The organism is Advenella kashmirensis W13003 (assembly GCF_000506985.1).
GTDB classification, from domain to species: Bacteria; Pseudomonadota; Gammaproteobacteria; order Burkholderiales; family Burkholderiaceae_B; genus Advenella; species Advenella kashmirensis_A.
This window is the reverse complement of record NZ_KI650980.1, coordinates 692059-749729: the sequence shown is the minus strand read 5'-3', so window position 1 is coordinate 749729 and position 57671 is coordinate 692059. Positions and strand designations below refer to the sequence as shown.

General features: G+C 54.6%; 58 protein-coding genes and 1 tRNA gene (2 of these 59 only partly in view). 34 read left to right on the top strand and 25 right to left on the bottom strand.

The window, feature by feature from the left end:
- Positions 1–24 carry the 5' portion of an ammonium transporter gene (locus W822_RS38220; RefSeq protein ID WP_024005985.1) on the bottom strand. Its footprint begins 1203 nt before the window's first position, so the window shows 24 of its 1227 coding nt (coding positions 1–24); its start codon is at positions 22–24; its stop codon lies beyond the left edge, outside the window.
- A gap of 41 nt (positions 25–65) precedes the next feature.
- Positions 66–404 (bottom strand): P-II family nitrogen regulator, encoded by a 339-nt coding sequence (gene glnK / locus W822_RS38215; protein ID WP_024005984.1) that lies wholly within the window; start codon positions 402–404, stop codon positions 66–68.
- 354 nt (positions 405–758) lie between these two features.
- Between glnK and W822_RS38205 the strand changes: the two genes are divergently transcribed.
- The 9 genes from W822_RS38205 (at position 759) to W822_RS38165 (ending at position 8853) form a co-directional block, all read left to right on the top strand.
- Positions 759–1412 (top strand): hypothetical protein, encoded by a 654-nt coding sequence (locus W822_RS38205; protein ID WP_155848158.1) that lies wholly within the window; start codon positions 759–761, stop codon positions 1410–1412.
- Between the two features lie 158 nt (positions 1413–1570).
- A complete protein-coding gene (locus W822_RS38200) occupies positions 1571–1855 on the top strand; it encodes an accessory factor UbiK family protein (RefSeq protein ID WP_024005981.1) in 285 nt (94 codons plus the stop codon).
- A 232-nt stretch (positions 1856–2087) separates the two neighbouring features.
- A complete protein-coding gene (locus tag W822_RS38195) occupies positions 2088–3605 on the top strand; it encodes a YifB family Mg chelatase-like AAA ATPase (RefSeq protein WP_024005980.1) in 1518 nt (505 codons plus the stop codon).
- A gap of 338 nt (positions 3606–3943) precedes the next feature.
- A complete protein-coding gene (gene rpmI / locus W822_RS38190) occupies positions 3944–4141 on the top strand; it encodes a 50S ribosomal protein L35 (RefSeq protein WP_024005979.1) in 198 nt (65 codons plus the stop codon).
- Positions 4142–4154: 13 nt separating this feature from the next.
- Positions 4155–4514, top strand: a complete 360-nt coding sequence (gene rplT / locus W822_RS38185; protein ID WP_024005978.1) for a 50S ribosomal protein L20 — start codon at positions 4155–4157, stop codon at positions 4512–4514.
- An 82-nt stretch (positions 4515–4596) separates the two neighbouring features.
- On the top strand, positions 4597–5619 hold the full coding sequence (pheS, locus tag W822_RS38180; RefSeq protein ID WP_024005977.1) for a phenylalanine--tRNA ligase subunit alpha: 1023 nt from the start codon (positions 4597–4599) through the stop codon (positions 5617–5619).
- A gap of 45 nt (positions 5620–5664) precedes the next feature.
- Positions 5665–8070 carry a phenylalanine--tRNA ligase subunit beta gene (gene pheT / locus W822_RS38175; RefSeq protein WP_024005976.1) on the top strand — a complete coding sequence of 802 codons (2406 nt, stop codon included), beginning with the start codon at positions 5665–5667 and terminating at the stop codon, positions 8068–8070.
- Between the two features lie 20 nt (positions 8071–8090).
- Entirely contained in the window at positions 8091–8423 is a 333-nt protein-coding gene (locus tag W822_RS38170) for an integration host factor subunit alpha (RefSeq protein ID WP_024005975.1), read from the top strand.
- Positions 8424–8463: 40 nt separating this feature from the next.
- On the top strand, positions 8464–8853 hold the full coding sequence (locus tag W822_RS38165; RefSeq protein ID WP_024005974.1) for a MerR family transcriptional regulator: 390 nt from the start codon (positions 8464–8466) through the stop codon (positions 8851–8853).
- Positions 8854–9036: 183 nt separating this feature from the next.
- Here the strand turns inward: W822_RS38165 and W822_RS38160 are convergent, their stop codons facing one another.
- The 6 genes from W822_RS38160 to W822_RS38145 form a co-directional block, all read right to left on the bottom strand.
- Positions 9037–10197 carry an alpha-hydroxy acid oxidase gene (locus W822_RS38160; protein WP_024005973.1) on the bottom strand — a complete coding sequence of 387 codons (1161 nt, stop codon included), beginning with the start codon at positions 10195–10197 and terminating at the stop codon, positions 9037–9039.
- Positions 10198–10303: 106 nt separating this feature from the next.
- Positions 10304–10747: a hypothetical protein gene (locus W822_RS0123765; RefSeq protein ID WP_051401763.1), complete on the bottom strand. Its 444-nt coding sequence runs from the start codon at positions 10745–10747 to the stop codon at positions 10304–10306.
- 343 nt (positions 10748–11090) lie between these two features.
- Positions 11091–11167: transfer RNA gene (locus tag W822_RS38155), tRNA-Pro, on the bottom strand.
- Positions 11168–11318: 151 nt separating this feature from the next.
- Positions 11319–11669 (bottom strand): GFA family protein, encoded by a 351-nt coding sequence (locus W822_RS38150; RefSeq protein WP_024005971.1) that lies wholly within the window; start codon positions 11667–11669, stop codon positions 11319–11321.
- Positions 11670–11742: 73 nt separating this feature from the next.
- Positions 11743–12159 (bottom strand): hypothetical protein, encoded by a 417-nt coding sequence (locus tag W822_RS0123760; protein ID WP_024005970.1) that lies wholly within the window; start codon positions 12157–12159, stop codon positions 11743–11745.
- 205 nt (positions 12160–12364) lie between these two features.
- Positions 12365–12952, bottom strand: coding sequence for a YceI family protein (locus W822_RS38145; protein WP_024005969.1), 588 nt, complete (start codon positions 12950–12952; stop codon positions 12365–12367).
- A gap of 253 nt (positions 12953–13205) precedes the next feature.
- Between W822_RS38145 and W822_RS38140 the strand changes: the two genes are divergently transcribed.
- Entirely contained in the window at positions 13206–14372 is a 1167-nt protein-coding gene (locus W822_RS38140; RefSeq protein ID WP_024005968.1) for a methyltransferase, read from the top strand.
- Here W822_RS38140 and W822_RS38135 read toward each other — a convergent pair.
- Positions 14353–14607, bottom strand: a complete 255-nt coding sequence (locus tag W822_RS38135; RefSeq protein WP_024005967.1) for a hypothetical protein — start codon at positions 14605–14607, stop codon at positions 14353–14355. The two genes, W822_RS38140 and W822_RS38135, sit on opposite strands and share 20 nt — an antisense overlap.
- A gap of 242 nt (positions 14608–14849) precedes the next feature.
- Between W822_RS38135 and W822_RS38130 the strand changes: the two genes are divergently transcribed.
- Positions 14850–15215 carry a hypothetical protein gene (locus W822_RS38130; protein WP_024005966.1) on the top strand — a complete coding sequence of 122 codons (366 nt, stop codon included), beginning with the start codon at positions 14850–14852 and terminating at the stop codon, positions 15213–15215.
- 306 nt (positions 15216–15521) lie between these two features.
- Entirely contained in the window at positions 15522–17969 is a 2448-nt protein-coding gene (locus tag W822_RS38125; protein WP_024005965.1) for a UvrD-helicase domain-containing protein, read from the top strand.
- Here W822_RS38125 and W822_RS46155 read toward each other — a convergent pair.
- Positions 17865–18215 carry a hypothetical protein gene (locus W822_RS46155; protein WP_081724403.1) on the bottom strand — a complete coding sequence of 117 codons (351 nt, stop codon included), beginning with the start codon at positions 18213–18215 and terminating at the stop codon, positions 17865–17867. The genes W822_RS38125 and W822_RS46155 overlap by 105 nt on opposite strands.
- 212 nt (positions 18216–18427) lie before the next feature.
- Between W822_RS46155 and dinB the strand changes: the two genes are divergently transcribed.
- Positions 18428–19492 carry a DNA polymerase IV gene (dinB, locus tag W822_RS38115; RefSeq protein ID WP_024005962.1) on the top strand — a complete coding sequence of 355 codons (1065 nt, stop codon included), beginning with the start codon at positions 18428–18430 and terminating at the stop codon, positions 19490–19492.
- A 97-nt stretch (positions 19493–19589) separates the two neighbouring features.
- On the opposite strand, the gene W822_RS38110 is transcribed toward dinB, so the two are convergent.
- Entirely contained in the window at positions 19590–20051 is a 462-nt protein-coding gene (locus W822_RS38110; RefSeq protein WP_024005961.1) for a GatB/YqeY domain-containing protein, read from the bottom strand.
- A gap of 63 nt (positions 20052–20114) precedes the next feature.
- Between W822_RS38110 and W822_RS38105 the strand changes: the two genes are divergently transcribed.
- A complete protein-coding gene (locus W822_RS38105; protein ID WP_024005960.1) occupies positions 20115–20825 on the top strand; it encodes an alpha/beta hydrolase family protein in 711 nt (236 codons plus the stop codon).
- Positions 20826–20874: 49 nt separating this feature from the next.
- Here the strand turns inward: W822_RS38105 and pbpG are convergent, their stop codons facing one another.
- A complete protein-coding gene (gene pbpG, locus W822_RS38100) occupies positions 20875–21786 on the bottom strand; it encodes a D-alanyl-D-alanine endopeptidase (protein WP_024005959.1) in 912 nt (303 codons plus the stop codon).
- Positions 21787–22163: 377 nt separating this feature from the next.
- Here pbpG and purL point away from each other — a divergent pair, with 377 nt between their 5' ends.
- Together purL and guaB are read left to right on the top strand one after the other, a co-directional pair.
- Positions 22164–26222, top strand: coding sequence for a phosphoribosylformylglycinamidine synthase (purL, locus tag W822_RS38095; RefSeq protein WP_253272303.1), 4059 nt, complete (start codon positions 22164–22166; stop codon positions 26220–26222).
- A 109-nt stretch (positions 26223–26331) separates the two neighbouring features.
- A complete protein-coding gene (gene guaB, locus W822_RS38090; protein WP_024005957.1) occupies positions 26332–27792 on the top strand; it encodes an IMP dehydrogenase in 1461 nt (486 codons plus the stop codon).
- Between the two features lie 98 nt (positions 27793–27890).
- Here the strand turns inward: guaB and W822_RS38085 are convergent, their stop codons facing one another.
- On the bottom strand, positions 27891–28748 hold the full coding sequence (locus W822_RS38085) for an alpha/beta hydrolase (protein ID WP_024005956.1): 858 nt from the start codon (positions 28746–28748) through the stop codon (positions 27891–27893).
- A gap of 90 nt (positions 28749–28838) precedes the next feature.
- Here W822_RS38085 and guaA point away from each other — a divergent pair, with 90 nt between their 5' ends.
- Positions 28839–30431, top strand: coding sequence for a glutamine-hydrolyzing GMP synthase (gene guaA / locus W822_RS38080; protein ID WP_024005955.1), 1593 nt, complete (start codon positions 28839–28841; stop codon positions 30429–30431).
- Positions 30432–30644: 213 nt separating this feature from the next.
- On the opposite strand, the gene dkgB is transcribed toward guaA, so the two are convergent.
- Positions 30645–31451, bottom strand: a complete 807-nt coding sequence (dkgB, locus tag W822_RS38075; protein WP_024005954.1) for a 2,5-didehydrogluconate reductase DkgB — start codon at positions 31449–31451, stop codon at positions 30645–30647.
- 10 nt (positions 31452–31461) lie between these two features.
- Entirely contained in the window at positions 31462–31668 is a 207-nt protein-coding gene (locus tag W822_RS38070) for a hypothetical protein (RefSeq protein ID WP_024005953.1), read from the bottom strand.
- A gap of 123 nt (positions 31669–31791) precedes the next feature.
- Here W822_RS38070 and W822_RS38065 point away from each other — a divergent pair, with 123 nt between their 5' ends.
- Positions 31792–32694, top strand: coding sequence for a LysR substrate-binding domain-containing protein (locus W822_RS38065; protein ID WP_024005952.1), 903 nt, complete (start codon positions 31792–31794; stop codon positions 32692–32694).
- A gap of 160 nt (positions 32695–32854) precedes the next feature.
- Here W822_RS38065 and W822_RS38060 read toward each other — a convergent pair whose 3' ends face one another.
- Genes W822_RS38060 through W822_RS38045 form a run of 4 tightly spaced genes read right to left on the bottom strand, consistent with a single transcriptional unit; the run spans position 32855 to position 36596 of the window.
- Positions 32855–33364, bottom strand: a complete 510-nt coding sequence (locus W822_RS38060) for a MaoC family dehydratase (protein WP_024005951.1) — start codon at positions 33362–33364, stop codon at positions 32855–32857.
- A gap of 35 nt (positions 33365–33399) precedes the next feature.
- Entirely contained in the window at positions 33400–34320 is a 921-nt protein-coding gene (locus tag W822_RS38055) for an SDR family NAD(P)-dependent oxidoreductase (protein WP_024005950.1), read from the bottom strand.
- A 30-nt stretch (positions 34321–34350) separates the two neighbouring features.
- Positions 34351–35607 (bottom strand): CaiB/BaiF CoA transferase family protein, encoded by a 1257-nt coding sequence (locus W822_RS38050; RefSeq protein WP_024005949.1) that lies wholly within the window; start codon positions 35605–35607, stop codon positions 34351–34353.
- 11 nt (positions 35608–35618) lie between these two features.
- On the bottom strand, positions 35619–36596 hold the full coding sequence (locus tag W822_RS38045; RefSeq protein ID WP_024005948.1) for a Bug family tripartite tricarboxylate transporter substrate binding protein: 978 nt from the start codon (positions 36594–36596) through the stop codon (positions 35619–35621).
- A gap of 102 nt (positions 36597–36698) precedes the next feature.
- On the opposite strand from W822_RS38045, the gene W822_RS38040 reads away from it, so the two are divergent.
- The 5 genes from W822_RS38040 to W822_RS38015 all read left to right on the top strand — a co-directional run bounded on the left by W822_RS38040 (position 36699) and on the right by W822_RS38015 (position 41754).
- Positions 36699–37670 (top strand): LysR family transcriptional regulator, encoded by a 972-nt coding sequence (locus W822_RS38040; protein WP_024005947.1) that lies wholly within the window; start codon positions 36699–36701, stop codon positions 37668–37670.
- A 252-nt stretch (positions 37671–37922) separates the two neighbouring features.
- Positions 37923–38399: a tRNA adenosine(34) deaminase TadA gene (tadA, locus tag W822_RS38030; RefSeq protein WP_024005945.1), complete on the top strand. Its 477-nt coding sequence runs from the start codon at positions 37923–37925 to the stop codon at positions 38397–38399.
- Positions 38396–39439, top strand: coding sequence for an LD-carboxypeptidase (locus W822_RS38025; RefSeq protein WP_024005944.1), 1044 nt, complete (start codon positions 38396–38398; stop codon positions 39437–39439). The genes tadA and W822_RS38025 overlap by 4 nt, the downstream gene beginning before the upstream one ends.
- Positions 39440–39546: 107 nt before the next feature.
- Positions 39547–41148: an ABC-F family ATPase gene (locus W822_RS38020; RefSeq protein ID WP_024005943.1), complete on the top strand. Its 1602-nt coding sequence runs from the start codon at positions 39547–39549 to the stop codon at positions 41146–41148.
- Positions 41149–41169: 21 nt separating this feature from the next.
- Entirely contained in the window at positions 41170–41754 is a 585-nt protein-coding gene (locus W822_RS38015; RefSeq protein ID WP_024005942.1) for an IMPACT family protein, read from the top strand.
- 75 nt (positions 41755–41829) lie between these two features.
- On the opposite strand, the gene trxA is transcribed toward W822_RS38015, so the two are convergent.
- Both trxA and W822_RS38005 read right to left on the bottom strand, forming a co-directional pair.
- Positions 41830–42213, bottom strand: coding sequence for a thioredoxin (gene trxA, locus W822_RS38010; RefSeq protein WP_024005941.1), 384 nt, complete (start codon positions 42211–42213; stop codon positions 41830–41832).
- Positions 42214–42478: 265 nt separating this feature from the next.
- Entirely contained in the window at positions 42479–43768 is a 1290-nt protein-coding gene (locus W822_RS38005; protein ID WP_024005940.1) for an NCS2 family permease, read from the bottom strand.
- Between the two features lie 228 nt (positions 43769–43996).
- On the opposite strand from W822_RS38005, the gene tsaD reads away from it, so the two are divergent.
- A complete protein-coding gene (tsaD, locus tag W822_RS38000) occupies positions 43997–45031 on the top strand; it encodes a tRNA (adenosine(37)-N6)-threonylcarbamoyltransferase complex transferase subunit TsaD (protein ID WP_024005939.1) in 1035 nt (344 codons plus the stop codon).
- Between the two features lie 17 nt (positions 45032–45048).
- Here tsaD and plsY read toward each other — a convergent pair whose 3' ends face one another.
- Positions 45049–45684: a glycerol-3-phosphate 1-O-acyltransferase PlsY gene (gene plsY, locus W822_RS37995; RefSeq protein ID WP_024005938.1), complete on the bottom strand. Its 636-nt coding sequence runs from the start codon at positions 45682–45684 to the stop codon at positions 45049–45051.
- Positions 45685–45806: 122 nt separating this feature from the next.
- Here plsY and surE point away from each other — a divergent pair, with 122 nt between their 5' ends.
- The 6 genes from surE (at position 45807) to rlmD (ending at position 51579) form a co-directional block, all read left to right on the top strand.
- A complete protein-coding gene (surE, locus tag W822_RS37990; RefSeq protein ID WP_031243019.1) occupies positions 45807–46562 on the top strand; it encodes a 5'/3'-nucleotidase SurE in 756 nt (251 codons plus the stop codon).
- Between the two features lie 157 nt (positions 46563–46719).
- Positions 46720–47400 (top strand): protein-L-isoaspartate(D-aspartate) O-methyltransferase, encoded by a 681-nt coding sequence (locus W822_RS37985; protein WP_031243018.1) that lies wholly within the window; start codon positions 46720–46722, stop codon positions 47398–47400.
- A 76-nt stretch (positions 47401–47476) separates the two neighbouring features.
- Entirely contained in the window at positions 47477–48235 is a 759-nt protein-coding gene (locus W822_RS37980) for a peptidoglycan DD-metalloendopeptidase family protein (RefSeq protein ID WP_301280278.1), read from the top strand.
- Positions 48236–48274: 39 nt separating this feature from the next.
- Positions 48275–49048 carry a 3'-5' exonuclease gene (locus W822_RS37975; RefSeq protein WP_024005934.1) on the top strand — a complete coding sequence of 258 codons (774 nt, stop codon included), beginning with the start codon at positions 48275–48277 and terminating at the stop codon, positions 49046–49048.
- A 184-nt stretch (positions 49049–49232) separates the two neighbouring features.
- Positions 49233–49967 carry a Spy/CpxP family protein refolding chaperone gene (locus W822_RS37970; protein ID WP_024005933.1) on the top strand — a complete coding sequence of 245 codons (735 nt, stop codon included), beginning with the start codon at positions 49233–49235 and terminating at the stop codon, positions 49965–49967.
- A 244-nt stretch (positions 49968–50211) separates the two neighbouring features.
- Positions 50212–51579, top strand: coding sequence for a 23S rRNA (uracil(1939)-C(5))-methyltransferase RlmD (gene rlmD, locus W822_RS37965; RefSeq protein ID WP_024005932.1), 1368 nt, complete (start codon positions 50212–50214; stop codon positions 51577–51579).
- A gap of 138 nt (positions 51580–51717) precedes the next feature.
- Here the strand turns inward: rlmD and argH are convergent, their stop codons facing one another.
- Positions 51718–53130 carry an argininosuccinate lyase gene (gene argH / locus W822_RS37960; protein WP_024005931.1) on the bottom strand — a complete coding sequence of 471 codons (1413 nt, stop codon included), beginning with the start codon at positions 53128–53130 and terminating at the stop codon, positions 51718–51720.
- 112 nt (positions 53131–53242) lie between these two features.
- On the opposite strand from argH, the gene W822_RS37955 reads away from it, so the two are divergent.
- Together W822_RS37955 and W822_RS37950 are read left to right on the top strand one after the other, a co-directional pair.
- Entirely contained in the window at positions 53243–54904 is a 1662-nt protein-coding gene (locus tag W822_RS37955; RefSeq protein WP_031243013.1) for an NAD+ synthase, read from the top strand.
- Positions 54905–54979: 75 nt separating this feature from the next.
- Positions 54980–55318, top strand: a complete 339-nt coding sequence (locus tag W822_RS37950; protein ID WP_024005929.1) for a P-II family nitrogen regulator — start codon at positions 54980–54982, stop codon at positions 55316–55318.
- A 24-nt stretch (positions 55319–55342) separates the two neighbouring features.
- Here W822_RS37950 and W822_RS37945 read toward each other — a convergent pair whose 3' ends face one another.
- A complete protein-coding gene (locus W822_RS37945; protein WP_024005928.1) occupies positions 55343–55912 on the bottom strand; it encodes a chorismate--pyruvate lyase family protein in 570 nt (189 codons plus the stop codon).
- A gap of 125 nt (positions 55913–56037) precedes the next feature.
- On the opposite strand from W822_RS37945, the gene W822_RS37940 reads away from it, so the two are divergent.
- On the top strand, positions 56038–56763 hold the full coding sequence (locus W822_RS37940) for a pseudouridine synthase (RefSeq protein ID WP_024005927.1): 726 nt from the start codon (positions 56038–56040) through the stop codon (positions 56761–56763).
- An 85-nt stretch (positions 56764–56848) separates the two neighbouring features.
- The gene (locus tag W822_RS37935) at positions 56849–57412 is read left to right on the top strand and encodes a SecDF P1 head subdomain-containing protein (RefSeq protein ID WP_024005926.1); all 564 of its coding nucleotides are present in this window, start codon (positions 56849–56851) and stop codon (positions 57410–57412) included.
- Between the two features lie 99 nt (positions 57413–57511).
- Here W822_RS37935 and xth read toward each other — a convergent pair whose 3' ends face one another.
- Positions 57512–57671, bottom strand: partial view of an exodeoxyribonuclease III gene (gene xth, locus W822_RS37930; protein ID WP_024005925.1) — the final stretch only. Its footprint extends 623 nt past the window's final position; 160 of the gene's 783 nt are visible here — the last part of the coding sequence; its start codon lies beyond the right edge, outside the window — the gene reads right to left on this strand; it ends in the stop codon at positions 57512–57514.

Sequence of the window (57671 nt, the reverse complement as noted above, 5' to 3'; positions counted from 1 at the left end):
CCAGACTAAATCGGCGCTTTGCATTTTAAGTTTCCTTTCAAATATCGTAAGAGGGAGCGACGGGCTTACAGCGCCGCGTTGCCGGTTTCGCCTGTGCGAATGCGGATAACATGTTCAAGGTCGGTCACAAAAATCTTGCCATCGCCGATTTTGCCTGTGGTGCCGCACTGGCAGATGGTTTCGATCGCTTGTTCAACCTGATCGTCAGCCACAGCCGTTTCCAGCTTGATCTTTGGCAGAAAATCCACCACATACTCTGCACCGCGATACAGTTCGGTGTGGCCTTTCTGGCGTCCGAATCCTTTGACTTCGGTAATGGTCAGGCCCTGGATTCCGATGTCGGCAAGACCTGCCCGCACCTCGTCCAGCTTGAATGGTTTGATAATCGCAGTGATCAGTTTCACAATGTTCTCCCTGAAATAACATGTCGTTGGCAACGGACCGGTAGTCCATGGCGTTGTCAAAGCAATTGTCGTGCCAGTTTTTTTGGCTTAATGACGGGTCGTCACGCACGCGGATGACGCAGAAACTGCTGATCTGCTTCAATCTCGTGCTTTATTTTGGTGCACTGGAAAGTGTCGTGTTTGAAAATACGGTACCGTGCGCTGTAACGGTGCCGCTCTTCATTGACTGAGTGCATGACTTGTAACAGAGCGGAATGCCTGCATAGCGATTCAGATCGCATTCAGCTGCTATTCGTAACAAAATTACAGTAGAATCTGTGGACACATTTCATTTTTACTTTGAGAGGTATTGCCTTGAAGAACGTATCCAAACTCAGTTTAGTAGCCATGTTGTCCGCCGCTGCCTTTATTGCAGGTTGCGATAACAGTTCAGATACTGCTGACACCACGACACCGGCAGCAACCGAGCCGGCTGCGACCGAAACGCCAGCAACGCCTTCAACCGAGCCAAGTGCGGCCGATCAGGCCAAAGAAGCGGCAGATAAAGCCGCCGAGGAAGCCAAGACGGCTGCCGATTCTGCTGCGCAAGCTGCCAAAGAATCAGCCAATAACGCGGCCGATGCGACTCAGGATGCAGCAGAGAAAGCCAAAGAGGCGGCAGGCAATGCCATGGATTCTGCCAAGGAAGCGGCAAGCAACGCCATGGAATCGGCCAAGCAGGCTGGCTCTGATGCCGCTGCTGCTGCCAAGGAGCATGCACAATCCGCCATGGACTCCGCCAAAGAAGCAGCTGAATCAGCCAAACAGGCCGCATCCGATGCCATGCAATCAGCAAAAGAGAAAGCCTCCGAGGCAACGGAATCTCTGAAGCAGAGCACCACTGAAAGTAGCGGTGGCGCCGCGAGCACGCCGGACAGCTCGACTGCACCGGCCAGCGACTCATCGGCCGGCGCTCCTGCCGATGGAACCTCAACGGCGCCGGCATCAGGCGAGACCACGCCTCAGTAAATTGCCTGTCAACAACCCGCCAGCAAGGCGGGTTGTTTGTCTGGGCGGGGCGCTACGCTGCGCGATGGCAGCGCTGCCGATCCGGCAGCGTGATATGTGTACAATACGCAGTATGGGGTACGGCAATGGTGCCCGTCTTCACTACAGGAATGAGCATGATGAAATCCAATCAGTTATTTGAAGATTTTCAAAAGAATATTCAGGAATTGATTAAAAACAGCCCCGCAGCCGATATTGAAAAGAATGTGAAGGCATTCATGGCACAGGGATTTTCCCGTCTGGATCTGGTGACGCGCGAAGAGTTTGATGTGCAAGTGGCGCTGTCGGCCAAACTGCGTGAACGCCTGTTTGAACTGGAAGGGCGTGTCAGGGCACTCGAAGCGCAGGCAGGTATCACGACAACAGATTCTGAAAAAGCCCCCATCGGCCCCATCGTCGATTAATCAGGCAGATTAAGCCGGGCGGTTGGTGCGCCAGCCTGAGCGGGAACAATAATAATTACGTACCTGCTTGATGTCGATGTACTTCTGCCTAGGTGTTGATCTACTTCTGCCTGGTGGTTGACGCGTTTCTGTCTGGGCGTTGGCGTGCTTTGCACGATAGATAAAGTTCTCTACATTGCTCCCTGCGGGCGATTTATTTCGGCCAGAATGCATCTGTTTTCAGGAGAATCAGATGTCTTTAGCGGTATTGGCCAGTCGCGCGCTTTGCGGTATGCACGCGCCCGAGGTAAGGGTTGAGGTGCATCTGGCTCAGGGCCTGCCTTCATTTACGATCGTCGGGCTGCCGGACACTGGGGTGCGAGAGAGCAGGGAGCGGGTACGATCCGCCATTCTAAGCAGTGGTTACACCTTTCCGGCCGGCCGTCTGACGGCCAATCTGGCTCCTGCGGACCTTCCCAAGGAGTCGGGCCGGTTTGATCTGCCCATCGCCCTGGGGGTCTTGCTGGCCTCGGGCCAGTTGGTGCTGCCCGATAGCGCGGCGCGAAACAGCTTGCCCAAAATGGTGTTCGCCGGTGAACTGTCGCTGACCGGCGCGCTGGTTCCTGTGGCGGCGCCTTTGGTGATTGGGCTTGCCACGGCCCGTTCTGGTGCGCAGTTTACCCTTATACTGCCTCTTGAAAACGCGAAAATGGTGGCCAGTATTCCCGGCCTGACAGTGTTGGGGGCCAGAACCCTGCAGGAGGTGGTGGCGCATTTGACTGACACAGCGCCGTTAACACCGGTCACCGGAGCACCGGAGCTTGTCGACCCTGGCGTGTCGCCACTTTGTCTGTCCGATGTCCGTGGCCAGCCATTGGCCTGCCGGGCGCTGGAAGTGGCCGCCAGCGGGGGCCATGGCCTTCTGATGTCAGGCCCGCCGGGCGTGGGCAAAAGCATGCTGGCCCAACGGCTGCCTGGATTGTTGCCCCCGCTGGATGCGGATTCGGCTATCGAAGTGGCGGCCATACGCAGTTTGCGGGAGCGCTCGGTTTTGTTTTCCCGCCAGGTGCCCATGCGTGCGCCACACCATTCCACGTCGGCAGCAGCGCTGATTGGCGGCGGCAGCAATCCCCGTCCTGGTGAAATCAGCCTGGCACACCACGGGGTGTTGTTTTTGGATGAGCTGCCCGAATTTCAGCGGCGAGTGCTGGAGTCGCTGCGCGAGCCGATGGAGACCGGGGAAATCAGCATTGCACGTGCGCATCGTTCGGTGACCTACCCTTGTTGTTTCCAGTTGATTGCGGCCATGAATCCCTGTCCTTGTGGGTATCAGGGCAGCGAGCAGCGGCCGTGCCGCTGCACGCCGGATCAAATCGAACGCTATCAGGCCAGACTATCGGGACCGTTTCTGGACCGCATCGACATGGTCCTGCGTCTCACACCGCCAGGACTGGGCTGGGCCAAATCGGCACCAGCCGAGGCATCGCATCTCATTCGCCAGCGCGTCGTGCGCTGTCGCGAGCAGCAGCGGCGCCGCCAGGGCAGGCTTAACGCGCAATTGGGGTCAGCGCAGATGGCGACTTTCTGCGAACTCGATCAGGCCGCGCAGCACATGCTGGAGCGTGCGGACAGACATTGGGGGTGGTCTGTCAGAGCGGTCCATCGGATTTTGCGTGTGGCACGCACCATTGCCGATATGGCGGGGGCAGGCCAGATTCGCGCTGAAGATCTGAATGAAGCGATGGCGTTTCGGCAGGAACTGGGGCATTAGCCCGGCTAGTGTCCAGGGGTACACGAAGGCGAAATAGCACCGACCCCGGATGCAAATCCGTCGCCTGCCGGCCACATTTATTGCGAAATCCGGCGCGCGCCTGGGCAAACAGGGTATTTATTACTGACAATCCTGGAAAAATCATTGTATAATCAATGGTTTCCCGCATGCCGTAGGCGCGCTTTGAATACGTATTTGTGCAGAATGATTTGTGCAATATGGATTCCGACAGGAACAGGGCCGTTCGAGCGGAAGATGCAGGGGAAAAGGATACGGGTCAGCAAAGTCTTAATAAATGGTTATTAGGCACCTTTTATCCACATTTGCAGGTATCAGTTATGCCCAAAATGAAAACCAAGAAAAGTGCTTCCAAGCGCTTTATCGTACGCGGTAGTGGTTCTATCAAGCGTGGTCATGCTTTCAAACGTCACATTCTGACAAAGAAAACCACGAAAAACAAACGTCAACTGCGCGGCACAACAGCCGTTCATGATTCCAACGTGGCTTCCGTAAAAGCCATGATGCCTTTTGCTTGATAGGAGTTAAACTATGCCTCGCGTAAAACGCGGTGTTACCGCACGTGCTCGTCACAAAAAAGTTATCGCAGCAGCCAAGGGTTATCGTGGCCGCCGCGGCAATGTATTCCGTATTGCCAAACAGGCAGTCATGCGTGCTGGTCAGTATGCATATCGTGACCGCCGCAACAAGAAACGTACATTCCGTGCTCTCTGGATTACCCGTATCAATGCGGCAGTCCGTGAAAACGGCATGACATACAGTGTATTTATCGCCGGACTGAAAAAGGCCGCCATTGAACTGGACCGCAAGGTTCTGGCCGACATGGCTGTCAACGACAAGGCAGGTTTTGCTGCCGTTGTCAAACAGGCCAAATCTGCCCTGGGCGCCTGATCCACTGACGATTTAAATTTGTGCTGTACAACAAACGGGGCTCGTTTCGGGTCCCGTTTGTTATTTCAAGAATGGTAATTTCATGACGCAATCGCTGGACGATCTGATTCTTCAGGCCAAAGACAAATTCGCACTCGCGACCGATTCGGCTTCGCTTGAGAACGAAAAAGCAAAATTTCTTGGAAAAAACGGAGTCATTACCGGTTTTATGAAGGGGCTGGCGCAGTTACCGCCTGATCAGAAAAAAGCCGAAGGCGCCCGCATCAACCGGGCTAAGCAGGAAATCGAAACCCTGCTGAATGCGCGTCGTGAACAATTTGCCCGGGATGAGCTCAATCAGCGCCTAGCCGCGGAAACAATTGATGTCACCTTGCCCGGCCGGGGTCGCTCCATGGGTGGTGTTCATCCTGTCATCCAGTCGTGGCAGCGCATTGAGGACATTTTCCGCAGTATCGGTTTTGATGTCGCTGATGGCCCTGAGATCGAAAATGACTGGACCAATTTTACCGCCCTGAACAATCCCGAAAACCACCCAGCCCGCTCCATGCAGGATACGTTTTATGTGGATATGAACGATGCCGGCGGCTTGCCGTTTCTATTGCGTACGCATACCAGCCCCATGCAGGTACGCTATGCGCGCATGAACAAGCCACCCATTAAAGTCATCGCACCGGGGCGTACCTACCGGGTGGACAGCGACGCGACGCATTCACCCATGTTTCACCAGGTAGAAGGCTTGTGGATTGCCGAGGATATTTCCTTTGCCGATCTGAAAGGCGTTTATACCAATTTTCTGAAAGCATTCTTTGAAACGGACGACCTGAGCGTACGCTTTCGTCCTTCTTTTTTCCCCTTTACCGAGCCGTCTGCAGAAATCGACATGATGTTTACATCAGGGCCCAACCAGGGCCGCTGGCTGGAAATCTCAGGCTCCGGTCAGGTGCATCCGACTGTCGTGCGCAATTTCGGTCTGGATCCGGAAAAATACATTGGATTTGCGTTCGGCTCCGGCATTGAGCGTCTGACCATGCTGCGTTATGGCGTGAATGATTTGCGACAGTTCTACGAAGGAGACTTGCGTTTCCTGCGTCAGTTCAATCGTTGATATTTTCCGCTTCCATTCCCTATTTGAGCCTAGAAAAAACACATCATGTTATTTCCTGAATCCTGGTTAAGATCCTTTGTTAATCCATCGGTGTCCACCGATGAGCTAGCCCATATGCTGACCATGGCCGGTCTGGAAATCGAAGGCACCGCGCCGGTCGCGCCCCCGTTTTCCGGGATTGTGGTTGCCCATATCAATGAGGTACGTCCGCATCCCAATGCAGACAAATTGCGCATTTGCTCTGTCGATGACGGCTCGGGCGAACTCCTGCAGATCGTTTGTGGTGCACCGAATGCTGCCCAGGGTCTGAAAGTGCCATTGGCGCGTATTGGTGCGGTTCTGCCGGGCGACTTCAAAATCAGTAAGGCGCGTATGCGCGGCGAAGATTCATTTGGTATGCTGTGTTCGGCGCGCGAACTCGGTTTGTCACAGGATCATGGTGGTCTGCTAGAGCTGAACGCGGATGCCAAAGTAGGCCAGGACATTCGCAGCGCGCTGGACCTGAACGATACGATTTTTGAAATCAAGCTTACCCCCAACCGTGCAGACTGCCTGTCAATTCTGGGTGTGGCGCGTGAAGTGGCCGCGCTCACGGGCGCAGGGCTGACCGTGCCAGCGAGCCAGCCGGTCGCTGTCGCACACCAGGACACCTTGCCGGTAACCGTTGAAGCACCTGATCTGTGTGGCCGTTTCGCCGGCCGGATTGTCCGTGGGGTCAATGCCAAAGCGGCTACGCCCGAGTGGATGAAAAGCCGTCTGGAACGCGCAGGGCAGCGTTCGGTCTCGGCGCTGGTCGATATTTCCAATTATGTCATGCTGGAATTGGGACGCCCCACCCATGTGTTTGATCTGGCCCGAATCACGGGCGGTCTGACCGTACGCTGGGCCAGGGAAGGGGAAAGCCTGACATTGCTGAACGATCAGACGGTGGATCTGAGTCCTGATGTGGGTGTGATCGCAGCAGGCGAGACGATTGAAAGCCTGGCTGGCATCATGGGCGGTGCAGCCACGGCGGTGTCCCTGGAGACCACCGATATCTATCTGGAAGCGGCATTCTGGTTCCCCGAAGCCATCGCGGGCCGCGCGCGTCGTTACAAATTCAGTTCCGAGGCTAGCCATCGCTTCGAGCGCGGCGTGGATTTTAAGAGCATCCCCGAGCACATTGACTATATTTCAAGCCTGATCCTGGAGATTTGTGGCGGGCAGGCTGGTCCGGTAAATGACCAGACGCTGGCATTGCCATTACGTCAGCCTGTGAGCATGCGTCTGGCTCGCTGTCGCCGGGTGCTGGGCATACCGGTTACGGCCGACGATGTGCGCGATGTCTTCACCAAACTCAATTTCAGCTTTACAGAACAAGACGATGTGTTTTCTGTGACGCCGCCATCTTTCCGGTTTGATCTGGAAATTGAAGAAGACCTGATCGAAGAGGTCGCCCGTATTTATGGCTTCGAGCGGATTCCAGGCAATCCGCCGTCCGCGCCTGCCGTGATGCTGCATACCAATGAAACCCGGCGTTCCGAACACGATCTGCGTCACTTGATGGCCGCGCTGGACTACCAGGAAGTGGTCAATTTCAGTTTTGTGGAAAAAGCCTGGGAAACCAACTACATGGGCAACGCCGATCCTATCGGGCTGCTCAATCCCATCGCCAGCCAGCTGGAGGTGATGCGTTCCGGTCTGATCGGCGGGCTGATTGCCAATATTCAATACAACCAGAAGCGCCAGCAGAGCCGGGTGCGCGTGTTCGAGCTGGGACGCATTTTCCGCCGTGATCCTTCGGTCACCGACGGGGATCTGTCTGTTGCAGGGGTGCGTCAGCCGTTGCACCTGGCTGCGGCTGCCTGGGGTCCGGCAGAGCCCGAGCAATGGGGCCTGCCAGTGCGCCAGACTGATTTTTTTGATGTCAAAAACGACATTGAGCGGCTGTGCAGCCAGCAGGCACAGAAATTGCGTTTCGAGGCCGTCGTGCATCCTGCGCTGCATCCCGGGCGCAGTGCAAACGTGCTGCTGGGCGAGCAGGTTATCGGCTTCGTTGGAGAGCTGCATCCCCAGTGGGTGCAGGATAACGAACTGGTTCATCCTCCCGTGTTGTTCGAGCTGGATGTGACAGCCTTGCAACAAATGCATTTCCCCGACTATCAGGAAGTATCCAGGCAGCCCGCGGTGTTTCGTGACCTGGCGGTGTGGGCACCATCGCAACTGAATGTGCAGGACTTGCTTGACACGGTCCGCAATAACCAGCAAGATGGGCAATTCCTTGATATTATTAAAGATATTGCACTATTTGACGTTTGGAAGGACCCCAAGTCCGATAGCCAGGAGCGTAGTCTGGCCCTGCGGTTTACGCTGCAGGATCCGTCGGCCACCTTGGAAGACACACGCGTGGACCAGTGCATGAATGCAGTGCTGACATTGCTGGTAGAAAAGCATGGTGTTCGTAAAAGATAAAACAGGAAGGGAAAGAGAGCATGTTGGAAGAAAACAATACCTTAACCAAGGCGGAACTGGCGGAATTGCTGTTTGAGCGAGTAGGTCTGAATAAGCGCGAAGCCAAGGACATTGTGGATACCTTTTTCGAGGAAATCCGCGAGTCGCTTGCCAAGGGCGATTCGGTCAAACTGTCGGGTTTTGGCAATTTTCAGGTGCGGGACAAACCGGCTCGCCCCGGCCGTAATCCAAAGACGGGCGAGGTCATTCCGATTTCCGCCCGGCGTGTGGTGACTTTTCATGCCAGCCAGAAACTCAAGGGCATTGTCGAGCAGGGTGATGAATATAATCCTGATCTTACGCTCGTCGATTAAAGTAGTTCCTTAAAAGACGGTTTGGGTTTACAATCTGCGCATGAATCAGACTGAAATACCTTCTATCACTGCGTTGCCCCCGATTCCGGCAAAGCGATACTTCACCATCGGCGAAGTATCTGAACTTTGCTGCGTCAAGCCGCACGTTCTGCGTTACTGGGAACAGGAGTTCACGCAATTGAACCCCGTCAAACGTCGGGGAAATCGCCGTTATTATCAGCATCATGAAGTGCTGCTCATTCGTAAAATCCGCGATCTGCTGTATGAACAGGGCTTTACCATCAGTGGGGCTCGCAATCGCCTGGGTGACGGACGTGACGCTCAGCACGATCATGATGCAGCAGTCCGGCTGTCACCGCAGGATTTGCAGTTCATTCGCTCTGAACTGAACAGCGTCATGAAAATTTTCGACCAAATGGTGGCGCCCTGATCCACAGCATGAAGTGCAGTCAGGTATTGAGGTGGAGTCAGGTACAACTATTGGCTCAGTCGCCAGCCCTGGTTGCGTGTTGATATAGATATATCCGCTAAAAAGCCGTGTTCCACGCAATGTGAACACGGCTTTTTGCTTTCTGATGACGAAGATGCCGGCAACGGCACCTCGTACTACATGCTAGAAATGCTGGCCAGGCAACAGAATATCTGTATTGATAGCGTTGATATCTGTCTGTCCGCAGAAGCCCATCGTGATATCCAGTTCATTGCGGATAATCTCCAGAACCCGGCTTACACCCTGTTCTCCGTAGGCGCCGAGCGCGTACAGGAAGGCGCGGCCGATCATGGTTCCCTTCGCACCCAATGCAATCGCACGCAGCACATCCTGACCACTGCGGATGCCGCTGTCGAGCCAGATCTCTGGACCGTCGGTGCCAATGGCTTGCACAATTGAGGGCAGCATGGAAATGGCAGACGGCGCACCGTCCAGCTGGCGGCCACCATGGTTGGATACCACAATGGCATCGGCGCCGGTTTCTTTGGCCAGACGAGCGTCTTCCGGGTCCAGAATACCCTTGAGCACCAGTTTGCCGCCCCAGCGTTTCTTGATCCACTCAATATCGTTCCAGTTCAGGCTCGGATCAAATTGCTCGGCGGTCCAGGAAGACAGTGATGATAAGTCGTCTACGCCTTTGGCGTGACCGACAATATTGCCGAATGTGCGACGCTGGGTGCGTGACATTTTCCAGACCCATTCAGGCTTCAGGGCCAGGTTGAGCAGATTCGGAATGGTCGGTTTCGGTGGTGCGGATAAGCCGTTTTTAATATCTTTATGGCGCTGCCCCAGCACCTGCAGATCCAGTGTAACCACCAGGGCAGAGCAGTTGGCGGCCTTGGCGCGGTCGATCAGACGTTCGTTGAAATCACGATCGCGCATGATATATTGCTGGAACCAGAAGGGGGCAGAGGTATGGGCGGCAATGTCTTCGATAGAGCAAATGCTCATGGTCGACAAACAAAAAGGCACGCCGAATTTCTCGGCAGCGCGGGCAGCCAGAATCTCGCCATCGGGATGCTGCATGCCGGTCGAGCCGGTAGGCGCCAGAGCCACTGGCATCGCGACATCCTGTTCCAGCATTTTGCTGCGCAGATTCCGGTTTTCAATATTGACCGCCACGCGCTGGCGAAATTTGATTTTCTGAAAATCTTCCTGATTGGCGCGATAGGTAGACTCCGTCCATGCACCTGAATCCGCGTAATCATAGAACATTTTCGGGACTTTACGGCGCGCGATACGCTGCAGATCATCCAGGCAGGTTATTTTGCTAAGATCGGCCATTATTACAGTTCCATACAATCGAATAATAGGCTCAATTATACGGACAAGGGTGAAGAAACCACAGTCTCTTCACCCTCAGAATCAAAAAAGAAAAAGTGCGTCGGGGTTACTCGGCAGGCCAGCGCAGTACTGCAGTTTCGGTTTTGCCGCCCTTAAGTGTAAAGGCGTGCTTGCGCGACTCGCCCTTGTAGCTGGCAGTCAGCTCATACTTGCCGTCTGGCAATTTGACATTCAAATAAGGTCCGGTATTGGAGGCATCAAATACTTTCTTATTGTCTTTATCAACAATCTGCACGGCGACATCAGACAGGAAGGCCTGATCCTTGAGGGCAGAAAATGTCATATGCAGGTTGTAATCCTTCTCGGCGCTCTTCATTTCATTTTGTTCGGCATTGCCAATGCCACCTGTCATATATTGCACAGATTCGTAGGTTTGGGCCTGTACTTGGGCAAGTACGGCGTTCACACTTCCGATTGTCAGACCCAGCGCCAGCGCAGAGGTGGCCAGAAAATTCTGGATATGACGGATTGAAAAGTGATTGTTGTTCATCAGATACTCCTTGTAAAGCAATCCCGACGGATAAACCTTCATCCGTCCTTTGGAATTTGGATAGCCGATTTAGTGTACGCAAAAAAAATGGCAATCTCGGTGCTCTGATGCGCGCTGAAATATTTTTAAAATAAAAGAAAGCCGGAACGCCATCATCGTGCAAACGCCATATCGCGCACGTTGCTGGCCCGTGGCCTTGATCTGAGTGCTCGTGATGTGTTTGAGCTAGAAGGTGACCATATTGCGACCGGATTGTTGCAAATGTCCTGCGACGATTGCAATGGGTGAAGAGGGGGGGCAACAAAAAAGGACTTGCCGATTTCTCGTAAGTCCTTGAATTTGTTGGTCGGAACGGAAGGATTCGAACCTTCGACCCCTTGCACCCCATGCAAGTGCGCTACCAGGCTGCGCTACGCCCCGACTAATTGTCGCTTAGCTTGTTTCTCGGAATGATTTGCTGCGGCACCTGGGGAAAGCGGTGTGTTAGTAAATGATTCCAGCTAAGTCGAGCATCATATCATTGTGACGAATTTTTTTCAATTATTCCTGGCCACTGCCTCAAAAATTTGTATTAAGCGGCCGCGCCGTCGTGTTTCTGGATATGCAGGGTGTCCAGGTCAGCTGCGGGCACACATCGCAAATTGACGGCATACATGGTTGTGCCATCAGGCTTGCGGCCAGTGGCAAAGGGTTCGATCCCGCAGGTCTGGCAAAACTGATGTTGAATCTGGTGCTTGTTGAATTCGTAGGTTTTCAATTGGTCTTTACCGCTACTTAACTCAAATTGCTCAGCGGGCACGAAAGTGAGCAATGAGCCGGTGCGTCTGCAAATGGAACAATTACAACTGATCGCTTCGGTCGGTAAATCCGCATTCACGGCAAATTCAACGGCGCCACAATGACAGCTTCCCTGATAAGACATATCACACTCCTGGTTGATTCGTTATTCATACCCGGGGAACCGGGCAGCACGTGCAGCCTGTCGGGTTTATATTTCAGGAGCCGATGCGTCGCAGCAATTGCTGGTAAGCCCGGTCAGCTGCGCTTCGTCTGGCAGTCGTTGAGGGTGCCAGGTAATAAGCCGAGAAGCTGGTGTGATACCGTTTTAACACGACGCGGGTACGCTTGTCAGCATGGCTGTACGCTTCTTTATAGTCCCGCTCCCAATTGCGATTGATCACACGATAGCAGCGCGTTCCTTCTTCATAAGACGTATGTGTCAACGATTCACAACGGCTAACAGCCGAAGGTGGGTATTTTTCAGCAAACGCTGCGGCTGTCGCAGTCAGCGTCTGGTCTGATTTCTGTTCCTGGGCTGTGTATTGCGCGAAAGGATCGGGCGGGGTAGAGGAGCAGGCTGCAATCAGGGCAAGGAGTGCGATGCCGACCGATTTTTTCAGGGCTGAAATCATTTTTGTATTTCCTGGAGAAAGACCGCTATTTTTATTCGGAACCTGTCTGTGCAGGAGTATAAACAATTTCAGATTATTCACATAGAAATATTCGCAGCCCGGTATCCTGACCGTCTTTCCGCCGCGACACCGCATCAGAATGACCATTCGAGGGCCCCGGGTCCGGCATTTACGGTGCCCGGAGTCCAGAGCCAGGATGCCAGAATTATTTTTTCACGATGGCTTCGATCTGCACAAGGATTTTGACCTCATCGGGAATGCCCATATCAATTCCCCAGTTCATACCCCAATTGGAGCGTTTGATTGTCGTTTCAAAGTCGCCTCCGCAAATGTTCTCTTTCAGAACGGGCTGGAAATAACAATTGTAATTGGTGTTCTTCAGCGTCACCGGATGGGTTTTGCCCAATAAGGTCAAATCACCGGTGACATTCGCCAATTTATTGTTTTGATAATCAAACGTTTTTCCCGCGAAAGTAATATCCGGATATTTTTCGACGTTGAAAAAGTCTGCGGATTTCAAGTGATCATCAAAATCTTTTGTACCGGAATTGACTGAGTTGGTGTCAATCTTGATATTGGCGCTTCCTTTATTCTGTTGGGGATCAGCTTCAATGGTTCCCTTAATGTCATCAAAGCGAATCCGCAAGGTGGAAGTTTTGAAATGAGTGACTTCAACAGTGACAAACGTGTGGCTCGGTTCGACCTCGTAGTTTGCAGTGTTGGCATGAGCGATGCCGGACAGCCCGGAAAAGAGTGCGGCAGCGATGGCGGCATTACGTAATACAGAGGTCATTCGAAACTCCCGAGATAAAGTGTTAAACGAGGCAGATCTTTGGCAAGCGCGACGCCTGAAGGATGACTTGCCTTGCTTATTAATTTATCATGATTTCATTCAGAAATTTGTCAGAATACGTTTTGATTGACGCTTTGCATGTGGTGGTGAGCACGGCAGGAACGGACGCTTATTTATGGCACAATGTCTCGTTTCAACCTGACCCATCCAGGTGGCGTTGGTCTCTCACGCACAAGTCAGGAACACAGAATTTATGAATGACAAATTATCCCGTGCCAGTTCCCCAGAGTCGGGCGTGACCTCGCTTAATGGGCAGACGTCGCCCATCTGGCACTCTGAAGCAGGCTTCGCCGAACCGTCTCGGCTGGAACGAGTGGACGATACGTTACGGGCCGATGAAGCTCTGAGAAAAATGCGCAATGGCATTGGCCTGCTCTGGTGTGGAGATTTTCACAATGCCCGCCAGTTGCTTCAGGCATTGGGCAGGCGTCTGGACCGGAAAAAAAAGCCTGGTCGGGATGGTCGCACATTGTCACTGAAAGAACGCTTTCATCAATATCGTCTGCAGCAGTCGCAACGCGCCAGGTTATTGGGATTATTATTGATTCGAATCGAGCCGGATAATACGATTGCGCTACGGCGGGCACCCGCCTGGCAGGCAGCGTTGGCTCAGGTGTATGGCCAGGCGCATGCGCCGATGCTGGTGTCTCTGCGGGAACTATTGGGCGTGGTTGGCGCGTTCGAGTGGCGCCGCAAGGGCGTGGCGATCGCGGGTTGCGATTGGCGAATTCATCCGCATTACGGCGTTTTTTCGCCTTCTCGAAGTGAATATCTGACGTTGATCAGGCAGGCGCCGTTGCCCGATGGCTGTCAGCGTGCATTCGATATTGGTACAGGGACCGGGGTGCTGTCAATCTTGTTGGCTGACAAGGGGGTGGCTCATATTATTGCGACCGACAGTTCAGCACGCGCGGTCGCTTGCGCGCAAGAAAATGTCGAGCGACTGGGTCTGCAATCGCAAATCACCATTGAGCAAAAAGATTTTTTTCCGGAAGGCAAGGCAGACCTGCTGGTATGCAATCCCCCTTGGCTGCCAGGCAAGGTGAGTTCATCGCTGGATGCCGCTGTGTATGACCCCGAGGAACAGATGCTGAATGGTTTTCTGCGGGAAGCGAGCCAACATTTGGCGCCCGGCGGGCAGATATGGCTCATCATGTCGGATTTGGCTCAGTTGCTTGGCTTGCGCGAGGCGGATGCGATACACCAGCGCTTTGCGGCCAGCGGCTTGCGGGTGGTGGCAGATTATTGCGCCAGGCCTGTGCACGGGCGTGCATACGACTCATCAGATCCACTGCATGAGGCCCGCGCTCAGGAGACCACGCATTTGTGGTGCCTGGTTCCTACTGACACTGAAAATTGATGAAGTACGTATCTTCTGCTGTACCGGTGCCAGTTGGATTGTGTTGTGAAACATTGACAGGCTTCTGATAGCCGCAGGTTTTCTGTGCGGTCTGCATGCACATTTCCCAATTTGGCGGTGTGTTCGCATTGGGTGAGCATTTGACCCCGTAATTGCCCCGGTCGACCACATCCAGTCCGCTGGACGCACAACCGGCCAGAACGACGGGCACAAGAAGCATTAGCAACTTTTTCATTCAACGACTCCTATAGTGGCTGTATTGTATCGGATTATGAATCCTGCACTTTTATTTTAATTAAATTCAGTTATAGTAGTATGAGAATATCCTGTAACGCATTGAATTGAACGTATGCATTCTGTCTATTGCGGGAAGTGATATGTTTGATTTTTATGCATTCCGTTACATTCAACTGTCGTTCTGTTGTTATTATGAGAGTCGTATAAGTTTTGTTTATCGTTTCTTAAAGGGGTTCTTTCATGAAAAAATTTCTCGTTCCCGCTATGATCGTTCTCGCAACTGCAGCTTCAGTAAATGCACAAGCTGCAAAGCCTTCTGACAATCTGTCCCGGCATGCGCTGGGCGAGGCAAAAGATACCCGTTCGGCCTGGGCGAAATCTCAGGACATGTATATTGAACCTACTCTGCGCATGACAGAAACAACCGTGCCAGTCACGCCCGATCAGGCTCAACAGCAAAACATGAACGTACAGGCTGTGCCAGCCGGCTCAGTGCCCGCGACCGGTACCAGCCAGACAACCGTCATCGGACCGAATGGCCAGCCCGTGCCTGCACAAGGTAATAACGGTGCGCCTGTTCAGGACCTGTCACGCCCACAACCCTGATGACTTCCGGTGTGAGTGCACGCTGATTCACCAGAGTTCAAAGCGCGGCCCTGATTGCTGCGATTGTATGATCTGAGGCTACCCTCTGCCAAAGCGGGTGGCTGGCGAAATCGAAAACGGTAACGTTGACGCGTTACCGTTTTTTTGTCGCCTGTCGGACAGGCAAGTGTGGCGTGGATGGTTCAAATTCATCACAAACCGTGGCGTTTTTCCAACGGATCGGAAATAACGCAGCGATTTTTTAATCTCAGGCAGCCCGGCCAAATGAGCTCATCTGCTTATCATTTTGTCTTTTGGTGAGTAGCAATGAACACGGTCAATGAGGCAAGGTCGGGCAAGCGCGAAGGAGAGTGGCTGGCGCAATACTCTGAGTTGTTCGATACGATCGAAAGCACGCCATTGACGCAGGAACAGCGGCGCGCATGTGTTTCCGATTCTCTCGCCACTCTGGTTCTTGCCGGTGCAGGTACCGGTAAAACAAGTACACTCACCGGCCGCGTGGCATTTCTTGTTGAGCACGGTTTTGCCGCGCCTGAAAATATTCTGTGCCTGGCATTTGCTCGCGAAGCGGCGCGGGAAATACAGGATCGTTTGCACAGACGCCTGGGAGGCCGCCTTGCGCTGGGCGGATTTACCGCCAGCACGTTTCACAGCCTGGGCCTGCGTATTGTTGAACAGGTTGATAACCGACGTCCTGCCTTAACGAAGCTCAGTGATGATTGCGCGAGCTTATACGAATTCGTGCAGACACAGATACAGAAACTGACAAGCGCTTCGACCGAGTATGCTCAAGTGCTGTTCGATTATTTTGCATTGATCGAGCCGGCTGTTGTGCTTTCTTGTGAATACGCCCATCGAGATCAATATGAAGAAGCGATTGCGTTGCGCCTGATCAGAACGCTGCGGGGAGAATCGGTCAAAACACCCTTTGACTGTCTGGTCGCCAATGCGCTCAGTCTGATGGGCATGACCTATCATTATCGACGCCATTATCCACAGCCCGTGTTTATTGCGAAGCGACGGCCGTATCGCAGTACGTTTTATCTGCCCGATGGCGACATTTATATTGATACTTTTGACTGCATCGCTGGCGGCGCCGGCACAAGCGAAGCCGCCAGACACGCCCGCCTGTATGCCCGTATTCATCGGCACTATGGCAGCCGTCATATCGTGCTGTGGGAAGATGCCGGCTATGTGAAAAATATTGAGTCTCTGATGGGTGCCTTGCAGCGGAAGCTGGTCGAGTTTGATGTTTGCGTACCGTCGCTGACTGAACGACACCGGGCGCAGCGGCATCGTGAGTTCATTCAGATATTGAGCAGCTCCGATCGGTGGTCGTTGTTAATGAACGAGCTTGCCGGTTTGCTCCCTTTGTACCGCCAGCGGATCAGACTGGAACAGGGTATGAGCGGCGCCTGCATGCAGTCTGATTCGAGCGGTGTGGCATCGGCAGAAAATTTCGCTCGTCTAAAGGTTCCCATGCGCACGGTACATTCACGCCGGCAGGCTATCATCATGGCGTTGCTGGCGCCACTGGCGCAAGCCTATAGCGCTCATCTGCAGGTACGAGGGGAAATCGATTTTGATGACATGATCGCGCGTGCGACTGAATATGTCAGGCAAGGACGCTTTGCCATCCCGTGGCAGGACATTCTGATCGACGAATTCCAGGATATTTCCTCTGCGCGTTTTGCATTAATTGCAGCCATGATCGAGCAGAGGCCGGGGTTGCGCCTGTTCTGTGTGGGCGATGACTGGCAGGCCATTTACCGGTTTGCAGGAAGCGATATTCGTTATAGCACCCAATTTGCCGAACGTGTTCACCCTAAGTGTCGTGTGGTCCCGCTTAGTCGCACGTTTCGATTTAATCAGGCCTTGTGCAACGTGAGCAGTCGGTTTCTCATGAAGAACCCCAGTCAGAATCGAAAGCAGCTACATGCTGTTCGTCATGAAGATGGTGCGGTGGTCTCGGTAGTTCGTCAGAGGTCAGGGCTGGCTGTACTTCTGTCGCGTTTGCATCAGTCCTGTTGGATTGCACCGTCTGATAATGACGAAGGTGAAAGTGGATTGAGTCTGTCAAACGCAGCGTCTATGGCTGAGCCCGTACACACTTGCACTAACAAGGCCAGACGGTCGGTACTGCTGCTTGCGCGGTTTGTGCATTTGTTGCCGGATGAATCTCTGCTACAGGAATATAAGCGGCATTATCCCGCTTTAAGTATTATGAGCAGCACGGTTCATGCTTCCAAGGGATTGGAAGCGGATTATGTGTTCATATTGAATATGGAGCAGGGCCCTTACGGATTTCCGGCGGCCAAGGTGACCGATAACGTGCGCGAAGCCTTTCTGCCTGAGTCGGAGCAATTTGAGGATGCAGACGAACGGCGGCTTTTCTATGTGGCATTGACGCGCGCAAGAAAACACGTGTGGCTGCTGGTGCCCGACGAAAAAGCGAAAAGATCTGCTTTTGTTCAGGAGCTGTTGCGCGACAATCGATCCGTTGTCGATGCGAGCGCACGCTTCGCGATTCGCCGGGATTATTTTCTGCACAGATCGCCAGGCGACGTGCCCCCTTGCAATATTACAATTGGCATGTTGGCGCGTTGCTTCGACAGATGGCCTGTCACCAAGTACCTCAGGGATCGAGTTTTAGCTCACGTGCAGAAACTGACGATCACCGGCGTAATTGATAAAATCCAGCGCAATATGGTAGGCCTCGATATCGGCACAGAAGAAAAGAACCGTATCTCCTGAATCCATATTGGCCAGGATCGCCTCCATTTCATCTTCTATCGGCTCGTCTTCAAGGCCCAGGCTGGCAATATGAATTTGTCCATCCTGCTCAAAGCGCTCCGGCGGCACAATCTCAGGGATACGGTCAAAGTCGACATCCGCCACCAGCAGGTAAATATCCAGTGCCAGACCGTTTACCTGAGTCAGGACCTGAATGCCATTATGTATCGCCCGGACGGGGCTGGTTTCAATACCTGGTTCACCCATGATGATTTATTGCGATAACAGTGAGGTAGGAGGAGGGGCATCGGCCGGAACGGCGGGTGCGCCTTTGTAATGACCTTGGTGAACACAGCCGGAAAGCGCGATGAGGATAGCAGACAATGCTACAAATTTTTGCATAATGGTAAAGTACCTGGAGGAGGGGCTGGCGGGAATCGCTACAATATCATTGTAATACGAACTGGGCCTCCCGATCCATGACAAGAAAAATTGTCCATATTGATATGGATGCGTTTTATGCTTCTGTCGAGCTGCGCGAGAATCCGCAACTGCGAGGCTTGCCTGTGGTTGTCGCATGGGATAGCATTCGGTCCGTGGTCGTGGCTGCATCTTATGAGGCACGCAAATATGGTTTGCGTTCTGCAATGTCCGTCAGGCGGGCTCGTGAGCTGTGTCCTCATGCGATCTATATTGCACCGAATTTTATGTTGTATCGCGAAGTATCCCGCCAGGTGCGCAGCATTTTTCAGCAATACACCGACCGCATCGAACCGCTATCGCTGGACGAGGCGTATCTGGATGTCACAACCAATCACAAGAATATTGCGTCGGCAACGGAAGTAGCCCGGCGCATACGTGAAGACATTTTTCTTCAAACATCGCTGACTGCATCTGCTGGTGTGGCACCCAACAAGTTTCTGGCCAAGATCGCTTCGGACTGGAACAAACCCAATGGCATGTGCGTCATCCCGCCCTCCAAAGTGCAATTGTTTTTGCAGGATCTCCCGCTGGAAAAAATACCGGGGGTAGGTCGCGTCACGCTGGCGAAATTTCATCGACTGCAGATGAAGACGGTGGGCGATCTTCGACAGCGAAGCGAGTGGGAGTTGTCCTATCATTTTGGCCGTTACGGGCGGCGCCTGTACGAACTGGCGCGCGGCATCGACCTGCGTGAAGTCGATGGCAACCAGGAATCGCAGCAGGTGTCGACCGAAACCACGTTCGATCGCGATTTGCCCTTTGCGCAATTGAGCGCGCCGCTGGATGCGATTGCCCAAAAACTGTGGGATCAATTGTTGCGCAAGCGCAAGTTCGGGCGTACCGTCACGCTCAAGCTGAAGACAGCATCGTTCAGGATTGTCACGCGCTCACAAACGTATTCGAACCCGCTTTACTCGCTGGACGACGTCCGGCAGGCAGCGGCGATGTTGCTGGATCGGATAGAGTTGGAGAAGCGTTCGATGCTTTATCGGCTGATTGGCCTGGGCGTCAGTACGTTTGCCGAAGTAGCCGAGGATGAATTGCAGATGTCATTGCTGTGAGGGATGGGACGGCAGCAGTGCACGCACGCGGGATAAATTGTGTTCATGCTTGTGTTCATGTGTCGTGCATCCGATGCCGCCGTCGGGATGACTGAGCTTAAGGCTTGATGCGGTCCTTGAGGCGTTTGGACAGTTCAGCCATATCGGTTCGACCCGCCAGCTTTTGCTTGAGAACGGCCATGGCTTTCCCCATAATGGCCGGTCCGGTCACACCCTCTGCCGTGACCTGGGTCAGTGCAGCATCAATGGCTTCCTGCACTTCCTGCTCGGATGCGGCTTCGGGCAAAAATTCTTTCAGTACGTCCAGCTCGGCTTTTTCAGCGTCTGCCGTTTCTGTCCGGCCGGCGTTCTCGAACGCAGCGATGGACTCCTTGCGCTGTTTGACCTGTTTTTCAATGATGGCAAGTACCTGATCGTCGCTCAATTCGACGCGGTCATCAATTTCTTTTTGTTTGATAGCGGCCTGCAGAAAACGCAATGTACCCAGGCGGGCTGTCTGCTTGGCGCGCATAGCCTCTTTGACAGCATCTGAAATGGCGACTTTAAGAGAAGAAGACATGGAATTATTCCGGGAGTGGTAAGATTGATCGTATATTATGGCACAACTTTTTCGGAGACATATATGACGGAAATAAAGACTTCCCAGATTCTACTTCCGGAAGATCAAGTGCACGGACAGCTATTTTATATTCTGCATGATGAGAATGCACAGCTGTCGAATCTGCCTTTTCTGCTGGGTGCGATTCGTACTGAATTTCCACAATCGGTCATTCGGATTGCCACGATCAGCCTGAACGAAAACGAGGCCTGGCTGAACACGGACGATAGCGAAGCGGATGAACAAAACGCGGCGCAACTGGCCGCGCAATTGAAATCACTGGAGCATGACATCCAGACTGCTCAACATGCTGATGGCGTGTTGAGCGAAGCCACGGCGGTGATCGGCGTGGGAAGGGCGGGAAGCCTGGTGTTGGGACTGACTTTGCTGGATGTGCCCATCGCCGGCAGACTGATTACCTTTGGCGCGCAGTTTCCTACGTATCCGCTGGAACTGTCACTGGATACAACGATTCATCTGCTCCATGCCGACCGTGATCCGACGGTGTCTTCTGATATGGCTCGCGAGGCGCACGAAAGGATGGCGCTGTTGCAGGCTGACGCCACGATTGATATCGCCATGAATTCTGCGCAATCGTTCAGCGAAGTGTTGATCGGAAAAATGTTTGAGCGCCTGAAAACATGCGTACCACTGCGGTACTGGCGTCATGCAGGGGAGGGGGATGGTGAAGACGATCAGGCTCAGGGCGAGGCGCCGCGCGCACCGGTACATTGATCGGTAAAAGCGGGCAGCAGGCAATGCATATCGCCTGCTGCAAACTTGTTTACAGCAAGGTTGGGTAATCCTCTTGTACCATATGGCGCACGCGCACCGCATCGGCAAAGCGCGTCAGTCCGCCGTCTGCATTCAGCAGCACAACCGCTACCGGCCGGTGATCCATTTCGGTCATCATGACCAGGCAGTCTCCCGCCTCACGAATGTAGCCGGTTTTTGAGATTTGTATATTCCAGTTATTATTGCGGATCAGCCGATTGGTATTCCTGTAGCGCTGTTCGCGACCATTGCTGGTCACAATTTCATATTTGTCGCTGGTGGTGTATTCGCGAATCAGGGGCTGTTGGTGTACCGCCTGCATCAGTCGCACGAGATCGCGGGGCGAGGACACATTTTGCGGAGACAGGCCTGTCGGTTCAACAAAACGCGTGCGCGTCATGCCCAGCAGGCGTGCCTTGGCATTCATTTCGCGCACAAACGCATTCATGCCACCAGGATAGGTGCGGCCCAGGGCGTGAGCGGCACGGTTCTCTGAAGACATGAGTGCAAGATGCAGCAGCTCGCTGCGCGTCAATACGGTTCCCACTGACAGGCGGGACGAGGATTTTTTGACTCTGTCGATATCGTCCGCCGTTACGACAATTTGCTCGTTCATATTCAGGTTGGCGGTCGTGATGATCAGTGCTGTCATCAATTTGCTGATGGAGGCGATAGGCCGGATGACATCGGCATTTTTGGAATAAAGAATTCGATTATCAGTCAGGTCAACCACATAGGCTACCTGGGAGCGTACAATACCGCCATTGTCGGCCTGGCCGACCACTGTACTGGCCAGCGGCAGGGCATCATAAGCCTGAGCGCTGTCGTCTTCCTGAGCGAAACCGGAAACGGGTACAATAGAGCCCGTAGCCAGCACGACGGCCAGACACGCAGTCAGCGTTTTTTTAAGATATTTTTGCATAGGATCGTCACGGACAAAAATTTTGATCAGGGTCGCTGCAATTATAAATAAAATTTCAAAAAAAATATATTTATTAACGGGTTAGGCGCGATATCTAAATTCCTTATTAAGTGATGCGAGATCTGGGATCTCGTTGAATTGATATTAGAATGGCAGACGAAGGCAGAATATAAAGACAAAATCACCTAAATTCGGTGATTTGTGGCTAATTTGTATCAAAAATTTTCAGAGACAAAAAATCGGCAGGAATGTCGTCTTCGATGGGAAGTGCGCCAGGTAAATACCGCAATTTGCAGCTTATTGCGCATATAAAAGGGCCGGAGCGATAAAATAATGCATTCCCGTTCAGGCCCTTTTCATTTATTCCGGTTTTTATTGTGTCAGACACTCAACATCAACACCAGATTGCATACGGCTGCGCCGCGTTGACCCCTTTTCAGAAAGAGCGCCTGCTGGCGGCCTTTGCCAAGGCCGGGCTGCCCGTGCAGGACGTAAACGCACGCTATGAACACCATATTTTCGTCCAGGAAGCCCTGGACGAGCAGGAACAGCAACGCTTGACGCAATTGCTGGACTATGGCGTTGCGCCGACTGCAGGGCTGGCGCAGGATGGGCTGGTTCTTCGCGTGCTGCCGCGGTTGGGCACGCTCTCGCCATGGGCGAGCAAGGCGACCGACATCGCGCACAATTGCGGCCTGTCAGCTGTTCGTCGTATAGAGCGCGGTATCGAATATCGATTTGTGCTCAAAAAAGGTCTGCTGGGTGCAAAAAAAATCACGCCCGAACAGCATGCGCTGATTGCTTCCCTTATTCATGATCGGATGACGGAAACCGTGGTGGATGCGGCCTTTGATGCGTCTGTGCTGATGAAAACGTTGCCGGGCAAGCCGTTATCGCAAATTGCTGTACTGGCAAAGGGCAAGGTTGCGCTCGAAGAGGCCAATGAAGCACTGGGTCTGGCATTGTCGCCGGTGGAAATTGATTATTTGCTGACCTCTTTCAAAGAGCTGGGGCGAGACCCCACCGATGTCGAGTTAATGATGTTCGCCCAGGCCAATAGCGAGCATTGCCGGCACAAAATATTCAATGCCAGTTGGGAAATCGACGGCCAGAAAATGGATAAGACTCTGTTTGGCATGATTCGCGACACACATGCGGCTCAGCCCCAGGGAACGGTTGTTGCCTATTCCGATAACGCAGCTGTTATGGAAGGCGGATCGGCCAGCCGGTTTTTTGCCGGATACGGTGGTAACGAACAGGCAGTATCGGCGCCTCAATACGGCAGCCACACGCGCTTGACGCATACCCTAATGAAAGTGGAAACCCACAATCACCCAACGGCCATCGCACCGTTTCCTGGTGCGGCCACCGGCGCAGGCGGGGAAATCCGGGATGAGGGCGCGACAGGCCGCGGGTCCAAGCCGAAAGCCGGGCTCACCGGTTTTACGGTGTCCAACCTGAATTTGCCGGAGATCGCCGAGTCACGCGAAGCCACGCCCTATGGTATGCCTGATCGCATTGCCAGCCCGCTCGATATCATGGTCGAGGGTCCGATTGGCGGGGCGGCGTTCAATAACGAATTTGGTCGTCCCAATTTGCTGGGCTATTTCCGAACATTTGAACAGACGGTCGATGGCGTGCGCTGGGGCTATCACAAGCCTATTATGATTGCCGGTGGTTTGGGCAGCATCGACGCGGCGCTCACCCACAAAGACGTCATCCCTGGCGAAGCCCTGCTGATTCAGCTTGGCGGGCCTGGCATGCGTATCGGCATGGGCGGCGGTGCTGCCTCGTCCATGAGTGCGGGTTCCAATACTGCACAACTGGATTTTGATTCGGTACAACGGGGCAACCCCGAGCTGGAACGCCGTGCGCAGGAGGTCATTGACCGTTGCTGGCAATTAAAGGAAGACAACCCGATCATTGCCATTCATGACGTCGGCGCAGGCGGTTTGTCCAATGCGTTCCCGGAACTGGTGAATGATGCCGGTCGTGGCGCGATTTTCGATCTGCAACAGGTGCACCTTGAAGAATCGGGCCTGTCTGCGGCCGAGATCTGGAGCAACGAGGCGCAGGAACGCTATGTGCTGGCCATACTCCCCGCAGACCTGCCGCGTTTCGAAGCGATTGCCGCTCGCGAGCGTTGTCCTTTTGCCGTGGTTGGCGTAACCACGACTGACCGTCATTTGAAAGTTTCCGATGGCGAAGGTCTGCCTGGACATACGCAGGTACAAGCGGCCGCAGCTGGTGTTATTGCACCAGTCGATGTGCCCATGGATGTCATTCTGGGCAAGTTGCCGCGCATGGAGCGCCAGGCAACCCACGCGCCGCGCACACTGGTCGATATGGACGTGACAGGACTGAATCTGGCCGACGTGGCAACTCAGGTCATGCGACACCCCACGGTCGCCAATAAATCGTTTCTGGTCACCATTGGTGACCGCACGGTCGGCGGCTTATGCTCCCGGGATCAAATGGTTGGTCCGTGGCAAGTGCCCGTAGCCGATTGCGCGGTGACTCTGGCCGATTATGAATCGGTGCGCGGCGAAGCCATGGCCATGGGCGAGCGCACGCCGCTGGCGATCGGCAATGGGCCGGCATCGGGCCGCATGGCGGTCGCAGAGGCGCTGACCAATCTGGTGGCAGCCGATGTCGCTTCACTTGAAGCAATCAAATTGTCTGCAAACTGGATGGCTGCCTGCGGTTTTGAGGGGCAGGATGCCGATCTTTTTGATACGGTACAGGCTGTTTCTGTATTGTGCCAGGACATCGGACTGTCTATCCCGGTCGGGAAGGATTCGCTCTCCATGCGCACGCGTTGGGATGAAGAGGGGCAGGGTCGGGAAGTGGTTGCGCCGGTGTCGCTGGTCGTATCTGCCTTCGCGCCGGTTACCGATGTGCGCAAAACGCTGACGCCGCAACTCATGACCGATCAGGGTGAGACGACCCTGATCCTGCTTGATCTGGGGCAAGGTCAGCAACGAATGGCGGGGTCTGTCTTATCCAATGTAATTGATCAATATGGCTCAGTTGTTCCCGACATTGACGACCCGGCGCTGCTTAAAACGTTCTTTCTGACAATCCGTAATTTGGTGGAGCGTGGGCTGATCCTGGCCTATCACGATCGTTCTGATGGCGGGCTGCTGGCGACGGTCGCCGAGATGGCATTTGCCGGCCATGTGGGCGTGTCCATCAACCTGGATATGCTCACTTTTGATGAAGCGTCTGCCGACTGGGGGGATTACAAAATTCGTCCCGAGCAAGTTGCTGTTCAGCGCGATGAGCTGACTGTGAAGGCGCTTTTCAATGAGGAAGCCGGCGCGGTTATTCAAGTGCGTGCAGAACAGCGCGACGAAGTGCTGCAGGCCTTGCGTGAAGCAGGGCTCTCGCGCATTTCAAATGTGATCGGCGCACCCAATACGTCCGATCAGATCGAATTTTATCGCGATGGCCGCCGTATTTTCGGCCTGGATCGCGTCGAGTTGGGCAAGGCCTGGAGCCAGGTTACTTATGAAATCATGAAACGGCGTGATAATCCCGCCAGTGCGCTGGCCGAGTCCAATATTTGGGACGACCGTGATGATCCGGGGTTGAATGCTGTGGTTGATTTCGACCCGCAAGAGCAGGTCGCGGCGCCTTATATTTCAAGTGGCATTCGGCCCAAGATCGCCATTTTGCGCGAGCAAGGGTGCAATAGCCAGGTAGAAATGGCCTGGGCATTCGACAAATCCGGGTTTGACGCCTACGATGTTCATATGACCGATCTGCTGTCCGGCCGCACTTCGCTGAAGGACTACCAGGCCATGGTCGCTGTCGGAGGCTTCAGTTATGGTGACGTATTGGGTGCCGGCGAAGGCTGGGCACGCACCATTCGTTACAACACAGCGCTGTCAGAACAGTTCGCGGCGTTTTTCTCGCGATCTGATATTTTCGCCCTGGGTGTCTGCAACGGGTGTCAGATGATGGCCACGCTGGCCGACATGATTCCGGGCGCCCAGGACTGGCCGCGTTTTACCTACAATCAGTCAGCCAAATACGAGGCACGCTTAAGTCTTGTGGAAATTACCGACTCCCCATCTATTTTCTTTACGGGCATGCAGGGCAGTCGACTGCCCATCGCCGTTGCCCATGGGGAAGGATTTGCCGATTTCGGCTTACAGGGGAAAATCGACGCTGTTCAAACGGCGGTCCGCTATGTGTCCAACAAGGGATTCATTACTGAAGCCTATCCTGCCAATCCTAATGGGAGCCCCCGGGGAATTGCGTCGGTGACCACGGCAGACGGCCGGTTTACCATCATGATGCCGCACCCCGAGCGCGTGACGCGCAATGTCATGATGTCCTGGCATCCCGAGCGCTGGGGCGACAAAGACACGGGCGGTGATTACACGCCATGGATGCGCATGTTCATGAACGCCCGTAAATCGTTGGGTTAATGCGTGACGGGTTTCGCAGATCAAGGTTAAATTTCCCGCGATCTGCGCAACCCGGTTGATTCGGTGCGGGCGCAAGCGTATAATTTTGCTTTGCGCCCGGAGTTATTTCATGCGTCTCATTCAAAAAGCGCTTACCTTTGACGATGTTCTTCTGGTACCTGCGTACTCAAATGTGTTGCCACGCGACACGTCTCTCAAAACCAAACTCACCCGAAATATCACACTGAATATTCCGCTGGTATCCGCTGCGATGGATACGGTCACCGAAGCGCGTCTGGCGATTGCGATGGCTCAGGAAGGGGGAATCGGCATTATTCACAAGAACATGACGGCAGACGAGCAGGCTGCCGAGGTGGCGCGCGTCAAGCGCCACGAGTTCGGTATTGTGATTGATCCGGTTTCAGTGACACCTGATATGAAGGTGCGCGATGCCATTGCCCTGCAGAAAAAGCATGGCATTTCCGGTCTGCCGGTTGTTGATAACGGCAAGGTTGTTGGAATCGTAACAAACCGGGACTTGCGTTTCGAAGACCGCCTGGATGTGCCCCTGACATCAGTCATGACGCCCAAAGATCGGCTGATTACCATGCACGAAGGCGGCACGCTCAGTGAAGCGCAGGCGCTGATGCACAAATACCGGCTGGAACGTGTGCTTATCGTCAATGACGATTTTGAGTTGCGTGGCCTGGCGACGGTCAAGGATATTGTCAAGAATACCGAACATCCCAATGCCTGCAAAGACGAATTCGGCCAGTTGCGCGTGGGCGCAGCGGTCGGTGTCGGCGAGGGCACCGAAGAGCGCGTGCGCAAGCTGGCGGAGGCTGATGTCGACGTTATCATCGTAGATACCGCACATGGCCATTCACAGGGTGTGCTTGACCGAGTGCGCTGGGTCAAACAGAATTTCCCCGATATTGACGTCATTGGCGGCAATATAGCAACCGCGGAGGCTGCCAAGGCGCTGGTTGAAGCGGGTGCCGACGGCGTCAAAGTAGGGATCGGGCCAGGTTCAATCTGCACCACCCGTATTGTTGCCGGTGTCGGCGTTCCGCAGATCACGGCGATTTCTGATGTTGCCAAGGCGCTGGAAGGCACTGGTGTGCCATTAATTGCAGACGGCGGCATCCGTTATTCGGGTGATGTCTCCAAGGCGCTGGTTGCCGGCGCATTCGCCTGCATGATGGGCGGCATGTTTGCCGGTACGGAAGAGGCGCCTGGTGAAGTCGTTTTGTTCCAGGGGCGGTCCTATAAATCCTATCGTGGCATGGGTAGCCTGGGCGCCATGGAGCAGGGTTCGGCAGATCGTTACTTCCAGGATCCGGCCAATAACGCCGACAAACTGGTGCCTGAAGGCATTGAGGGTCGTGTACCCTACAAAGGTAGTGTGCTGGCCATTATTTACCAGCTTGTGGGGGGTATTCGCGCTTCGATGGGTTATTGCGGTTGCGCAACCATCGATGAAATGCGCACCGTCCCGCAATTTGTGGAAATTACCTCTGCTGGTGTGCGCGAGTCGCATGTCCATGACGTGCAAATCACCAAAGAAGCGCCAAACTATCGCGCTGATTAAGTTCACTTAATAGGATCTGCGGATATCGCGGTATTTGTTTAAGCGTTCCGGTTTTGTAATTGAAACCCGGGTTCTGTACCAGCAGGCCCGGGTTTTTGTTATTTTGCGGCGCATGCGGCCAGCGCACTTGCCACAAGGTCCGGTGCCAGCACGGGGGCAGAATGCGAACTGGCCAAGCTCATGTGCAGCCAGTCTGATTGCATCTGCGCCCAGTCGCGTGAAGCGGCTACCGGCCTGTATGCCGGTTCGGTGCAGGAAAGGTAGCAACATTGCAAACCCGCGCCCGGCGTACTCTTCAGATTCAACGCGCTGGCATAGGTCGCCAGCGGATGAGGTGTGAGGCGTTGTTGAACCCATGCATAATTTTCACTCTCTTTTGGAATACCCAGATGGACCGGATCGGGTGGCGGAATGCCGGCGCCTGCACCCGCTGACATGGTGATGGCATCGACGACTTTTTCAGGCAGGGTATCAAATGTAGATTGCCCGGACGGCAGCAGAAATGCGTCCAGATAGATCAGGCGATCCAGATGGGCAGCGATCCGATCTGCTACGCCGGTTATTACCAGACCGGCAAAGCTGTGGCCAACCAGGATCACATTGGTCAGTGGCTTGTCGGGGTGTTGTGTCAATGGGCGCTCTGGTGCGCAGGGCGACTGGCGGGTGCCGGCTGTATCGGCGTTTTCAATAGGCAGCAGGGCGGGCGAAGATTGCGGATGCAAAATCGCCTGTTCAATATCATTTATAAACGTATCGAGTGTGACGCTGTTGGATAACAGCGAAGCACGTTCGCCCAACCCGGTCAATGTGGGGATATATACCGTGTGCCCCTGGCTGCGCAGTATTCTGGCGACCTCGTTCCACACCCAGGCGCCGTGCCACGCGCCATGCACCAGCATGAAGGTTTTAGGGGGATGGAAAGGGGATTGCTCGGGTTCTGTCTCTGTGTGTCTCATGGATTGCCTGCCATTCGCGGGTTTTCGGGCTTCACAACCATTATAATGTCGTCTTTCCATTCTTTTCTTTTGTCCTCAGGCGGATATAGCATGCATCAGCGGATTCTGATTCTCGATTACGGTTCACAGGTTACCCAACTCATTGCACGACGCGTGCGCGAAGCAGGGGTGTTTTGTGAAATACATCCCGGTGATGTCGACGCGGCCTTTCTTGAGGAACAGCAAGGTCTGGGCCTCAAAGGGGTTATTCTGTCAGGCAGTCACTCGTCTGCCTACGACGAAGCATCGTTGAAGGTGCCACAAAAGGTGTTCGAACTGGGCGTACCGGTATTGGGCATCTGTTACGGCATGCAGGCCATGGCGTCACAACTGGGTGGCACGGTCAGTTGGTCTGATCATCGCGAGTTCGGCTATGCTGAAGTCCGCGCGCATGGCCACACCGCGCTGCTCAAGGATATTGCTGATTTTGTCACGCCCGAAGGGCATGGCATGCTGAAAGTCTGGATGAGTCATGGCGACAAGGTGACCGAATTGCCTGAAGGCTTTGTGCTCATGGCCTCAACGCCTTCATGCCCGATTGCTGGTATGGCCGATGAAACACGCCACTTCTATGGCGTCCAGTTCCACCCCGAAGTGACACACACAACGCAGGGTCGCGCCTTGTTGAATCGCTTTGTCAACGACATTTGTGGTTGCAGTAACGACTGGAACATGCCCGATTATGTTGAAGAAGCCGTGGCACGCATTCGTGAGCAAGTTGGAACAGACGACGTTATCCTTGGATTGTCAGGTGGTGTGGATTCATCCGTTGCAGCTGCGCTGATTCACAAAGCCATCGGCGATCAGCTGACCTGCGTTTTTGTTGATCATGGGTTGCTGCGTCTGAATGAAGCCGAGCAGGTCATGACGATTTTCGGCGAACATCTTGGCGTCAACGTGATTCACGTGGATGCCACTGATGCGTTCATGGGTAAGCTGGCTGGTGAAACCGATCCGGAAAAGAAACGCAAAATTATTGGCCGCGAATTTGTAGAAGTCTTCCAGGAAGAGGCCGGCAAACGCAAAAGCGCCCGCTGGCTGGCCCAGGGCACCATTTATCCTGATGTTATTGAATCGGCCGGCGCCAAAACCGGCAAGGCCGTTGCAATCAAATCACACCACAACGTGGGTGGCCTGCCCGATACGCTGAACCTGCAACTGCTTGAGCCGCTGCGCGAACTGTTCAAGGACGAAGTTCGTGAACTGGGACTGGCGCTGGGCTTGCCGCATCATATGGTCTATCGTCACCCATTCCCCGGACCGGGCCTGGGCGTACGGATTCTGGGTGAAGTGAAGAAAGAATATGCTGACTTGTTGCGCAAGGCAGATGCCATTTTCATCGAAGAATTGCGCAATGCCACTGACGAAGAAACCGGCAAGACCTGGTATGACTTGACATCCCAGGCCTTCGCGGTCTTTCTGCCGGTCAAGTCCGTGGGCGTCATGGGTGATGGCCGCACATATGACTACGTGGTCGCACTACGTGCCGTGCAAACCTCCGACTTTATGACGGCCGACTGGGCCCAATTGCCGTATTCACTGCTGGCGCGGGTGTCCTCGCGCATTATCAATGAGGTGCGCGGGATCAATCGCGTGGTTTACGATGTATCCAGCAAACCGCCTGCGACCATTGAGTGGGAGTAGGTTTTCTTTCCAACGGATTGAGTTTATCGGGTCAGTAGAAGTCGCCATTGATGATGCGTTTGATATTGTCAATGGCGTTTTCCGTGGCGCGCACACCCCCTCATCAAAAACGTGCGCGATACACCTTTGGTATCAGACAAATTGGGCTGCTGTGTGGCCAGCCTGAAGCCTCAGTTGATGCGCGCCAGAGCAGTCATCATTGCTGATGTCCAGTTAATCCCAGGCAGGAGCCAAGCCGTCGGGACTGACTTCACGGCCATTGCGTTCCAGTGCAGCGATTTGGGCCATATCGTCGGCGTCAAGCTTCAGGTCTCGTGCAAGCAAGTTACTGGCCAGATTTTCACGTTTGGTTGAGGATGGAATCACCGCGTAGCCCAGTTGCAGTGCCCAGGCCAAAGTCACCTGTGCCACCGTCGCCTGATGCTTTTCGGCAAGCTTGACCAGGACCGGGTCTTTCAGTACTTTGCCATAGGCCAGAGTCATGTACGAGGTGACTGCAATATCCTGTTCCTTGAGGAAAGCCGTCAGCTTGTCATTTTGCAAGTAAGGACTCAGTTCGATCTGGTTAGTTGCGATTTCTTTCTTGCCAACTGCGGCGATCGCTTGCTTGGTCAGCGCTATATTAAAATTGGAAATGCCGATCTGGCGCGTCAGGCCCAGTGCCTTGGCTTCAGCCAACGCTTCCATATATTCAGTCAGTGCCACGTCATTGGCAGGAGCAGGCCAGTGGATCAAAGTCAGGTCTACGTAGTCGGTGCGCAGTTTTTGCAGGCTGTCGCGCAGGCTGGGAACCAGCTTGTCTTTCGCATAGTTGTCGGTCCAGATTTTAGTGGTCACGAACAACTCAGCGCGATTGACACCGCTTTCCGAAAGAGCTTGGCCAACATCGGCTTCATTGCCATAGATTTGTGCGGTATCGACAGCGCGGTAGCCAAGTTCAAGGGCGGTGCGAACCGAGTCGATGACGGTCTGGCCTTGCAGTCGGAAAGTGCCAACGCCAAAGGAAGCTATAGTGCTCATAGTGAGGCTCCTAAAAAATAGAATGTGCAAGCTTTGTGAGCTTGGTGGTGATAAATGGTCTGCTATAGCGTGTAGTTTGCCGCTTTAATCTTTGATAATTAAGCCCTTTATTTAATAAATATACTTGAATTAAAATCAAATATAAGTCTGCCTTGAAAGCGTCATCCAGCCTGCCAAATGCGGCAAGCGCTTGCGCTACGACCTGTTTTGCAACCATGTTGCAATCAGCCAAGGCATTTGCTTAGATCCATAAGGCTTTTTTCATAATCTGTAGTATGCTTGTTTGATTTTTGTAAATTAAGCCTTTTATTAAACAAATTCTTTTGATTTACATTCAATAATGAAAACGACGCTGGACGAGTTACAGACATTTGTCGCTGTTGTGGATACGGGATCGCTGACCGCCGCATCGGAATTGCTTGATCTCACAATCTCTGCCACAAGCCGCACGCTTGGAAGACTGGAAGAAAAGCTGCAGACAACGTTGCTGAGGCGGACTACCCGACGCCTGGAGTTGACTGAAGAAGGGGCAGTTTTCTTGCAGCATGCCCGTGCCATTCTGGCCTCGGTGGATGAGGCTGAAGAGCAGATGGCCACGCGGCGCTTGCGCCCGGCAGGACGCTTGCGGGTGGATGCGGCGACTCCGTTCATGTTGCATGCGCTCGTGCCTTTGCTGGAAGGTTTCCGTACGCGTTACCCCGAGATAGAGCTGGAGCTCAATTCTAACGAAGGAATTATTGACCTGATTGAAAAGCGTACAGACGTGGCGTTTCGCATTGGTGCGCTGAAAGACTCCACTTTGCATGCGCGGTTTGTAGGCTTTAGCAAGATCAGAGTGTTGGCCAGCCCGGGCTATCTTAAGAAACATGGCACGCCGACAACGGTTGAGCATCTTGAGGCGCATGCATTGCTGGGCTTCACCCAGCCCGATACTTTGAATGATTGGCCTTTACGCGATACAGCGGGTAATACCTTGCGTATCCAGCCTGCCATTGCGTCATCCAGTGGTGAAACGCTGCGACAGATGGCGTTAGCCGGTCTTGGCGTAGTGTGCTTGTCGGATTTCATGACGCACGAAGACCGACGTCATGGAAATCTGTCGCAGCTCTTGAGCAAGCAGACGCTGGATGTGCGCCAACCGATCAATGCGGTTTACTACCGTAACACCTCATTGGCAGCGCGTATTATGTGTTTTTTGGACTATGTGATCGAATCGCTGGGCGAGCGGCCGTTTGACGGCTGAACCAGCCCGTCAGAAAGCGAACCCTCGCGGATATGTGCCTTTATGACTGGATAGGGCGGCGTACTTGCTGCTGCCGTCATTTTCCAGCAGTGCAGGGTTTGCTCAATAGTATTGAGGCCAGGTTTTTCCGATAGTTGATGATTGAACAGGAGAGTGGGTATTACGTCTGTCCCGCCTTGTCAAATCGAATCAAAATCAACCAGTCGGCATAGAGTGATGGCCGATCAGCTTTGTCTGCCTGCAGCGTTACATGCCAGCAACAACGTGCCTCGCCAGGCGCCGTTTCAGTGACGTCTGTCAATGAAAAGGTAGCAGATACAAACGAGTCGACCGGTACCGGTGCCGTAAATCGCACTTTATCAAAGCCGTAGTTCAGCGCCATGCGTGCGCCTGGAAACGCAATGCAACCGGCCTGCAAATGCGTAAGCAATGCAAGAACGAGAAAGCCGTGAGCAATGGTGTCCTGATACGGAGATTCGGCTCGTGCCCGCTCCCTGTCGACATGAATCCACTGGGAGTCGTGTGTGACGCAACCAAAACGCGTAATTGTTTCCTGGTCCACCTGTATGGCAGGTGAAATAATCCCGGGTTGACCCACAAAGGCAGTCAGAGACTGAACGGAGTCGAATGTTCTTGGCGCAGCGCGGGCGGGGTAGATCGGGTTTGTCATGATGGCTACAATCGTTTCAGGTTAAAAGGCACGGTTTAGTTGGCCTCAGAATGAATGACACCGGCGTGTCGATTTGCCTGGGCTTTGGCAATCTCATGACGCAATTGATCAAAGCCGGTCACGGGGACCATTTCCATTTGGCGATCGGCGATGTCGCTCATGCTCTCGATGACCTGGTTCGCTGTCAACGCTGCTGCTCCGACGTTAATTCCCTGAGTCATGGTGATATTCGCCTGTTCGACGCTGCCCGCGCCAGCCAGCAGGATGGTGCGATTCGGTGCATTTTCTACAACCAGTGCGACCAGGGCAGGGCTGACAGAATCGGGCGACAGCATTTCCAGTGCCTGCGCATCCAGCAGGTTTTCCGTCATGGCCGTGGCGGCGGTCGGGGCCAGACAGTTGACCCGCACGTCATAGCGTTCGCCTTCCAGCGCAAGCGTTTGCATCAGACCGACCAGCGCCATTTTTGCGGCACCGTAGTTGGCTTGTCCAAAGTTACCATAAAGGCCTGAAGAAGAGGTCGTCATGACAATACGGCCGTATTTCTGCTCGCGCATGCGTTCCCACAGGGCATGTGTACAGTGCACAGAACCCATCAGGTGAACATCCATGACGAGCCTGAAGTCTTCAAGTGTCATTTTGGCAAAACTTTTGTCGCGCAGGATGCCTGCGTTATTGACCAGGATATCAACCCGACCCCATTGCGATGCCGCCAGTTGCACCATGTCCTGGACCTGCCCGGGGTCGGTAACGTCCGCGCCATGCAGGCAGGCCTCACCACCTAAAGCGCGGATCTCGTCTACAACGGTTTGTGCGTCTGACCCGGACTGCTCTGCATTTTTGTCATTGACCAGGACGCGTGCGCCGTGACGCGCGAGTTCGAGTGCATGGGAGCGGCCCAGACCACGGCCGGCGCCGGTCACAATGGCAATGCGGTTTTCCAGTAATCTTGTCATGGATCCTCCTAATTATTAAAAATACTTACGTCAGGGTAACAGAGACTCGGCCAGACGGGTTTGCGTTCGCACAACGCCAGCGCGTTCCAGTTCGGCAATGCGCGTTTCATCCAGGCCTGCGTTCATCAGCAACGTGCGCGTATCCTGGCCCAGCGAAGGCGCGCCCGCATCGGTGGGGCCGCCGTCCTGGTCTACCGAGAAACCAATTCCTCTTGTACGCACCTCTCGTTCGCCCTGACAGAACCGGTAATCAGGCAGTCTGACGCAGTCGGTCTCATCGACCTCTTGCAGGAATTCCTCGAGTTTGCGCACGCGAGCCGCAGGCACGCCTGCACGGGTCAATTTCTCTTCAAGATGCGTTGCATTATGTTCTGCGAATGCGCGCTGCAGCCGCGAAACGACATAATCACGGTCATTCGGGACCACAAAGCCATTGGGCAGGTTGAACGCTGCCAGATCCAGTGCCCGGGCGTCGGTGCATAAATCCTCAATGTTCAGCGCCACGGTCAGTTTACGAAATTGCGCCGGCGTATTGGCGGCAACGGCCAGCCAGCCATCGGCGCATCGATACGTGTCCGCTGCGGGGCTGCCCGTGTATCCGCGGTTGCCCACGCGCCGCGTGGGCGTGCCATCGCTCAGGCTGGCGCAGGCGTTCGGATACATCAACATGATAGAGGCCTGGATCATGGAGGCGTCGATGTATTGGCCGACGCCTTCACGTGAGCGGCGGTGCAAAGCGGAAACGATGGACAACGCACCCAGCATGCCCACGGCGACGTCAATCACGGGAAAACCGACTTTGATGGGCGGGCCGTCGTCGCCTTCGCCCGACATCATCATCATGCCGGTCAGAGCCTGCACGACATGGTCATAGGCGCCGCGTTGCGCCCATGCGCCATGCTGGCCGAATCCGGAAATGGAGCAGTAAACAATATCTTCTTTAATCTTTTTGATATGGGCATAGTCCAGACCGTAACGCGCCACGACGCCGGGCCGGAAGTTTTCAATGAAGACATCGGCAGAAGCGGCCAGGGTGCGCAGCACATCGGCGCCTTCCTGGGTTCTGATGTCCAGTGCCAATGACTGTTTTCCGGCGTTAAGCGTGGAAAACCCGGTGGGTGTATCGCCATTCACGCCATCTTTCATTGACCGCAACACCTCGCCGCCCAGGGGTGGTTCGACTTTAATGACCTCGGCGCCCAGTTGGGCAAGATAGAATGAGGTGAGGGGGCCGGCGATCACGTGGGACAGATCCAAAACGCGTACGCCCTCAAGTGGTTTTGACATGAAGACTCCAGTCAGCCCGCTGTGACGCCGGCCAGTTTGATGATGTCGACCCACTTGCGATATTCGCTGCGAATGAATTCGGCGTGCGCTTGCGGACTTGCACTATGGGCGACACTGATGCCGCCGGCCTCGAACTCACGTCTGACCTTGTCGTCCTTGAGGGCCTTGACTGTTGCACCATATAGCGTGTTGATTGCGGGTTTAGGTGTATCGAGTGGAAACCAGAAACCGAACCAGAATTCCTGTACGGCCAAGTCACTGTTCAACACGCTTTGCAGCGTCGGAACGCCGGGCAGTTCCGCCACGGGCTGACTGCTGGTGACCGCCAGAGCGCGCAATTTGCCGCCTTTGACTTGAGGAATGGCCGTTCCCGCAATGGTGAAAGCGAATTCAGTGTCCCCCCGAAAGAGTGACAGGGGGATTTCGACCGAACCCTTGAATGGAATGTGTTTGGCGTCGGCCTTCAGCAGCGACACAAAGGTGGCCCCACCCAGGTGCGCCGCCGAGCCGATGCCTCCGGAACCGTAATTCATTTTCCCGGGTGCAGCCCGCAGCGCGGAGATCAGATCCTGCACGGTCTGGTAGGGCGAGGTTGCCGATACGACTAGTACGCTGGGAGAAGTACCAATAAGCGTAACCGGCGCGAAGTCATTGATTGGGTCAAACTTCAGCTTGGGTTGCAAGATCTTCTGAATCAAATGGGAATTGGAACCCAGTAAAGCCGTGTAGCCATCTGCTGTGGCATGTGCGGCATACTGGGCGGCCAGCACGCCGCCGGCCCCCACCTTGTTTTCGACGACCAGCGGCTGGCCAAGTGTGGCCGCCAGGGCGGGGCCGAATTGGCGCATCATGATGTCCGGTCCGCCGCCTGCAGGGTAGGGGACAATCACGCGTACAGCCCTGGTGGGCCAGTTATCGGCAGCCTGGGCAGCGGATTTGAACATCAGGCCGGCACCCAGCATGCCAAGACAGAAATCTCGACGTTGCATTTTGTCTTCTCCTTGTAATGTAGATGCAGCATAGAGCATTGCAGTGAATAGAAAAAGTGATATATTTTCATATAGTGATAACTATCTTTTTGATCTCTTTGCATGCACGCCGTAATCGAGCCAGACCCCCTCCTGCCTGACCACCTTATCAGCCGATTGCGCTTTCGCCATTTGCGTCTGTTGATGCAAGTGCAGAGCAAAGGCAGTCTGCGGGCGGCTGCACAGGCCCTTAACCTGACGCAGCCGGCACTAAGCAAAGCTCTGACCGAAATCGAGAGCGCATTCGGCTTTGCACTATTCGCACGTTCTGCGCGTGGCCTCACGCCCACAAAGCAGGGCGAGGTAGTGCTGCGCGGCGCTGCCCGACTGCTTGAAGAACTTACGCATCTGAGGGCTGAAGCGGTCACGGCCGAGCGCTTTCCCGTTACGATTCGCATCGGCGCGCCGCCTTTCGTGGCGCAAACCTATCTACCCGAGGTCATTGCAGCATTAGTCAGACAGCAGCCGCCGGTGCGCGTCCGGTTACTGGAAGAAAGGGTACCGGCGTTGATTGAGGCCCTGCAGCGGGGCGAACTGGATGCGCTTGTCACGACCTTTCCGCTACAAATGCTGGACGCTGACATCAATGCCTTCAAATACGTCCGGTTGTTCGAGGTACAGTTTGCCGTGATTGCCTCTTCCGACAACCCCCTGGTCCGTTCACCCCGGGTCGATTGGACACGCCTGGCGCAGCAGCCCTGGGTCATGCCGCCCGAGGGGGCCATGGGGCGCAAATTGCTGGAAGAGTGCTTTACCCATGCAGGCGTGCCGGTGCCTTTGCCGATCATCGAGTCGACCAGCCCGACGACCAGTGTCCAATTCGTTGCTGCCGGTCTGGGTGTGGGGATTGTTCCGGACCTCGCACTGCTGCAGCATACGCATGTACAGGCCGGGGTCATCCGGCCGGTGCGCGTCGTCCCCGAGCCGCCGTCCAGTGTCGTGGCCCTGATTTATCGAGAAGGGGCAATCAATCCCCGGGTTGATCTGCTGAAAAGGGCGCTGTCGCTGCCTGGAGATCACTCGGCAGTTATATGATTTTTGCCCTTGCCCTTGCCCTTGCCCTTGCCCTTGTCATTACTATTGCTGTTGCTGTTGCTGTTGCTGTTGCTGTTGCTGTTGCTGTTGCCAATAGCGTGCCATCGCCATGGTCGTTATCGCCTCGCAATACCCCAAAAACAGCGCCCGGGCGCAATTGCCTTTGCAGAAAATCAATATTTTATTCAAGTGTGATGCATACCCGGATAAAATAGCAGCATTTCAATCAGGGCGATACATGCCCGAACACACATGCATATCACCGAACTGAATCACGCCAGGTTCATGGCCCTGGCGCTGGAGCAGGCCCGCATGGCCTATGAGCTTGGCGAGGTGCCTGTTGGCGCCGTCGCAGTGGATTCGCTCGGGACCGTACTCGGAAAAGGGTACAATAGAACGATTACGGACAGCGACCCCACGGCTCATGCCGAAATTATCGCCTTGCGTCAGTGCGCGGTTGCCCAGGACAACTATCGGCTGCCTGGTATTACGTTGTACGTCACTTTGGAGCCCTGCATCATGTGCATGGGTGCTATCACGCATGCACGGGTCAGCAGTGTGGTTTACGGCGCAGCAGACCCGAAAACCGGTGCTTGTGGCAGTATAATTGCCGTACAGGATAACAAACAGATCAACCATCACACCCTCGTCGTCTCGGGAGTGTTGAAGAACGAATGCGGCCAATTGCTGCGCCGTTTTTTTCAGGAACGCAGGAAACCGTCATCATGAGCAATGCTTCTTCCAGTGGTAAAAAGGAAAGTATTCAGGAACAGTTGAACGATGCGCAGATATTGTTCGACGAGGCAGACGATGTGGCGTATCAGCCAACCCGCTATTTGAATAAACTGAATGTTTACGGGCTGTCTCCTTCCGGCTATGTGCAGGATGAAGATGTCCTGAAGCGGGCTGTCAAAAATCTGAAAAAATCGGGTGTCAAAGTGACGGTCGACAAGGCTGCGCTGCATCAGGACATGCGGTTTGGCGGTGCCGATGAAGACCGGGTCGCGGCAATTGCGCGCGCAGCCAAACATGCAAGCGGCATTGTGATGCCTACGCGTGGCGGCTATGGCCTGAGCCGAATCCTGCACCGCATAGACTGGAAGCTGCTGGAGCGTCACCCAAAACGTTACGTGGGATTCAGCGACTTTACCGCGTTCAATCTGGCGCTGCTGGCCAAAACCGGCATGAGCAGTTATACCGGCCCCAATCTGCTGGACTTTGGCAAGAATACGGTTGATGAGCTGACCTATGATATTTTTCTGGAAGTCATGCACGGTGAGCTGGAGATTCTGAGTTTTGAATCCGAAGGATCAGACGCGGTTGACACCCGCGGCACGCTGTGGGGCGGCAATCTGGCCATGATTGCATCGCTGGTGGGAACACCTTTTCTGCCGAAAATCAAGAACGGCATTCTGTTCCTGGAAGATGTAGGCGAATATCCCTTCAGGGTGGAGCGCATGCTCACGCAATTGTTGCATGCGGGCGTGCTGGCACGTCAAAAGGCGATTGTCCTGGGGCACTTTACTGAATACAAGCTCAGTGCGCAGGATAAAGGCTTTGATATGCCCGAAGTGGTGCGCTGGTTGCGGGCCAACACCGGTTTGCCCGTGGTCAGCGGTCTGCCCTACGGGCATGGAGATGTTCGTGTTACGCTACCCATTGGCAAAAAAGTGGGTTTGGCTACTGAAGCTGACATGGCCTATCTGGTGATTGATGATCATCATCACCATGATCATGACCACCACGGCCACGATCATTCGCATAAATAAATTTGCGTTGCCGCAAGACGGCGCATCCAGTATACGACCAACGCGTTCTGCTGTCATGAACGCGTTTGGCATTTTTTATAACCCTATTTAAGGCATCAAATACCGTCGTGATTTCTACCGCTAATCTAACCATTCAGTTCGGCCCCAAACCTCTTTTCGAAAACGTCAGTGTCAAATTCGGCGGTGGCAACCGTTACGGTTTGATCGGTGCGAACGGCTCCGGCAAATCCACCTTTATGAAAATCATCGGTGGCGATCTGGAGGCCTCTTCAGGCAACGTTGCGCTGGATCCGGGTGTGCGACTGGGTAAGTTGCGTCAGGACCAGTTCGCCTTTGAAGATATGCGGGTGCTGGATGTGGTCATGATGGGTCACACGGAAATGTGGCAGGCCATGCATGAACGCGATGCCATTTACGCCAATCTGGAAGCAACTGACGACGATTATATGCGGGCTGCCGAACTGGAAGCCAAATTTGCCGAGTACGACGGATACACCGCTGAAGCCAGGGCAGGCGAACTGCTGCTGGGCCTGGACATCCCGGTAGAGCAGCATAATTTGCCCATGCGCGAAATTGCGCCCGGCTGGAAACTGCGTGTCCTGCTGGCGCAGGCACTGTTTTCCAATCCCGATGTACTGCTGCTGGACGAACCAACCAATAACCTGGACATCAATACTATTCGCTGGCTTGAAGGCGTGCTCAACGGGTATCAGAGCACCATGATTATCATTAGTCACGACCGGCACTTTCTGAATCAGGTATGTACGCATATGGCCGACCTGGACTATGGTGAAATCCGCCTCTATCCGGGCAATTATGACGACTATATGCTGGCGTCCACCCAGGCGCGTGAGCGGCTGGTGTCCAACAATGCCAAAGCCAAGGAACGTGTTGCCGAATTGCAGGACTTCGTGCGCCGGTTCGCCGCCAATAAGTCCAAATCGCGCCAGGCCACCTCGCGTCTGAAGCAGATTGACCGCATCAAGGCCGATACTGTCGAGGTCAAACCATCCTCGCGCCAGAATCCGTATATCCGTTTCGAGCAGAACAAACCGCTGCATCGTCTTGCCGTGACTATGGAAAAAGTCAGCAAAGCCTATGACAGGCCAGTCATCAGCAATTTTTCAGCCATGGTCGAAGCCGGTCAGAAAATTGCCATCATCGGCGCCAACGGGGTGGGTAAAACGACCTTGCTGCGCCTGTTCGCCGAAGATCTGGCGCCCGATGCCGGGTCGGTGAAATGGTCAGAGAATGCCGATATGGGCTATATGCCGCAAGACGTATCCGAGGATTTCAAAAAGCACGTCAACGTGTTTGACTGGATGGGCGAACACCGCAAGCCCGGCGACGAAGATCAGGCCATTCGTTCGGTACTGGGTCGTTTGCTGTTCTCTGCGGACGATATTGTCAAGGATGTTCCCGTGTTGTCCGGCGGTGAAAAAAACCGTATGACCTTTGGTCGGCTGATGCTCGGGCGGCATAATGTGTTGCTGATGGATGAACCGACCAATCACCTGGATATGGAATCCATTGAGTCGCTGCAATTTGCCCTGGAAAAATTTGGCGGTACGCTCATTTTTGTCTCGCATGACCGGGAATTTGTTTCGGGCCTGGCAACACGGATCATAGAAATCATGCCCGACGGTACGCTGAATGACTATCATGGCAGTTACGATGATTACCTGAGTTCCCGGGGAATTGAAGAATAAGGACGCTGTTTCATGGCCGATTTGCTGTCTACCCTGACGGCCGCGTGCAGTTTTGAAGAAGAAATCAAGAAAAGCCGTTTCATCGCGCACGCCGCGCCGATAGAAAGTGCGGAGGCTGCGCTGGCTTTCTTTGCGTCCAAAGGCGACCGGGATGCCACGCATAACTGCTGGGCCTATAAAATCACTGACGGTTATCGCTTCAATGACGATGGGGAACCGGGCGGCACGGCAGGCAGGCCCATTTTGCAGGCGATTGAAGGTAAGGGGCTGACCGGTGTGGCCGTATTGGTGATTCGCTATTTTGGCGGCGTTAAATTGGGGACCGGGGGGCTGATCCGGGCCTATGGCGGTTGCGCCGCCAAGTGCCTGGATGCTGCGCCGAAAACGGTGATCGTGCCGTCACGTACGGTGTATTGCACATGCAATTATTCGGACGTCGAGCGGGTCAAGGTCAGACTGCTTCAGGCGGGCGCCTCGATCGTTGACGAGGACTTCGGGGCCGAGGGAGTCACGTGGACCCTGGATGTACCGGTCAGTCAGCTGGCAGTTGTGCAGCAAGTGTATACCGACCAGACAAAAGGAAAGGGACAGTGGACTGTCCCTTGATCTGATACTTTGGCGCTGTTCTGCCAGGCAATGAGCCACCGCCGCGGCGGTGGCCAGTGTCCGAGACAGACGTTATCAGGCGTTTTCTTCGGCAGCTTTGGCTTCCGCAGTCGCGATTTCCTGGTGCACTTTTTCCATGTCAACCGCCTGAACTTTTTCCAGCAATTCGTCCAGCTGTCCGGGGCTCAGCGCTCCCGCTTGAGAAAACAGCATGACGCGTTCACGGAATACCATCAGTGTCGGGATGGAACGAATACCCAGCGCACCGGCCAATTCCTGCTGTTCCTCGGTGTTCACTTTGGCAAATTCAATGCCTGGGTGACTTTCCGCAGCTTTTTCAAAAGTCGGCGCAAATTGTTTGCATGGACCGCACCAGGGAGCCCAGAAATCGATAATCAGGGTGTTGTCTTCCTTGATTGCCTGCTGGAAGGTGTCTTTGGTCAATTCGGTAATGGGCATAATTCTTTCTCCAGGTAAAGTTGCGGGCTGTGTTCTATTGAATATAGGGACGACAACCGCAAATGACTAGTTGAATATTTTTATTGACTTCATTATGAATGCCTATCGCCAATAAGTGTAATTCAATTGTTAACGATATAAACCTGAACGTAAAAACCACAAGCGAGCGCTTGCGGTTGAGGTCATGCGTTTGATTTATATGCGCCTCTTGAGAAAAGCACCGCTGCCGATAAGCGAAGCAGCGGCGCCCGGGGCGGAACCGGCACTATTCGAGCGCGAACCGCAGCACGAACAGGAGGGCGACAATAAACGTTGCGATATGAATATCGCGAAAACGACCGGTAAATGCCTTGATCAGAACGTAGCTGATAAAACCGAATGCAATGCCTTCAGCAATCGAATAGGTAAATGGCATCATGATAGCCGTCAGCGCAGCAGGAATGGCATTCGTAATATCGTTCCATTCTACCTCAACCAGTTCACGCATCATGAGCCCGGCCACATAAAGCAGGGCAGGGGCAGTGGCGTAGGATGGCACGACGCTCGCTAGCGGTGCAAAGAACAGGCACAGCAGGAACAGAACGCCGACCACCAGCGCAGTCAGTCCGGTGCGACCGCCAGCCTGCACGCCTGCTGCGCTTTCTGCGAATGCGGTCGTGCTGCTGGTGCCCAGCGCGGAACCGGCCAGAATGGCAGTACTGTCTGCAAACAGCGCGCGGCCAAGCCGGTTGGGCTTGCCTTCGGGCAGCAAATTGGCTCGCCGGGCAACACCAATCAGGGTTCCCGTGGCATCAAAGATTTCAACCAGTACGAAGACAAGAATAATATGCAGGAAGCCCTGGTTCAATACCCCGGCAATATCCAGTTGCATAAAAGTCGGCGCCATGCTCGGTGGTGTCGACACAATACTGTGAATCGGCGCGCTATAGCCCAACAGGGCGGATAATAGGGTAACAGCCAGAATGCCGATCAGAATCGCGCCTTTAATGCGCAGCGCATCCAGGCAGACGATAATAAAGAACCCCAGCACGGCCAGCAATACGGTGGGCGATTTGAGGTCGCCCTGCGCCACTAGCGTCGCCTGATTACCAACCACAATACCCGCAGATTTAAGCGCAATCAGCGCAAGGAACAGCCCAATACCGGCAACAATGGCAGAGCGCAGGGATTTGGGGATGCCTTCGATCAGCCATTTGCGTATGCCGGTGGCGGACAGAATCAGAAAGATGATGCCCGAAACAAAAACGGCGCCAAGCGCCTGTTGCCACGAATAGCCCATGGCGCCTACCACGCCGAAGGCAAAGAAGGCATTGAGCCCCATGCCCGGGGCCATCCCGATAGGCCAGTTGGCCAGAAAGGCCATGATCAGACATCCCAGCGCGGCGGCCAGGCACGTCGCGACAAATACGGCACCTTTGTCCATGCCCGTGGTTCCCAGAATATCGGGATTCACGAAAACGATGTATGACATTGTCAGGAAGGTGGTCAGACCGGCAAGAATCTCCGTACGGGTATTCGTGCCGTGCTCCCTGAGTTTGAACAGTGATTCCAGCATGGACATAACTCCTAAATTTCAGATACGTGTGTACAATTGCAACTTTAGCGTATTCTTTACGACTATTGACGTGCGCACATACTGCGGGATTGGCAAAAGACCCATAACGCCGTCAGATCGTCTTTAATCTGCAACATCTTTTCTATACGGCAGGTTTGTCCACTATCTCGCCGACCCGACGGTCCGGCCGGCATGAGCGCAGACAACGTGGCATCCTGTCAGGTATTTATGAACATTCTCGGTATTGAAAGCTCCTGTGATGAAACCGGTGTCGCGCTGGTCAGTACGGAATCAGGCCTGTTGGCACATGCCCTGCACAGCCAGATTGCCATGCATCAGGCCTATGGCGGCGTCGTACCCGAACTGGCGTCGCGCGACCACATCCGGCGTGTGCTGCCGCTGACGCGGGAAGTCTTGCGGCATGCTAACCTCACCCTAAAGGATATCGACGCCGTAGCTTATACCGCCGGTCCCGGCCTGGCGGGCGCGCTGCTGGTGGGGGCCTCAGTGGCCCGGTCACTGGCCTGGAGTCTGAATGTGCCGACCATTCCCGTACATCATCTGGAAGGCCATTTGCTGTCGCCCATGCTGGCAGACGCGGTTCCTGCGTTTCCTTATGTGGCCCTGCTTGTTTCAGGCGGGCATACGCAATTGATGAATGTAAAGTCCATCGGAGAGTATGAGCTTCTGGGCGAAACGCTGGACGATGCTGCAGGCGAAGCGTTTGATAAATCGGCCAAACTCATGGGCTTGCCCTATCCGGGTGGACCTGCGCTGGCGGCACTGGCTGAGAAGGGCGATCCGAACGCGTTTGATCTGCCTCGACCCATGATGCACAGCGGTGACCTGGATTTCAGTTTTTCAGGCCTGAAAACGGCGGTGCTGACCACCTTGCGTAAACTGGAGCAGCAAGGACCGTTGACAGAAAAACAGCGCCAGGACCTTGCAGCGTCGGTGCAAAATGCGATTGTGGAAGTGCTGGGCCGCAAGGCGATCAAGGCTGTGACGGCAAGTGGCAGCAACCGGCTTGTCGTCGCCGGCGGGGTGGGGGCCAACCGTCAGCTGCGCGCCTATCTGACACAGCAAATGCAGCGGCGTGGCGGAGAAGTGTTTTTTCCGCCGCTGGCCTTATGTACCGACAACGGCGCTATGATTGCCCATGCCGCTGCAGAACGGATCAAGGCGGGTCTGCTGGATAAAATACGCCGCCCCAATGAGGCCGCAGTTCACCCTCGTTGGGATCTGGCCGACATCAGCCTCTGAAGGGGCGATACGCGCCTTCAGGATTTTTGCTTTTGGCCGATGCGCGACTCGGTGCCGGCCAGCAGGTTGGCAATATTTTTTTTGTGCTTGATGATCAATACCACCGCCAGAAAGCAGATGGCCAGGAACCACGGCAGTGAAAACGGCCAGACCAGCTGTCCACCCAGATAATAATAAAAGGGGGCAAAAACGGCGGCCACGAGTGCGGCCAGAGACGAATACCTGAAAAAGACAGCGACAATGACCCAGGTCGCTACGGTCGCCAGCGCCAGCCAGGGCTGCAGTGCAAGCAGTACGCCCACTGCGGTGGCCACACCTTTACCACCCTTGAATTTGAGAAAACATGAATAGATGTGGCCAAGAAACACTGCTACGGCCACCCCTGCAATAGCTTCGTCTGTCAGTCCCAGGTCCGGGGCCAGCATGCGCGCCAGAAATACCGCCAGCCAGCCCTTGAAGGCATCGCCCACCAGGGTAAGCAAGGCCGCTTTCTTATTGCCGGTACGCAGCATATTGGTGGCGCCCGGGTTGCCCGAACCAAAAGTGCGGGGATCCTCCAGGCCGAACAGACGGCTGGATAGCATGGCAAAGGAGACCGAACCAATCAGGTAAGCAGCAATCAGGGCAAGAAGGGTGTTCATCGTTGTCATCATCATTATCGGAATCCCACGATTATATACAGTTCCCGTTTCGTATTGCCGAACCGAATATCGGATGCCGCGTATCGGTTGATCCATGTACAATACAGGGGGAATAATGTCTGGTTGCGATTTGAATGAAACGAATACTGGTATCGAATGATGATGGTTACAATGCCGAGGGCGTGCAGGCTCTGGCCCAGGCTTTGCGCGGCATCGCCGAGGTCACGGTCGTGGCGCCCGAAGTCAACCACAGCGGTGCCTCCAACTCACTCACCCTGAATCGTCCATTGTCAGTACGGCGCACGGCTGCCGGAGACTACTACCTGAATGGAACGCCGTCCGATTGCGTACACGTCGCGCTGACCGGTTTGCTGGATTTCCGACCGGATCTGGTGGTCTCGGGCATCAATAACGGCGCCAACCTTGGAGAAGATACCCTGTATTCGGGCACGGTTGCCGCCGCTACCGAAGGATTTCTTTTCGGCATCCCCTCTATCGCCTTCTCCCTGACAGAAAAAAACTGGCCTGAACTGGAAGCGGCGACCAAAATTGCAGTGGATATCGTCAAGCATCAATTGGCCAATCCATTTCCGGCACCTGTGCTTCTCAGCGTGAATATTCCGCCGCGGCCCGAGCATCTCTGGAGCTCGCTACGGGTCACCCGCCTGGGCAGGCGCCATCCTTCCCAGCCTGTGGTCAAAAGCAGCAACCCGGCCGGTGAGCCGATCTACTGGATTGGCATGGTGGGAGAAGTGGCTGATTTTGGCGACGACACGGATTTCGGTGCGACCAGCCAGGGGCTCATCTCGATCACGCCCCTGCAACTGGACCTGACACACTATAAGCAGTTGAATCAGGCACGCAGCTGGGTGGAGTTGAGCAATGCGTAAACCGCCTTTTGCACCAGCTTCCTCCGCCGGAAATGTAAATGATGTTAACGAAAGCCGGACACGGCTGTCTTTTCCATCCAACAAAATTAAAATTACCCCAACCAATAGCAACACCCGGATCATTGTTGCCGGGCATGCTGGCAGGCCCGCTTCGGCCATGCCTGCCAGCGATACGTCAAGGGGCGGACAGAATATCGGTTTGAATTCGGAACGTTTGCGCGGACTGATGATCGAGCGGTTGCGGCAGAAGGGCATCACCGACGAGCGGGTGCTCGATGCCATGCGCGCCGTTCCTCGGCACGTATTTATCGACCAGGGGCTGGCGAGCCGAGCCTATGACGATGCGGCCCTGCCCATTGGCTTTTCGCAAACCATTTCCCAACCCTGGGCGGTATCACGGATGCTGGCGGCGGTGGCCGAGAACCGCAATCCGCAGAAAGTGCTGGAAATCGGCACCGGATGCGGCTATCAGGCAGCCGTAATGGCGGCCATGTGTCGTGAAGTGTATACAATCGAACGTATCAAGGCATTGTATGAAATGGCCCGGAGTACATTGCGTGAACTCAAATTGGTTTCGCGGGTGCGCCTGGTCCACGGCGATGGCATGCTGGGTATGCCGTCGGTCGCACCGTTCGATGCCATCATTATTGCCGCGGCAGGCTTGCAGATTCCAACCGCCTTGCTGCACCAGCTGGATATAGGAGCCCGCCTGATTGCGCCCGAAGGTTCGAATCAGCAGAAACTGGTGCTGATCGAACGAACCGGTCCAAACAGCTGGGATCGTAAGGAACTTGAACCTGTGCGCTTTGTACCATTGCGTTCAGGCATACAATTGTGACAGGAGAAAATACCCGTTTCGCGTACATACTGCGCTTCCATTGAACAGGTAGGTAAAACATATGCAGATTCATTCCATGATGAAAAGAAAATCCCCCGTTTTAATTGGATCCCTGGTCCTGGCAATCGCTCTGGCCGGTTGTGGAACCTCTTCACGCGCGCCAGTGTCCGAGCTTGGTTCGGGTCGCGCGGGAAGCAGTGCGCCAGCGGGACCGGGTGAATATATTGTCAAGCGTGGTGATACGCTTTACAAAATTTCGCGCGCCAATAACGTCAGTGTGTCCCAGCTGATGTCCATGAATAATCTGTCTTCTCCTGCGCTTGAAGTGGGACAGCGCCTGCGTGTCGCGGCCGGCGGCTCGTCTGCCTCTTCCGGCTCAGCCAGCACCGACTCCAACGTAGCGGGCAGTGCCACACCAGGCGCAGCTGCCGGCGCGTCTCTTGATGCAACACCGGCAAGCGATGCGACATCCGTGTCCTGGGGCTGGCCTGTGGCTTCTACGAAAATCATTACACCGTTCTCATCAAGCACCCGTGGCATTGATATCGAAGGCAAGCTGGGCGATTCGGTCTCCGCTGCGGCTGCCGGCACGGTCTCCTATGTAGGCAATGGCTTGCGCGGATTGGGTAATTTGATCCTGATTTCCCACAGCAACGGTTTTATCTCCGCCTATGCTCACAACAGCAAGCTGCTGGTTAAAAACGGGCAAAAAGTCACCAAAGGCCAAAAGATCGCAGAGGTAGGCCAGTCAGATACGTCATCGCCACGGCTGCATTTTGAGATCCGCAGGCGTGGTCAACCGGTCAATCCGCTGTCCTACCTGCCACGCCGCTAATATAGATAGTCGGCACGATTTGACGGCAGAAACGTATTCATGACTCCCACGCTTGTATTTGATCTCGAAACCATTCCAGATGCCCACGGCCTGCGGGCGTTGAACGGCTGGGACGACAGCCTGTCCGACGCTCAAGTGATCGAACAGGCAAGGGCGCTGCGCATCGAACAAACCGGCAATGATTTTTTCCCGCTGCATTTACAGAAAATTGCCGTCATCGGTTGTGTCTTTCGCGACGACAATGGCTTTCGGGTGCGTACGCTTGGTGAAGCGGGTGATGACGAAGCGGTGCTCATTGCCGGATTTTTCAAAACCATTGAGCGTTACACCCCCAGACTGATCAGCTGGAATGGCTCGGGCTTTGATCTGCCGGTTTTGCATTACCGTTGTCTGATCCATGGGCTGTCTGCACCGCGTTACTGGGATATGGGTGAAGATGATCGAGAATTCAAGTACAACAATTACATCAGCCGCTATCACAACCGTCATATCGATCTGATGGATCTGCTGGCCAAGTTCAACGGCCGCGCCAATGCACCCCTGGACCAATTGGCCAAACTTTGCGGCTTTCCGGGCAAGCTGGGAATGGACGGCAGTCAGGTATGGGATGCCTGGCGCGATGGACAGGCGGACGAAGTACGCGCCTACTGTGAAACCGATGTCGTCAATACCTGGCTGGTTTATTGCCGTTTTCGCCTCATGAAAGGCGAACTCGATAAAACAGCGTATGATGAAGAAGTGGCGCTTGTGCGCAGCAGTCTGAGTGCACTGAACAAGCCACACTGGCAGGAATATCTGGCTGCCTGGGGCTGACCCGCCGGAATGCCCGGCACCCCCTGGCCTTGATCGATTAAGGCCGATATGCCGAGCGTGATGCGTCACCAACAACACGCAAGCAGGAAACGCACTGAAAGATTTCAGCATTATTTAGAAACACACTTGTAATAGCTTCTCGCTCAGAATGATGTCACTGACAGACTAATCAAGGAGTATAAAAATGGCTGTTCATTTCTCAGGTTCTTTTTTTGTAAAATCCCTTCTGGCCAGTGCGTTGTCTGCTGCCGTTGCAACGAGCGCAATGGCTCAGTCCGTCAAACCCGAAACGGAATCCAATCCGATTAGTCCTTCGGTGCAGATTGAAAACAATTCGGCCGGCAAGATGGAACATCATCGCATTGGCGACGGCAAACCTCATCATACCGGCAAACACCATAAGGGAGATCACAAACGTGGTCACCACCGCATGGGTAAGATGCATCATGCCGCGATCGTCATTCCTGGTCTGGGTGGCGGCAGCCAGAAACTTGTCGACGAGCTGAAATTGACCGACGAGCAGAAAGCCACACTCAAAACCATTCAGGATGAACAGAAAGCCGCCCGCGAGCCTAATCGTGAAGCGTTCCGCCAGTATCAGGAAGAACGTCGCAAACAGCTGGATTCGGGCAATATCGATCCCAAAGCCCTGCTGGCTGCCCAAAAGGACATGCGCGACGGTTTTGAGAAGAAACATGCAGATGAGGAAACCAAATGGCTTGGCCTTTGGGATACCTTCAACGCTGATCAGAAAGCCACTGTCGTGAAATACTTCAAGGAGCGCTCAGCCAAGTGGGAAGAGCACCGCAAGCAGTTCGAAGAAAAACGCGCCGCGATGAAAGCAGCGGAAAAAACCGACTCGGCTGCAACACCAGCTGCCGACGACAAGCCTGCAGCAGAAGCACCCACCAAACAGTAAGCACAGGCGCGGTTGTGGTCTGTCTTTCGGGAAGTGAGACAGGTTGCAACGGCGATTGCGCCACTGCGACAAGCCCGTCAGTATGTGCTGACGGGCTTTTTTTTCCCTGACGGGCAGGTAGATGACCGGGCAGCTATAGCGAAAGTGGCTGGTTCCATGACAATTGTTTTGCAATGTTGCGTTTTCCGACCAACTTGGCGGACAGGCTCATTAAAATAACGCCTTCAGTATACAGAGGCCAGCCATGCAGGAAATATTTACCATCGAATCCCTTGATCTGGACGCGCGCGGCATTGCCCGGCGCGACGGAAAGGCCATTTTTGTCGAAGGTGCGCTGCCCTCGGAAATAGTGACAGCCGATATTGTCCGGCGCAAGCCGTCTTACGAGATCGCGCGCGTCACCTCGATCCGCCAGGAATCCAGCCAGCGGGTAACGCCGCGCTGTCCGAATTTTGGCACCTGTGGCGGCTGCGTGATGCAGCATCTGGACGTCACTGCCCAGGTCGCCATCAAGCAGCGTGCACTGGAAGATTGTTTTACTCATATTGCCAAAATGCGGGTACCCACGGTATTGCCGCCGTTGCAGGGTCCGTCCTGGGGCTATCGCTATCGTGCCCGCCTGTCTGTGCGCAAAGTCATAAAAAAGGGTAAGGTGCTGGTGGGATTTCACGAGCGCAAGAGCCGATATGTCACCGACATGACCGAATGCCACGTGCTGCCGCCTTATGTGTCCGATATGCTGGTGCCGCTACGGGCACTCATCGGCAGCCTGAGTATTGACGAAAAAATACCGCAAATCGAAGTTGCCGTCGGTGATGCAACTACTGCTCTGCTGCTGCGGCACCTGGAGCCGCTTTCTGAGCAGGATCTGCAAAAACTGGATGCGTTCTCGAATCAGCATAATGTCGTGTGGTGGCTGCAGTCCAAAGGCCCCGATACCGTCAAGCCCCTGCATGCGGAACAGGCCGATTCCTTATATTACCGGTTACCGCAATTTGGCCTGACCATGCCTTACAAGCCAACCGATTTTACCCAGGTCAATTATTTCATCAACCGTTCTCTGATCGCCAAAGCCCTGAATTTGCTTGATGTTCGGACCGGTGACCGGGTAGCGGACCTGTTCTGTGGCTTGGGCAATTTCACATTGCCGCTGGCGACATTGTCACGCGAAGTGGTCGGTATTGAGGGCAGCAGTGCGCTCACGGACCGTGCCTTACAGGCTGCCAGCCAGCATGGCCTGCAAAACAAAACCCGCTTCGCTACGCTGAATCTGTTTGAAGTCGATGTGGCCTGGCTGCGGGAATTGGGGCATTTTGATCGCATGCTGATTGATCCACCGCGCGAGGGTGCGCAGGCCGTGGCCCAGGCGTTGGCGCAATTGGAGCAACATGAGCGTCCTGAAAAAATTGTCTATGTATCCTGTAATCCCTCTACGCTGGCCCGTGACGCCGGAATACTGGTTCATGAAGGTGGTTATCGTCTGAATGCTGCTGGTGTGGTGAACATGTTCCCGCACACCGGGCATGTAGAGTCCATCGCAGTTTTTGAGCGTGGTAATGGGCCAGCGCCACAACCGTATTCAGTAGACGATTCGCAATTGGATACACAATAGCGGCGTGCGGTTCACCCAAACACATTCGTGATAGAACAGGGGCGGCGTGCGCTGCCCATGCAAATACGATGCAAAAAAATAGCGGTGCCGATATATCAGGCGCCGCTATTTTTCTGATTGATGTTCGATGTTCGTGCGTCAGGCGAGCTCAGCCAGTACGCGTTCTGCTTCGGCTTTGACACGCGCCGGTGCTGTGCCGCCGATATGGGCGCGAGAAGAAACCGAGCCTTCAAGGGTAAGCACACTGAATACATCGCTATCGATGGAGGCATTGAACTTGCGCATTTCCTCCAGCGTCAGATCGGCCAGATCGCATTGCTTGTCTTCACAATGGCGCACCGCCAGTGCGACCGTTTCGTGCGCATCGCGAAAGGGCAGGCCTTTTTTGACCAGATAATCAGCCAGATCGGTTGCGGTTGAAAACCCCATCAGCGCTGCCTCGCGCATTGCCTCTTTGCGCACGCGAATGCCGCCAATCATGTCAGCAAAAATGGTCAGCGTATCGCGGAGCGTATCGGCGGAGTCGAACAAGCCTTCTTTATCTTCCTGATTGTCTTTGTTGTAGGCCAGGGGCTGGCCTTTCATCAGCGTCAGCAGGCCGATCAGATTGCCGTTGACTCGGCCGGTCTTGCCGCGCGCCAGTTCCGGTACATCGGGGTTTTTCTTTTGCGGCATGATGGAGCTGCCGGTGCAGAAGCGATCAGCCAGGTCGATGAAACCGACGCGTGGGCTCATCCACAGGATCAGTTCTTCAGACAGGCGAGAGATATGCGTCATGACCAGCGCGGTCGCGGCGCAAAACTCAATGGCAAAATCCCGGTCGGATACGGCATCCAGTGAGTTGCGGCAGACGCCGTCAAATTCCAGCAATTGCGCGACCTGTTCGCGATCAATGGGGTAGGAGGTGCCGGCCAGTGCCGCAGCGCCCAGCGGCAGGCGATTGCAGCGCTTGCGGCAATCCTGCAAGCGTTCGGCATCGCGGGCAAACATTTCTGCGTAGGCCAGAAGATGATGACCGAACGTGACCGGTTGGGCCACTTGCAGGTGCGTAAAGCCGGGCATAATGGTGTCGTGATGTTCAAGGGCGACCTGCGCCAGTGCGCGGCGCAGCGACGCAATCAGTTCCAGCGAAATATCGATTTCCGAGCGAAGCCAAAGCCGGATGTCCGTGGCCACCTGATCATTGCGCGAACGCCCCGTGTGCAGGCGTTTTCCGGCGTCACCGATCAGTTCGACCAGTCGCTTTTCGATATTGAGGTGAACGTCTTCCAGGTCCAGCAGCCAGGTAAAGGTGCCCGCATCGATTTCCTGAAGAATCTGTTGCATGCCTTGTTCAATGGCTGCCCGATCGTCCTGGGAAATGACGCCTGCTGTCGCCAGCATGGTTGCATGGGCCAGCGAGCCCTGAATATCAAAGCGCGCCAGGCGCTTGTCAAAATCTACTGAAGCGGTATAGCGCTTGACCAGTTCGGAAACGGGCTCAGAAAAACGGGCCGACCAGGCCTGGGCTTTTTTGTCGAATTGATTGCTTGGGGGAAGGCTCTCTGTCATAGTGTGCTGATCTGTCCGGTCTCGGTATTTGTAAACATTCCCGGTATTTTAGACGCTGATTTCAGATGCTTGTGTGATAATCGGTAGTTTGCGAAAGAAACAGAGCGAGAAAATGGAACCGTCGGTCAGTATCGCGTTTGCACAAATCAATCAGAAGGTCGGCGACCTGGCCGGCAACGCCAGTCGCATCATTGAAGCTGCCGCACTGGCGCACGAGCAGGGCCATGACATCCTGCTGCTTCCAGAGCTTGCCCTCACGGGGTATGCGCCGGAAGATCTGCTTTTGCGCTGCCAGTTTCTGGCAGATCAGCAAGCAGCCCTGACGTCGCTTCAGGAGTCGCTGTCCCGCTTTCAGGATTTGCATGTCGTTGTAGGCCATGTCGCCGGCACGGAAAAGGGCACGTTCAACGCGGCCAGTGTATTTCTGAATGGCGACAATCTGGGCACATATCTGAAACAGGAACTGCCGAACTATTCCGTGTTCGACGAGAAACGCTATTTCACAGCCGGTCGCAAGTCGCTGGTCTTTACCGTTCGGCAACACACATTTGGCGTGGCCATTTGCGAAGATGTCTGGTTTGCCAGTGCCGCCACCGCGGCAAGGCAGGCCGGGGCGCAAACGCTGCTGATTCTCAATGCCTCGCCCTACGTCGTTCGCAAACATGATATTCGCCTGGGAATCGTACGCCGAAATGTCAGCGACACCGGCATGTCGGCCATTTACTGTAATCTGGTCGGCGGTCAGGACGAGTTGGTCTTTGATGGTCACTCGTTTGTCCTGAATGCGAAGGGTGAGGTCGTCTCTGAACTCAATAGCTTTTGCGAAGCCATCGGCAGCGTCGGCATCAGTCAGTCGGGCCAGTTGCTGAGCCAGGCGCCGCTGCCGTTTGGCAAAACCAGGTCGGTGCCGCTCACGCCCCGGAATAATGAGGCACCGGAAGCTGAAATCTGGCGAGGCCTGGTCATGGGAACACGGGACTATCTGGGCAAAAACTTCTTTCAGAAAGCGGTCCTGGGACTGTCCGGCGGTATTGATTCGGCGGTTGTCCTGGCTGTCGCCGTGGACGCGATCGGCGCCGAGAACCTGCATGCGGTCATGATGCCCTCGCGCTTCACGGCCGACATCTCGTTACAGGACGCACAAGAGATGGTGCAAGGCCTGAGCGTGCGCTACGATGACATCGCCATTTCACCGATGTTCAACACTTATCTGGACGCCTTGTCGCCGCTATTTGGCGATTTGCCGCAAGATACGACAGAAGAGAATCTGCAGGCGCGGATTCGCGGTGTGCTCCTGATGGCGCTCTCAAACAAATTCAACGCTATCGTTCTGACCACGGGCAACAAATCAGAACTGGCCACGGGCTATTGCACGCTGTACGGCGATATGGTGGGTGGCTACGCTCCCCTGAAAGACATTCCCAAAACACTGGTGTTCAGTCTGGCACGCTGGCGCAATACCCAATCGCCGGTCATACCCGAGCGAATTATTACGCGTCCTCCGTCCGCGGAATTACGCGAAGACCAGACTGACCAGGATAGCCTGCCGGATTACGAGGTATTGGACGCAATCCTGGAACACCTGATGGAGCACAACGACTCTGTGGAAGCCATCGTCAATGCGGGCTTTGCACGTGAAGACGTAGAGAAGGTGGCCAGGTTGCTGCGCATCAATGAATACAAGCGGCGCCAGGGTGCGCCGGGGCCGAAGGTTACGACACGCGCTTTCGGCCGGGACTGGCGGTTTCCGATAACCAATGGCTATCGATTCTAGATGATGTTTCCAAAAAATATGCTATTCTTTTCCAGTAAAAGCGGGGTCATGGCCTCGTAAAGAAAAGGAAACCACGTGAAATTAATAACCGCCATTATAAAACCCTTCAAGCTTGACGAAGTTCGTGAATCTCTGGCAGACATCGGCGTCAGTGGCCTGACTGTAGCCGAGGTAAAAGGGTTTGGCCGTCAGAAAGGGCATACCGAGCTGTATCGCGGTGCCGAGTATGTGGTGGATTTTCTGCCCAAGGTCAGGGTAGAGGTTGTCATTGCAGATAGCCTGGTTGACTCGGCCATTGAAGCCATTATCAAAGCGGCCCGCACCGGTAAAATAGGCGACGGTAAAATCTTTGTTACACCGGTAGAGCGCGCGATCCGCATCAGAACCGGTGAGCAGGACGATAACGCCCTGTAAAATCAAACTACGCGACACCGGCAATCAGGCCCGGGGGTGCTTCAGTAACGTGGACCAGAATGCAGGCAGAAAACATTCAGTGACCTGCAGCGGCTGGCCATTTTTCCAGAATACCGAGCGGCGGGTCGGCAACCTGGCGGGCGCTGGGAAGGGCAATTGGCCGGCGCGAATCACCGCTTTATATATCGGCATCGGGGATTTCGCTATGCACGATTCGAACACTGATCGTACAATAGCCGGATCGTGATACAGGATGTCGGCCAGGGGTCGGGTACGCAGCCGGCGAACGGCCTGCCAGACCGATCTTGCAGCACACAATGGCGTGATGCTGCGGGCGACCACAGCAGGCGTACCGTCAATCGACATACAGATTTCCCGTACCCATACGACCGTGCCAACTTCCTGTCTGATCGTCAGTCTTTCATCCTGGCTGACGGCCTCGGCAAACTCACCCAAGACCTGGATGCGTACTTCGCCTTGCCGGCGCAGCCCCTGGGTCAACGGACCCGGACGAAACAGCCAGTATTTCTGGATCGGATCAAGCTTGGGCGGCGGGCGATTCAGCCAGCCGGGAGAAAGAGGTTCAGGCTTCATGAGTGACGACATGCGGAACTGCGGATAGGCTTGCGTCAACGTGTTGATCGCAAGCGGACAGAAACGCCCGGACCAGCCGGACAAGACAGACACTATAGCAAATTTGCGAATGCAAACGGAATCAAATGGAAAAGACAAGAATATCAAAGCTGCTTGCAGAGCGTGGACTATGTTCCCGGCGTGAAGCCGATGCCTATATCGAGCGAGGCTGGGTCAGGGTCGATGGACGGGTGGCAACGCTGGGCGAAAAAGCCTGGCCCAATCAGGCCATTACACTGGACAAGTCAGCCCAGGCCCGGCAGACCGCACGCGTGACCATTATCCTGAACAAACCGGTAGGTTACGTCTCGGGCCAGGCAGAAGACGGCTACCGCCCGGCAGTCACACTCGTGACGCCGGATCGTCAGTATGACAAAGACAAGCATACCTTCAATTCATCCCATTTGCGCGGGCTTGCTCCCGCTGGCAGGCTGGATATAGATTCGCAGGGCTTGCTGGTGCTGACGCAGGATGGGCGGGTGGCGCGCCAGTTGATTGGCGAAGACTCCGAGGTGGAGAAAGAATATCTGGTACGCGTCGAAGGCAAGATCAGCGGCAATGGACTGCAATTGCTTAATCATGGCCTGTCGCTGGACGGTGATGTGCTGCGACCCGCGCAGGTGTCCTGGCAGAACGATGATCAGCTCAAGTTTATCCTGCAGGAAGGCAAGAAACGCCAGATCCGTCGCATGTGCCAGATGGTGGGACTCAATGTCATCGGTTTGAAACGGGTACGCATGGGAAATGTCACACTGGCCGATTTGCCGCCCGGCAAGTGGCGTTATCTGAAAAATCACGAACGCTTTTTATAACCGGTCGGGCGGTCTTGATGCGGATTTTCCACAATATCTTATAATGTCCGCCATACGCACTCAACCTGAATGAAGGAAACCGATCATGCACACCAATAAAGGGTTACTCTTTGCTGCCATTGTCGCTGCCCTGGCTCTGTCGGGCTGTGACACCATGGATCACATGCTGAAGAATCGTTCATCCGGCAGTGGTACACGGGTCAGTGACGTACCCACCACGCCGCCGCCATCTTCAGCCCCGGTTTCCAAGCCGCCGGCTCCATCGTCCTCTGTGGCCTCGTCGTCACTGATCATGTATGTTGCGACGCGCACGCCTACCGAAGGCTACACGGCCGTGCGCCAGAACGGTGTGCTGGTTTATGTCGATCCCCGCCAAACGCTGACCCGCAATGATTTGCAAAATGCTGTCGCCACCCGCAATAGCGCCGGCAAGGCATTTGTCAAACTGGAGTTTTCTGCGTCGGGCAGAGACCGCCTGTCAACGCTGACCAGCAATAATATTGGTAAAAGTTTTGCTGTGACACAGAAAAACCGTCTTGTCTCCATTATCAATATCGGTAAACCCATTACGTCAGGGGTGTTGTATGTCCCCATGTCCAGCGAACAGGCCGCCACCAGTTTTGAAGACCAGATCCTGGACGGAGAATAACGCAGGCAGCGTGTTTGTGAACCCTCGCATAGCAAAAGGCCGGCTCATCACCGGCCTTTTTGCTTTCGGGTCTGCTGGTTTAAGGCAATCAAGCCAGGTTCAGGCAAAAGACATCGACAATGTCGCCACGACAGGCGCGTGATCGGATGGCTGTTCGTTACCGCGGGGCACTTTATCAATCTCGCAGGCGGTACATTGTGCGGCAAGCGACGGTGTCAGCAGGATATGGTCGATGCGCAGTCCTGCATTTCTTCTAAAA

Coding starts and splice junctions, on each gene's coding strand:
- rpmI (WP_024005979.1), top strand. CDS start 3,944: ATGCCCAAAATGAAAACCAAGAAAAGTGCTTCCAAGCGCTTTATCGTA.
- W822_RS37935 (WP_024005926.1), top strand. CDS start 56,849: ATGCACACCAATAAAGGGTTACTCTTTGCTGCCATTGTCGCTGCCCTG.
- W822_RS0123765 (WP_051401763.1), bottom strand. CDS start 10,747: ATGAACAACAATCACTTTTCAATCCGTCATATCCAGAATTTTCTGGCC.
- W822_RS37985 (WP_031243018.1), top strand. CDS start 46,720: ATGCCTGCCAGCGATACGTCAAGGGGCGGACAGAATATCGGTTTGAAT.
- W822_RS38005 (WP_024005940.1), bottom strand. CDS start 43,768: ATGCTGGAATCACTGTTCAAACTCAGGGAGCACGGCACGAATACCCGT.
- W822_RS38160 (WP_024005973.1), bottom strand. CDS start 10,197: ATGGCCGATCTTAGCAAAATAACCTGCCTGGATGATCTGCAGCGTATC.
- W822_RS38150 (WP_024005971.1), bottom strand. CDS start 11,669: ATGTCTTATCAGGGAAGCTGTCATTGTGGCGCCGTTGAATTTGCCGTG.
- W822_RS38200 (WP_024005981.1), top strand. CDS start 1,571: ATGAAATCCAATCAGTTATTTGAAGATTTTCAAAAGAATATTCAGGAA.
- W822_RS38195 (WP_024005980.1), top strand. CDS start 2,088: ATGTCTTTAGCGGTATTGGCCAGTCGCGCGCTTTGCGGTATGCACGCG.
- W822_RS38110 (WP_024005961.1), bottom strand. CDS start 20,051: ATGTCTTCTTCTCTTAAAGTCGCCATTTCAGATGCTGTCAAAGAGGCT.
- W822_RS38140 (WP_024005968.1), top strand. CDS start 13,206: ATGAATGACAAATTATCCCGTGCCAGTTCCCCAGAGTCGGGCGTGACC.
- W822_RS38040 (WP_024005947.1), top strand. CDS start 36,699: ATGCACGCCGTAATCGAGCCAGACCCCCTCCTGCCTGACCACCTTATC.
- pheS (WP_024005977.1), top strand. CDS start 4,597: ATGACGCAATCGCTGGACGATCTGATTCTTCAGGCCAAAGACAAATTC.
- trxA (WP_024005941.1), bottom strand. CDS start 42,213: ATGCCCATTACCGAATTGACCAAAGACACCTTCCAGCAGGCAATCAAG.
- rplT (WP_024005978.1), top strand. CDS start 4,155: ATGCCTCGCGTAAAACGCGGTGTTACCGCACGTGCTCGTCACAAAAAA.
- W822_RS37955 (WP_031243013.1), top strand. CDS start 53,243: ATGGAACCGTCGGTCAGTATCGCGTTTGCACAAATCAATCAGAAGGTC.
- dkgB (WP_024005954.1), bottom strand. CDS start 31,451: ATGAGCACTATAGCTTCCTTTGGCGTTGGCACTTTCCGACTGCAAGGC.
- W822_RS38065 (WP_024005952.1), top strand. CDS start 31,792: ATGAAAACGACGCTGGACGAGTTACAGACATTTGTCGCTGTTGTGGAT.
- tadA (WP_024005945.1), top strand. CDS start 37,923: ATGCATATCACCGAACTGAATCACGCCAGGTTCATGGCCCTGGCGCTG.
- W822_RS38145 (WP_024005969.1), bottom strand. CDS start 12,952: ATGACCTCTGTATTACGTAATGCCGCCATCGCTGCCGCACTCTTTTCC.
- guaA (WP_024005955.1), top strand. CDS start 28,839: ATGCATCAGCGGATTCTGATTCTCGATTACGGTTCACAGGTTACCCAA.
- W822_RS38045 (WP_024005948.1), bottom strand. CDS start 36,596: ATGCAACGTCGAGATTTCTGTCTTGGCATGCTGGGTGCCGGCCTGATG.
- W822_RS37940 (WP_024005927.1), top strand. CDS start 56,038: ATGGAAAAGACAAGAATATCAAAGCTGCTTGCAGAGCGTGGACTATGT.
- W822_RS38105 (WP_024005960.1), top strand. CDS start 20,115: ATGACGGAAATAAAGACTTCCCAGATTCTACTTCCGGAAGATCAAGTG.
- W822_RS37945 (WP_024005928.1), bottom strand. CDS start 55,912: ATGAAGCCTGAACCTCTTTCTCCCGGCTGGCTGAATCGCCCGCCGCCC.
- pbpG (WP_024005959.1), bottom strand. CDS start 21,786: ATGCAAAAATATCTTAAAAAAACGCTGACTGCGTGTCTGGCCGTCGTG.
- W822_RS37980 (WP_301280278.1), top strand. CDS start 47,477: ATGATGAAAAGAAAATCCCCCGTTTTAATTGGATCCCTGGTCCTGGCA.
- W822_RS38085 (WP_024005956.1), bottom strand. CDS start 28,748: ATGAGACACACAGAGACAGAACCCGAGCAATCCCCTTTCCATCCCCCT.
- surE (WP_031243019.1), top strand. CDS start 45,807: ATGAAACGAATACTGGTATCGAATGATGATGGTTACAATGCCGAGGGC.
- W822_RS38170 (WP_024005975.1), top strand. CDS start 8,091: ATGTTGGAAGAAAACAATACCTTAACCAAGGCGGAACTGGCGGAATTG.
- W822_RS38050 (WP_024005949.1), bottom strand. CDS start 35,607: ATGTCAAAACCACTTGAGGGCGTACGCGTTTTGGATCTGTCCCACGTG.
- W822_RS37970 (WP_024005933.1), top strand. CDS start 49,233: ATGGCTGTTCATTTCTCAGGTTCTTTTTTTGTAAAATCCCTTCTGGCC.
- W822_RS38060 (WP_024005951.1), bottom strand. CDS start 33,364: ATGACAAACCCGATCTACCCCGCCCGCGCTGCGCCAAGAACATTCGAC.
- W822_RS0123760 (WP_024005970.1), bottom strand. CDS start 12,159: ATGATTTCAGCCCTGAAAAAATCGGTCGGCATCGCACTCCTTGCCCTG.
- W822_RS38055 (WP_024005950.1), bottom strand. CDS start 34,320: ATGACAAGATTACTGGAAAACCGCATTGCCATTGTGACCGGCGCCGGC.
- tsaD (WP_024005939.1), top strand. CDS start 43,997: ATGAACATTCTCGGTATTGAAAGCTCCTGTGATGAAACCGGTGTCGCG.
- W822_RS46155 (WP_081724403.1), bottom strand. CDS start 18,215: ATGGGTGAACCAGGTATTGAAACCAGCCCCGTCCGGGCGATACATAAT.
- W822_RS37975 (WP_024005934.1), top strand. CDS start 48,275: ATGACTCCCACGCTTGTATTTGATCTCGAAACCATTCCAGATGCCCAC.
- W822_RS38070 (WP_024005953.1), bottom strand. CDS start 31,668: ATGGTTGCAAAACAGGTCGTAGCGCAAGCGCTTGCCGCATTTGGCAGG.
- rlmD (WP_024005932.1), top strand. CDS start 50,212: ATGCAGGAAATATTTACCATCGAATCCCTTGATCTGGACGCGCGCGGC.
- W822_RS38135 (WP_024005967.1), bottom strand. CDS start 14,607: ATGAAAAAGTTGCTAATGCTTCTTGTGCCCGTCGTTCTGGCCGGTTGT.
- pheT (WP_024005976.1), top strand. CDS start 5,665: ATGTTATTTCCTGAATCCTGGTTAAGATCCTTTGTTAATCCATCGGTG.
- argH (WP_024005931.1), bottom strand. CDS start 53,130: ATGACAGAGAGCCTTCCCCCAAGCAATCAATTCGACAAAAAAGCCCAG.
- plsY (WP_024005938.1), bottom strand. CDS start 45,684: ATGATGACAACGATGAACACCCTTCTTGCCCTGATTGCTGCTTACCTG.
- W822_RS38025 (WP_024005944.1), top strand. CDS start 38,396: ATGAGCAATGCTTCTTCCAGTGGTAAAAAGGAAAGTATTCAGGAACAG.
- guaB (WP_024005957.1), top strand. CDS start 26,332: ATGCGTCTCATTCAAAAAGCGCTTACCTTTGACGATGTTCTTCTGGTA.
- W822_RS38165 (WP_024005974.1), top strand. CDS start 8,464: ATGAATCAGACTGAAATACCTTCTATCACTGCGTTGCCCCCGATTCCG.
- W822_RS38125 (WP_024005965.1), top strand. CDS start 15,522: ATGAACACGGTCAATGAGGCAAGGTCGGGCAAGCGCGAAGGAGAGTGG.
- dinB (WP_024005962.1), top strand. CDS start 18,428: ATGACAAGAAAAATTGTCCATATTGATATGGATGCGTTTTATGCTTCT.
- W822_RS38130 (WP_024005966.1), top strand. CDS start 14,850: ATGAAAAAATTTCTCGTTCCCGCTATGATCGTTCTCGCAACTGCAGCT.